Annotated in this window: 55 protein-coding genes and 1 tRNA gene (1 of these 56 cut by a window edge); 25 read left to right on the forward strand and 31 right to left on the reverse strand. The window is 55.0% G+C overall.

The window, feature by feature from the left end:
* Window positions 1-55: 55 nt before the first annotated feature.
* Both VH86_RS03165 and VH86_RS03170 read right to left on the reverse strand, forming a co-directional pair.
* Window positions 56-2,446, reverse strand: a complete 2,391-nt coding sequence (locus VH86_RS03165; RefSeq protein ID WP_038649714.1) for a glucose/quinate/shikimate family membrane-bound PQQ-dependent dehydrogenase — start codon at window positions 2,444-2,446, stop codon at window positions 56-58.
* A 283-nt stretch (window positions 2,447-2,729) separates the two neighbouring features.
* Window positions 2,730-3,329, reverse strand: a complete 600-nt coding sequence (locus tag VH86_RS03170; RefSeq protein ID WP_045831868.1) for a hypothetical protein — start codon at window positions 3,327-3,329, stop codon at window positions 2,730-2,732.
* 417 nt (window positions 3,330-3,746) lie between these two features.
* On the opposite strand from VH86_RS03170, the gene VH86_RS03175 reads away from it, so the two are divergent.
* Window positions 3,747-4,985: an MFS transporter gene (locus VH86_RS03175; protein WP_045831869.1), complete on the forward strand. Its 1,239-nt coding sequence runs from the start codon at window positions 3,747-3,749 to the stop codon at window positions 4,983-4,985.
* A 101-nt stretch (window positions 4,986-5,086) separates the two neighbouring features.
* Here the strand turns inward: VH86_RS03175 and VH86_RS03180 are convergent, their stop codons facing one another.
* Window positions 5,087-6,247 (reverse strand): Gfo/Idh/MocA family protein, encoded by a 1,161-nt coding sequence (locus VH86_RS03180; RefSeq protein WP_045831870.1) that lies wholly within the window; start codon window positions 6,245-6,247, stop codon window positions 5,087-5,089.
* A gap of 267 nt (window positions 6,248-6,514) precedes the next feature.
* On the opposite strand from VH86_RS03180, the gene VH86_RS03185 reads away from it, so the two are divergent.
* Together VH86_RS03185 and VH86_RS03190 are read left to right on the forward strand one after the other, a co-directional pair.
* Window positions 6,515-7,390 carry a BadF/BadG/BcrA/BcrD ATPase family protein gene (locus VH86_RS03185; protein WP_197080188.1) on the forward strand — a complete coding sequence of 292 codons (876 nt, stop codon included), beginning with the start codon at window positions 6,515-6,517 and terminating at the stop codon, window positions 7,388-7,390.
* 26 nt (window positions 7,391-7,416) lie between these two features.
* Window positions 7,417-8,538, forward strand: a complete 1,122-nt coding sequence (locus VH86_RS03190) for an ROK family transcriptional regulator (protein WP_038643563.1) — start codon at window positions 7,417-7,419, stop codon at window positions 8,536-8,538.
* A gap of 98 nt (window positions 8,539-8,636) precedes the next feature.
* On the opposite strand, the gene VH86_RS03195 is transcribed toward VH86_RS03190, so the two are convergent.
* Both VH86_RS03195 and VH86_RS03200 read right to left on the reverse strand, forming a co-directional pair.
* A complete protein-coding gene (locus tag VH86_RS03195; RefSeq protein ID WP_045831872.1) occupies window positions 8,637-9,728 on the reverse strand; it encodes an ABC transporter ATP-binding protein in 1,092 nt (363 codons plus the stop codon).
* 13 nt (window positions 9,729-9,741) lie between these two features.
* Window positions 9,742-10,341: a GNAT family N-acetyltransferase gene (locus VH86_RS03200; RefSeq protein ID WP_045831873.1), complete on the reverse strand. Its 600-nt coding sequence runs from the start codon at window positions 10,339-10,341 to the stop codon at window positions 9,742-9,744.
* 529 nt (window positions 10,342-10,870) lie between these two features.
* Between VH86_RS03200 and VH86_RS03205 the strand changes: the two genes are divergently transcribed.
* From VH86_RS03205 to VH86_RS03220, 5 genes are all read left to right on the forward strand, one after another.
* Window positions 10,871-12,214, forward strand: a complete 1,344-nt coding sequence (locus VH86_RS03205) for an extracellular solute-binding protein (RefSeq protein ID WP_156150551.1) — start codon at window positions 10,871-10,873, stop codon at window positions 12,212-12,214.
* Between the two features lie 58 nt (window positions 12,215-12,272).
* Window positions 12,273-13,145 carry a carbohydrate ABC transporter permease gene (locus VH86_RS03210; RefSeq protein WP_038643559.1) on the forward strand — a complete coding sequence of 291 codons (873 nt, stop codon included), beginning with the start codon at window positions 12,273-12,275 and terminating at the stop codon, window positions 13,143-13,145.
* Window positions 13,145-13,960 carry a carbohydrate ABC transporter permease gene (locus VH86_RS03215; RefSeq protein ID WP_045831874.1) on the forward strand — a complete coding sequence of 272 codons (816 nt, stop codon included), beginning with the start codon at window positions 13,145-13,147 and terminating at the stop codon, window positions 13,958-13,960. Before VH86_RS03210 ends, VH86_RS03215 begins: the two co-directional genes overlap by 1 nt.
* 133 nt (window positions 13,961-14,093) lie before the next feature.
* Window positions 14,094-14,627 (forward strand): DUF2778 domain-containing protein, encoded by a 534-nt coding sequence (locus tag VH86_RS24880; RefSeq protein ID WP_072050565.1) that lies wholly within the window; start codon window positions 14,094-14,096, stop codon window positions 14,625-14,627.
* Complete coding sequence (locus tag VH86_RS03220) at window positions 14,611-14,883, forward strand: hypothetical protein (protein ID WP_156149373.1); 273 nt, start codon at window positions 14,611-14,613, stop codon at window positions 14,881-14,883. The genes VH86_RS24880 and VH86_RS03220 overlap by 17 nt, the downstream gene beginning before the upstream one ends.
* 11 nt (window positions 14,884-14,894) lie before the next feature.
* Here the strand turns inward: VH86_RS03220 and VH86_RS03225 are convergent, their stop codons facing one another.
* Window positions 14,895-15,377: a type VI secretion system tube protein TssD gene (locus VH86_RS03225; protein ID WP_045815992.1), complete on the reverse strand. Its 483-nt coding sequence runs from the start codon at window positions 15,375-15,377 to the stop codon at window positions 14,895-14,897.
* Window positions 15,378-15,479: 102 nt separating this feature from the next.
* Window positions 15,480-16,550: a tartrate dehydrogenase gene (locus VH86_RS03230; protein WP_038643556.1), complete on the reverse strand. Its 1,071-nt coding sequence runs from the start codon at window positions 16,548-16,550 to the stop codon at window positions 15,480-15,482.
* An 84-nt stretch (window positions 16,551-16,634) separates the two neighbouring features.
* On the opposite strand from VH86_RS03230, the gene VH86_RS03235 reads away from it, so the two are divergent.
* From VH86_RS03235 to VH86_RS03250, 4 genes are all read left to right on the forward strand, one after another.
* The gene (locus VH86_RS03235; RefSeq protein ID WP_045815993.1) at window positions 16,635-17,540 is read left to right on the forward strand and encodes a LysR family transcriptional regulator; all 906 of its coding nucleotides are present in this window, start codon (window positions 16,635-16,637) and stop codon (window positions 17,538-17,540) included.
* Window positions 17,541-17,794: 254 nt separating this feature from the next.
* Window positions 17,795-19,216, forward strand: coding sequence for a sodium:solute symporter family protein (locus VH86_RS03240; RefSeq protein ID WP_045831875.1), 1,422 nt, complete (start codon window positions 17,795-17,797; stop codon window positions 19,214-19,216).
* A gap of 1 nt (window position 19,217) precedes the next feature.
* Window positions 19,218-20,405: an exo-alpha-sialidase gene (locus VH86_RS03245; RefSeq protein WP_038643551.1), complete on the forward strand. Its 1,188-nt coding sequence runs from the start codon at window positions 19,218-19,220 to the stop codon at window positions 20,403-20,405.
* Window positions 20,402-21,079: an SDR family NAD(P)-dependent oxidoreductase gene (locus tag VH86_RS03250; protein WP_045831876.1), complete on the forward strand. Its 678-nt coding sequence runs from the start codon at window positions 20,402-20,404 to the stop codon at window positions 21,077-21,079. Before VH86_RS03245 ends, VH86_RS03250 begins: the two co-directional genes overlap by 4 nt.
* A 111-nt stretch (window positions 21,080-21,190) precedes the next feature.
* Here VH86_RS03250 and VH86_RS03255 read toward each other — a convergent pair whose 3' ends face one another.
* A complete protein-coding gene (locus tag VH86_RS03255) occupies window positions 21,191-23,149 on the reverse strand; it encodes a sigma-54-dependent Fis family transcriptional regulator (protein WP_045831877.1) in 1,959 nt (652 codons plus the stop codon).
* Between the two features lie 197 nt (window positions 23,150-23,346).
* Between VH86_RS03255 and VH86_RS03260 the strand changes: the two genes are divergently transcribed.
* From VH86_RS03260 to VH86_RS03275, 4 genes are all read left to right on the forward strand, one after another.
* Window positions 23,347-24,366 carry a Gfo/Idh/MocA family oxidoreductase gene (locus VH86_RS03260; RefSeq protein ID WP_045831878.1) on the forward strand — a complete coding sequence of 340 codons (1,020 nt, stop codon included), beginning with the start codon at window positions 23,347-23,349 and terminating at the stop codon, window positions 24,364-24,366.
* The gene (locus VH86_RS03265; RefSeq protein WP_034826749.1) at window positions 24,366-25,145 is read left to right on the forward strand and encodes a TIM barrel protein; all 780 of its coding nucleotides are present in this window, start codon (window positions 24,366-24,368) and stop codon (window positions 25,143-25,145) included. The genes VH86_RS03260 and VH86_RS03265 overlap by 1 nt, the downstream gene beginning before the upstream one ends.
* 73 nt (window positions 25,146-25,218) lie before the next feature.
* Entirely contained in the window at window positions 25,219-26,133 is a 915-nt protein-coding gene (locus VH86_RS03270) for a substrate-binding domain-containing protein (protein WP_045831879.1), read from the forward strand.
* Between the two features lie 208 nt (window positions 26,134-26,341).
* The gene (locus tag VH86_RS03275) at window positions 26,342-27,793 is read left to right on the forward strand and encodes a methyl-accepting chemotaxis protein (RefSeq protein WP_045831880.1); all 1,452 of its coding nucleotides are present in this window, start codon (window positions 26,342-26,344) and stop codon (window positions 27,791-27,793) included.
* A 77-nt stretch (window positions 27,794-27,870) separates the two neighbouring features.
* On the opposite strand, the gene VH86_RS03280 is transcribed toward VH86_RS03275, so the two are convergent.
* The 3 genes from VH86_RS03280 to VH86_RS03290 all read right to left on the reverse strand — a co-directional run bounded on the left by VH86_RS03280 (window position 27,871) and on the right by VH86_RS03290 (window position 30,164).
* Window positions 27,871-28,161, reverse strand: a complete 291-nt coding sequence (locus tag VH86_RS03280) for a DUF1330 domain-containing protein (protein WP_045831881.1) — start codon at window positions 28,159-28,161, stop codon at window positions 27,871-27,873.
* Window positions 28,161-29,042 carry a glutathione-dependent disulfide-bond oxidoreductase gene (gene yghU / locus VH86_RS03285; protein ID WP_038643540.1) on the reverse strand — a complete coding sequence of 294 codons (882 nt, stop codon included), beginning with the start codon at window positions 29,040-29,042 and terminating at the stop codon, window positions 28,161-28,163. The genes VH86_RS03280 and yghU overlap by 1 nt, the downstream gene beginning before the upstream one ends.
* 102 nt (window positions 29,043-29,144) lie before the next feature.
* Window positions 29,145-30,164 carry a LacI family DNA-binding transcriptional regulator gene (locus VH86_RS03290; protein WP_045816001.1) on the reverse strand — a complete coding sequence of 340 codons (1,020 nt, stop codon included), beginning with the start codon at window positions 30,162-30,164 and terminating at the stop codon, window positions 29,145-29,147.
* Between the two features lie 100 nt (window positions 30,165-30,264).
* Here VH86_RS03290 and VH86_RS03295 point away from each other — a divergent pair, with 100 nt between their 5' ends.
* Window positions 30,265-31,275: a Gfo/Idh/MocA family oxidoreductase gene (locus tag VH86_RS03295; protein WP_045831882.1), complete on the forward strand. Its 1,011-nt coding sequence runs from the start codon at window positions 30,265-30,267 to the stop codon at window positions 31,273-31,275.
* A 139-nt stretch (window positions 31,276-31,414) separates the two neighbouring features.
* Here VH86_RS03295 and VH86_RS03300 read toward each other — a convergent pair whose 3' ends face one another.
* A complete protein-coding gene (locus VH86_RS03300; RefSeq protein ID WP_038643533.1) occupies window positions 31,415-32,296 on the reverse strand; it encodes a sugar phosphate isomerase/epimerase family protein in 882 nt (293 codons plus the stop codon).
* A gap of 16 nt (window positions 32,297-32,312) precedes the next feature.
* Entirely contained in the window at window positions 32,313-33,350 is a 1,038-nt protein-coding gene (locus VH86_RS03305) for a Gfo/Idh/MocA family protein (RefSeq protein ID WP_045831883.1), read from the reverse strand.
* A gap of 333 nt (window positions 33,351-33,683) precedes the next feature.
* Between VH86_RS03305 and VH86_RS03310 the strand changes: the two genes are divergently transcribed.
* The 3 genes from VH86_RS03310 (at window position 33,684) to VH86_RS03320 (ending at window position 37,067) form a co-directional block, all read left to right on the forward strand.
* Window positions 33,684-34,709, forward strand: a complete 1,026-nt coding sequence (locus tag VH86_RS03310; RefSeq protein WP_045831884.1) for a LacI family DNA-binding transcriptional regulator — start codon at window positions 33,684-33,686, stop codon at window positions 34,707-34,709.
* A 254-nt stretch (window positions 34,710-34,963) separates the two neighbouring features.
* Complete coding sequence (locus tag VH86_RS03315) at window positions 34,964-35,887, forward strand: TIM barrel protein (RefSeq protein WP_045831885.1); 924 nt, start codon at window positions 34,964-34,966, stop codon at window positions 35,885-35,887.
* Window positions 35,888-35,897: 10 nt separating this feature from the next.
* On the forward strand, window positions 35,898-37,067 hold the full coding sequence (locus VH86_RS03320; protein WP_045831886.1) for a Gfo/Idh/MocA family protein: 1,170 nt from the start codon (window positions 35,898-35,900) through the stop codon (window positions 37,065-37,067).
* Between the two features lie 69 nt (window positions 37,068-37,136).
* On the opposite strand, the gene VH86_RS03325 is transcribed toward VH86_RS03320, so the two are convergent.
* The 6 genes from VH86_RS03325 to nac form a co-directional block, all read right to left on the reverse strand.
* Complete coding sequence (locus VH86_RS03325) at window positions 37,137-37,874, reverse strand: amino acid ABC transporter ATP-binding protein (protein ID WP_045831887.1); 738 nt, start codon at window positions 37,872-37,874, stop codon at window positions 37,137-37,139.
* A 9-nt stretch (window positions 37,875-37,883) separates the two neighbouring features.
* Complete coding sequence (locus tag VH86_RS03330; RefSeq protein WP_038643525.1) at window positions 37,884-38,639, reverse strand: amino acid ABC transporter permease; 756 nt, start codon at window positions 38,637-38,639, stop codon at window positions 37,884-37,886.
* Between the two features lie 5 nt (window positions 38,640-38,644).
* Complete coding sequence (locus VH86_RS03335) at window positions 38,645-39,340, reverse strand: amino acid ABC transporter permease (protein ID WP_038643523.1); 696 nt, start codon at window positions 39,338-39,340, stop codon at window positions 38,645-38,647.
* Window positions 39,341-39,362: 22 nt separating this feature from the next.
* Window positions 39,363-40,115, reverse strand: coding sequence for an SDR family oxidoreductase (locus VH86_RS03340; protein ID WP_038643522.1), 753 nt, complete (start codon window positions 40,113-40,115; stop codon window positions 39,363-39,365).
* A 131-nt stretch (window positions 40,116-40,246) separates the two neighbouring features.
* On the reverse strand, window positions 40,247-40,663 hold the full coding sequence (locus VH86_RS03345; protein WP_045831888.1) for a biotin/lipoyl-containing protein: 417 nt from the start codon (window positions 40,661-40,663) through the stop codon (window positions 40,247-40,249).
* 114 nt (window positions 40,664-40,777) lie between these two features.
* Window positions 40,778-41,701 carry a nitrogen assimilation transcriptional regulator NAC gene (gene nac / locus VH86_RS03350; protein ID WP_034826712.1) on the reverse strand — a complete coding sequence of 308 codons (924 nt, stop codon included), beginning with the start codon at window positions 41,699-41,701 and terminating at the stop codon, window positions 40,778-40,780.
* A 456-nt stretch (window positions 41,702-42,157) separates the two neighbouring features.
* On the opposite strand from nac, the gene VH86_RS03355 reads away from it, so the two are divergent.
* Window positions 42,158-43,360 carry a pyridoxal phosphate-dependent aminotransferase gene (locus VH86_RS03355; protein ID WP_045831889.1) on the forward strand — a complete coding sequence of 401 codons (1,203 nt, stop codon included), beginning with the start codon at window positions 42,158-42,160 and terminating at the stop codon, window positions 43,358-43,360.
* A gap of 61 nt (window positions 43,361-43,421) precedes the next feature.
* On the opposite strand, the gene VH86_RS03360 is transcribed toward VH86_RS03355, so the two are convergent.
* The 4 genes from VH86_RS03360 to VH86_RS03375 are packed head-to-tail and all read right to left on the reverse strand — an operon-like array spanning window position 43,422 to window position 46,749.
* Window positions 43,422-44,192, reverse strand: coding sequence for a 5-oxoprolinase subunit PxpA (locus VH86_RS03360; protein ID WP_045816631.1), 771 nt, complete (start codon window positions 44,190-44,192; stop codon window positions 43,422-43,424).
* Between the two features lie 21 nt (window positions 44,193-44,213).
* Window positions 44,214-45,200 (reverse strand): biotin-dependent carboxyltransferase family protein, encoded by a 987-nt coding sequence (locus tag VH86_RS03365; protein ID WP_045831890.1) that lies wholly within the window; start codon window positions 45,198-45,200, stop codon window positions 44,214-44,216.
* Complete coding sequence (pxpB, locus tag VH86_RS03370) at window positions 45,197-45,898, reverse strand: 5-oxoprolinase subunit PxpB (RefSeq protein ID WP_369800300.1); 702 nt, start codon at window positions 45,896-45,898, stop codon at window positions 45,197-45,199. Before pxpB ends, VH86_RS03365 begins: the two co-directional genes overlap by 4 nt.
* Window positions 45,899-45,909: 11 nt before the next feature.
* On the reverse strand, window positions 45,910-46,749 hold the full coding sequence (locus VH86_RS03375; protein ID WP_038643515.1) for a transporter substrate-binding domain-containing protein: 840 nt from the start codon (window positions 46,747-46,749) through the stop codon (window positions 45,910-45,912).
* A gap of 259 nt (window positions 46,750-47,008) precedes the next feature.
* Between VH86_RS03375 and VH86_RS03380 the strand changes: the two genes are divergently transcribed.
* A complete protein-coding gene (locus tag VH86_RS03380; protein WP_045831891.1) occupies window positions 47,009-47,929 on the forward strand; it encodes a DMT family transporter in 921 nt (306 codons plus the stop codon).
* Window positions 47,930-48,316: 387 nt separating this feature from the next.
* Complete coding sequence (locus VH86_RS03385; protein WP_045831900.1) at window positions 48,317-49,303, forward strand: IS110 family transposase; 987 nt, start codon at window positions 48,317-48,319, stop codon at window positions 49,301-49,303.
* A gap of 177 nt (window positions 49,304-49,480) precedes the next feature.
* On the opposite strand, the gene VH86_RS03390 is transcribed toward VH86_RS03385, so the two are convergent.
* The 3 genes from VH86_RS03390 to VH86_RS03395 all read right to left on the reverse strand — a co-directional run bounded on the left by VH86_RS03390 (window position 49,481) and on the right by VH86_RS03395 (window position 51,332).
* Window positions 49,481-50,176 (reverse strand): RraA family protein, encoded by a 696-nt coding sequence (locus VH86_RS03390; RefSeq protein WP_038643513.1) that lies wholly within the window; start codon window positions 50,174-50,176, stop codon window positions 49,481-49,483.
* A 329-nt stretch (window positions 50,177-50,505) separates the two neighbouring features.
* Window positions 50,506-50,667 (reverse strand): SDR family oxidoreductase, encoded by a 162-nt coding sequence (locus VH86_RS26315; protein ID WP_369800294.1) that lies wholly within the window; start codon window positions 50,665-50,667, stop codon window positions 50,506-50,508.
* Between the two features lie 29 nt (window positions 50,668-50,696).
* The gene (locus VH86_RS03395) at window positions 50,697-51,332 is read right to left on the reverse strand and encodes an SDR family oxidoreductase (protein ID WP_369800295.1); all 636 of its coding nucleotides are present in this window, start codon (window positions 51,330-51,332) and stop codon (window positions 50,697-50,699) included.
* A gap of 296 nt (window positions 51,333-51,628) precedes the next feature.
* On the opposite strand from VH86_RS03395, the gene VH86_RS03400 reads away from it, so the two are divergent.
* Together VH86_RS03400 and VH86_RS03405 are read left to right on the forward strand one after the other, a co-directional pair.
* Window positions 51,629-51,988 (forward strand): type II toxin-antitoxin system RelE/ParE family toxin, encoded by a 360-nt coding sequence (locus VH86_RS03400; protein ID WP_034826694.1) that lies wholly within the window; start codon window positions 51,629-51,631, stop codon window positions 51,986-51,988.
* A complete protein-coding gene (locus tag VH86_RS03405; protein WP_034826692.1) occupies window positions 51,981-52,280 on the forward strand; it encodes a helix-turn-helix domain-containing protein in 300 nt (99 codons plus the stop codon). Before VH86_RS03400 ends, VH86_RS03405 begins: the two co-directional genes overlap by 8 nt.
* 195 nt (window positions 52,281-52,475) lie before the next feature.
* On the opposite strand, the gene VH86_RS03410 is transcribed toward VH86_RS03405, so the two are convergent.
* The 5 genes from VH86_RS03410 to VH86_RS03430 all read right to left on the reverse strand — a co-directional run.
* Window positions 52,476-52,805 (reverse strand): helix-turn-helix domain-containing protein, encoded by a 330-nt coding sequence (locus tag VH86_RS03410; protein WP_045831892.1) that lies wholly within the window; start codon window positions 52,803-52,805, stop codon window positions 52,476-52,478.
* 254 nt (window positions 52,806-53,059) lie between these two features.
* Window positions 53,060-53,135: transfer RNA gene (locus VH86_RS03415), tRNA-Phe, on the reverse strand.
* Between the two features lie 253 nt (window positions 53,136-53,388).
* Entirely contained in the window at window positions 53,389-53,967 is a 579-nt protein-coding gene (locus VH86_RS03420; RefSeq protein WP_045831893.1) for a transcriptional regulator, read from the reverse strand.
* A gap of 66 nt (window positions 53,968-54,033) precedes the next feature.
* Window positions 54,034-55,734 (reverse strand): protein-disulfide reductase DsbD, encoded by a 1,701-nt coding sequence (locus VH86_RS03425; RefSeq protein WP_045831894.1) that lies wholly within the window; start codon window positions 55,732-55,734, stop codon window positions 54,034-54,036.
* A gap of 83 nt (window positions 55,735-55,817) precedes the next feature.
* Window positions 55,818-56,731: the 3' portion of an anaerobic C4-dicarboxylate transporter gene (locus VH86_RS03430; protein ID WP_038649549.1), read on the reverse strand. 388 nt of this gene lie beyond the right edge of the window; 914 of the gene's 1,302 nt are visible here — the last part of the coding sequence; its start codon lies off the right edge, out of view; the stop codon is at window positions 55,818-55,820.

Raw genomic sequence — 56,731 nt, forward strand, 5'->3', positions numbered from 1 at the left:
TAACTGATCGGCATTAGGGCTTTGCAGCCCGCCTTTATCACATCAAACCAGAAACTTATTTAGCATCTGGCAGTGCGTAGGCAATGACGTAGTCGCCCAGCTTGGTGCCAAACGAACCATGACCACCCGCAGCAATGACAACGTACTGCTTGCCATCCACTTCATAGGTCATCGGTGTTGCCTGGCCACCGGCTGGCAGACGTGCCTGCCACAGCATTTCCCCGGTGTTGGTGTCGAATGCGCGCAGGTAGTTATCCGCCGTCGCACCAATGAAGAACACGTTACCAGCAGTGGTAATTGGGCCGCCCAGCATTGGCATACCCATTTTGAACGGTACCGGAACCGGCGCGCTGTCGCGAACGGTACCGATACGTTTTTTCCACACGGTTTCGTTGGTTTTCAGGTCAACCGCTGAGACATAGCCCCATGCCGGTTGTTTACATGGCAGACCCAACGGAGACAGGAACGGATTCAGTTCCACGCCGTACGGAACACCGTACTGCGGCTGGATACCGGTTTCAGTACCTGAACCGCCTTTGTCATCGGCTGGTGGCTCGATCGGGTTACCCGGACCGCGTGGCACCAGTTTAGAGACAAACGGCAGCGCCATTGGGTTAGCAATCGCGATCTGACGATGTGGATCTACCGCGATACCGCCCCACTCGAACATACCGAGGTTACCAGGGAACACCAGCGTACCTTGCTCAGACGGCGGGGTGAACGGACCTTCGTAGCGCAGACGCTTGAAGATCACGCGGCACACCAGCTGGTCGAACATGGTTGCGCCCCACATGTCCTTGTCCGTCAGGTTGTTCTTCGGACGGAAGGTCAGTTCGGAGTAAGGCTGAGTTGGGGATACGTGATCACCTTTCGCAGCGCCTTGTGGCACAGGGGTTTCCGGTGCGGGGACAACTGGCTTACCAGTACGGCGATCCAGTACAAAGATGTTACCGGTTTTGGCCGGGGCATAAATCACCGGAACGGTGTTGCCATCTTTGTCAGTGATATCGGCCAGCGTCGGTTGTGACGGCAGGTCCATATCCCACAGATCGTGATGCACGGTCTGATACGACCACACCAGCTTACCGGTGGTGGCGTTCAGGGCCAGTACGCTGCTTGCGAAACGTTCCTGGTCAGGCGTGCGGTTACCGCCCCAGATGTCTGGTGTGGTCACGCCCATTGGCAGGAATACGGTATCCAGTTTTGGATCGTAGACCGCCGGTGCCCAGGAGTTCGGCGAGTTCATGGTGAAGGTGTGTTCATCATCTGGAATCGCGTTAGGATCTTTCGCGCCCGGATCGAACACCCACAGCAGTTTACCGGTGTTGACGTCAAAGCCACGAATGGCGCCAGACGGTTCACGGGTTGAGTAGTTATCGGTGACGGCACCCGCGATCACGATAGTGGTATCCGTGATGATCGGTGGTGAAGTCGGCTCATACTGGCCTGGGGTCAGTACGGGCTGTTTGTGCTGCAGATCCAGCTCACCGTTGTTACCAAACGCGGCACAACGTTCACCCGTTTCCGCATCCAGCGCGAACAGGCGACCATCGTTTACCGGCAGGTAAATACGGCGCGAGCACAGCGCAGGTTGGGTATTAGATGCATCGGCAGCAGCAGGCATTTCATGGTACGAAACACCACGGCAGGTCACGTGCTGGAAGGTTGGATTCGGTTTGAGGCCCGGATCAAATTTCCACTTCTGCTTACCGGTTTTCGCATCCAGCGCAAACAGAATCTGGTGCGGCGAGCAGAGATACAAGGTGTCGCGGATTTTAATCGGCGTCACTTCGTCGGTGATTTCACCTGGGTCGTTCGGGGTTTTCAGATCGCCCGTCTGGAACTGCCAGGCAACCTGCAACTCTTTCACATTACCGGTGTTGATTTGCTTCAGTGGAGAGAAGCGCGTTCCTTGCTGATCGCGGGCATAAGCAGGCCAGTCAGCATCCTTGATGTTGCTTAGCGGCTGCGCTTGCGGGGCATTATCTGCCGCAGCAGGAATTTCACCGTTCAGCTCTTGTGGATCGTGGAACACTGCCCACGCCAGCACCAGCACGCTGGCAATCAGCGCAACGGCCATCAAACCCAGCGCGCCCTTACCTGCATGATTCAGACCGCGATATACAAACGGCAGAATCAACCAGATGCCGAAGATCACCAGCACATCGGTACGTGGTGCCAGCGCCCAGAAGTCGAAACCGACTTCCCAAACACCCCACACCAGCGTTGCCAACAGCAACAGTGCATACAGCATGATCGCTGCGCCGCTACGACGCCACAGCAGGATAGCGGTGATCAACATAATCACACCGCCAATAACGTAGTACCAGGAACCACCAATTGCGGCTAGCCATACACCGCCTACCAGCATAAATGCGCCCGTGAGCAGTGCGAACAGCACTGTCAAAAAGCGAATCACGCCAAAAGATGAGGAAGCTTTCCCCATAATATTAACCTCTTTCTTTGCCATAAACTTAAAAGGAAACAACGCATTAGGTTGTTTCCCGACATAGAGTACGAAGTGACTTAACATGTTCGATCGCAGCGCTTCCGTTACGCCAGATGATCCCTTTGCGTTAAATTTTATCTTAAAAACGTTAACGGGTTTGATTTTTTTAGTGCTTTGCGCTTTTGGAATGGTAGTAGTGCGACATTTTATGAGGAGATTCTAACGTTATGCCCGAAGAGATCGGGACATAACGGCAAGAGTCGGAATTTCGTGTAAGCGTTTACACTTCAAACAGGGTGCTGCTGGTGCGTTGTTCCTGCCAACCTGAAAGTTGCAGGTCTTCATAGACAGATAACGGCAGAGCTAATTGCGGAGTACGTAATATCACCTCTGCTTCTCTTTCGCGGCAGGAGCTGAGCAAAAAGGGAAAGCTGAACTTGAGATAATTATCATTGAAGAAATCCTCGTTCAGAACAATTCCTCTAAAGGGAAAAGAGGCAATATTCTTCCAGCACGTTCCTGGCGGAGCCAAATCATAAAGCCAGAATGCGTGATGCTGAGCGGCCTCTCGCAATGCCGCTTCATCCTTAACTAAACTGGCATAATTGATGGCAAGGGACACATTTTCCAATTGCAGGCTGGGATAATTTTCCGGCGCCTGTAAAAAGCGCGCAAGACTATTTCCCACTAAAGGGATAATTATTCGCTCGGGCGTATCGGGCAACTGATTGTGCAGTGAAATTATGTTGCTTCCGTTAAGTAATGCTGTGCTTTCCTGTTCACAATGCATAAAGGGGGCTGAATAACACACGCCCATCAGTGCGCCGTCGAGGCGACGGATACGCTCAGTAACATAAGGATTGTATGAACTGTTTTCCATTTATCTCTATGAATAAATTAATTAACTGGAACGTCTTAATTATTATAAGGACGGCAAGGTTGCTGTGATCTTTACGCTTCCAATATAGATCGAATTGTTTGTTAAGGTCACCTTTTTTAGCTGTCTCTGATAGAGAGATATGGCGGTTATAAGATGTATTTAATATTGAATTATTGGAATTTCTGGAATGATTCGGATATTTTCAGATGAAAACAATCAGCCTGCTAATATTCAGAACTCTATGCTTAGTTGAATTTTAGATAAGCAACTGTTTTTAAAGCGCACGGCTAGCCATTGCTTGCCAGCGTCAGATGTCGCACTCTGTGGCCGCAAAATGATAATGAGAGTCGGTAAACGGCTTTTCACCAGGCTGGTGCAATGATGCTGGCCGGATGATGATTTAGGATGGGATAAAATATGGCTTCACCGTTATCCGCAGCAGAAGACTCTCTGTTGCGGCACAGGTCGTTTGTCGCCTTCTGGTTGGCACGCACCTGTTCATCGTTTGGTTTCCAGATGTTCTCCGTGGCGGTGAGCTGGCAAATCTACGCCCTTACCCACAGCGCGATGGCGTTAGGGATGATTGGCCTGATGCAGTTCCTGCCTTCGGTGTTACTGGCTCTGCCGGCCGGCCATCTCGCCGACCAGTTTGATCGCCGCCGCATTGTGCTGGTCGGGCAATTGATTGAATGGCTAGCCCTGCTTGGCCTGGTGGCACTGACGCTGATGCACTGGGCGGATAAAATTGAAATTTGGGGATTGGTGTTTCTGATCTCGGTTGCTAAAGCGCTGGAGTGGCCGTCGATCACCTCTATGCTCCCTGCGCTGGTTCCTCCACCGATTCTCGCGCGTGCCATGGCGGCGAGTTCGGTGGGCGGTCAGGCTGCGGTGATTGTCGGCCCAACCTTAGGGGGTCTGCTGTATGTGGCTGGCCCCGAGGTGGTTTACGGCGTTTCAGCCCTGTTTTATCTCTTCTCGCTGGTGTTGGTCAGCCGCCTCCGCTATGAGCGTCCACCTCAAACGCGTATGCCGATGAATCTCACGACCATGTTTGCGGGCGTGCGTTTTATTCGTGAGCGCAAAGATGTGCTGGGTGTGATCTCTCTCGATCTGTTCGCCGTGCTACTGGGGGGCGCCACCGCGCTGTTGCCGATCTTCGCGCAGGATATTCTGCATACCGGCCCCTGGGGATTAGGCATGCTGCGTGGAGCGCCTTCTGTGGGGGCGCTCATTGTTGGCGTGTGGCTGAGTCGCCACAAGCTGGAAAAGCACGTCGGCATGATTATGTTTGGTTCTGTCGCGGGCTTTGGTGTGGCTACGCTGGTGTTCGCGCTCTCCACGCAATTATGGCTGTCTCTGCTGGCGCTGGCCGCGCTGGGCGGGTTCGATATGGTGAGCATGGTGATTCGCGGCGCGCTGGTGCAGCTGGATACGCCGGATGACATGCGCGGTCGCGTGAATGCGGTCAACGCCATCTTTATTAATACCTCAAATCAGCTTGGTGAGTTTGAATCAGGCATGCTGGCAGCGTGGATGGGGGCGGTGCCTGCCGCAGCGCTTGGCGGTATCGGCACGCTGGTGGTGGTGGTGGTCTGGATGACGATTTTCCCGCATCTGCGCAAACGGCAGAAGCTGGAGAACGAAAACGCAGGATAAGCGCCAACAAAAACCGGCTCGCGAGCCGGTTAATGATGTCACCACTCTGCACTGCCATGAAAAGCCCCGCGCAAAGGGGGACCTGCGCGGGGAGGTTGACCTTAAACGGTCGCGGTTTTCCCCAGGCTGGCGTCAAATTGTTTCCAGCTGTCTGTCATATCCACCACGGTTTTCGATTTTCGTGCTTCATCGATTTTAATCGCGGTCAGGCCCGCTTCCAGTGCATCCACCACAGAGACTTTCAGTGGCGTTCCCTGTTTAATGTGTTTGACGATCTCTTCAGCCATCAACGCATCGGCACCGTAGTGACCGTCATAGGCATTGCCGCTGTAAGTGGTATCGACTTCGCGCTCGCCGGTGCGGGCGTTGTGCACGCGGAAGTAGTTACGCACAAAGTCACCCTCAGCCATGCCATCGGTGCCCATCACGCAGAAACGCCGAAACTCATCCGGCACGTTAAGGTTGGCGTGGAAGGCGAGCGTTGCGCCATTGGCGTATTCGATCAGCGCTGTCTGGTAGTCGACGATGTCGGCATCGCCATCAAACACCGCATCCGTGCTTGACCAGCCGCTGGGTTTAACGTGATACACCTCAGATTGCGGTGTGACAGCCCCGGAGGGTGCATGTTGCGGCGTGAAGTTTTTACGCCCACCAAAGCTGGCGACGCGCACCGGGCGTTCACCGACTAATCCTTGATAGAGATCGATATCGTGGCAGCATTTTTCCAGAATGTAAGGACCGGCGTATTTTTCCAGACGTCGCCAGTCGCGCTGGAAGAAGGCCCCATGGTAAGGCTTGATGTGTTCCGTGGCTTCGATTGAGGTGATCTCGCCCAGGCGATGTTCGTCACGCGCGTTTAAGAGATCGTGGTACAGCGGTGAGTAGCGTAAAACTAAGCCGACCAGAATTCGTTCATGCCCATATTGCTGCACCAGCTGTGCCATCGCCATGGTCTGTTCTTCATTGATCACCACCGGTTTCTCGGTGAACACGGTGTAACCGGCGGCCAGCCCCTGGCGAATATGCTCAAGGTGCATAAAGTTGGGTGACCCTACCAGCAGCAGATCGAACCCACCGTGCTGGAGTAGCGCATCCACGTTGTCGAACGCCTTCCCGGCATCAATGCCGAAGGTGTGGAGATTCGGCAAGCCAGCGGGAGCCGGATCGACGTAACCCACCACGGAGAACTCTGCGTCAGCTTTGTTGAACTCTTTCACGACATGAGAAAGACGAAAGCCCAGACCAATAATGCCCACTTTCATGTTGTACCCCTGAAGCCCGTTGCTTGTTAGCTGCCCGACCCATCAGGCTGCTGATAATCTGACCGTTAACTTATTACGGCAGAAAAACTAATGTCAATCCGTAACGCCGATCTCAAATTGGTGTTTTTTGTTATCTTTATGTTTTAAATGAATATTAATTAACTATACGGAATGCGTATTTATTTGTGATTGCGATTTAAGTTTTTTTCCCCTATCTTTCGCACATCTATAAGCATCATGCCGTTGGTGGCAGGCAGGAGGAAGCGCGTGCAATCACTTTTGCTGGGTATTGATGGCGGTGGTACGCACTGTCGCGGGCGCCTGACGGACCACGCTGGCCGCGTGCTGGCGGAAGCGACGGGCGGCCCCGCCAATGTCTGGTCGCAGTATGATGCCGCCATCAACGCCATTGAATCGGTCATCGACACGCTATTTCAACAAGCGGGGCTTGCTGCTGATGCGCGTGACCGCACCCTGCTGGTGGCGGGTTTAGCGGGTGCCAATGTGGCATCGGTGCATTCCCGGCTGCAAAGCTGGCAGCCTCGTTGTCAGGCGCGTTATCTGTTTACCGATGTCGAAATCGCCTGTGCGGGTGCGCACGATGGTGCACCCGGCGCGGTGTTGATTGTCGGGACGGGCAGTCAGGGCGCAGCCTGGGACGGCGCGCAGTTTACCCTGCTGGGCGGCTGGGGTTTTGCCCTGTCAGATGCCGGTTCAGGCGCCATCCTTGGGCGCCGGGCACGCCGCTTAGCGCTGCTGGCGCACGAAGCTATCGTGCCTGCTTCGGCGCTGACTGAACGCATCATGGCGCTGCATCAACACAGTCCGGAACAGATGTTACTCTGGTCACAGCAGGCAACACCCGCCGAATGGGGCATTGTGGTGCCTGAGGTCTTTACCGCCGCGCAGCAGGGCGATCCTCATGGTATTGCGCTGGTGCAGCAGGCCGCTGCCGATATCGTGCAGATGGTGCAGCCCTTGCTGGCGCGCAGTCACGGCAAATTGGCCCTGATGGGGGGACTCGCGGTGCCGATTCAGCCCTGGTTACCCGCTGACATTGCCGCGCAGCTTGTCCCGCCGCAGGGGGATGCCTTAAGCGGTGCATTGCGCCTTGCCAGCCAGTTCAGCCAGCAACCGGCTTAGCCTCTTCCAACTTAAAAAAGAGATCCATGAGCGCTCCCAACGTAACTGCACGCATTTTGCGCCTGATTGTCGAAAATGCGCCAATCAGCCAGTCTGATCTTAAAGTTCGTAGCGGCCTGAGTATGTCTACGGTATCGCAGGCCACTAATCGTTTGCTGTCCGGCGGTATTGTGCAGGAGCTGGGGCTGCGTCGTGTCTCAATGGGACGACCGAAAACACTGCTCGGCCTCAATCCGGATCACGCCAGCGTGGTCGGCATTCAACTTAATGCCGAACGCAACCTGATTGTCTTAACCGACCTGAGCGGCAACATCATCGGCGAGCAGCAGATCCCGTCCGGCGCGATGACTCCTAAACAACTGGGTGACGCGCTGGCGAAGTTTTTGCGTGGCGTGGAAGGAAAGAAAGTCGGTGCCATTGGGCTGGCGCTTTCAGGTCTGGTGGATGCCAGCAACGGCGTTTGCGTGTTGTCACGCGCGCTGGGCTGGAACAACGTGCCGATTGCGCGCCTGCTGGAAGAGCGTTTTTCGCTGCCGGTCTTTATCGAAAATGATGCCAATGCGTTAGCCATGGCCGCACTGGTGTTTGGTCAGCTGGGCCATGCACAATCCGCGGTGATTGCCACTTTTGGCAAAGGTATTGGGGCGGGAATTCTGCTGGACCGCCAGCTCTATCGTGGCCGTCATGGTAAAGCCGGAGAGATTGGCGTGTCATTGCTCGGTGATGGTTCTGAGCGATTGCTGGAAGATGTGGCCTCATCACAAGCGATTTTGCAGCGCGTGGCGGTTTCCCTGAAAGAGGCGCTGCCGCAGACATTACGCGATCTGGATAGCCAGCCCACGCCTGAAGTGCTCAGTGCACTGGCGGAAGCCGGACAGCACCTGGGCATGTCGCTGGCGAATCTGTCGGTGGCTTATGATCCTGACGTGGTGTATCTGGCGATGGAGCCGCAGATGGCATCGCGCATATTGCTCGACCACATCACGCAGAGTTTCCAGACCTACCGGCTGAAGATCACGCCGCAGATGACGCCGCTGCAGTTTCTCACCGAGTCGAATCGTATGTGGGCGCAAGGGGCGGCAGGCTTTGCGGTGAATAAGCTGTTGGATTTGCTGGCGGCGCAGGCCGATGAAGAGACGGTGCCTTAAAACGGCAATCTGAGTCGTGGCGCGCACGGAATCGAAGCTAACCATTTGTTCAGAAAGGGCGCCGTAGCAAAACCACGGCGCTTGCTTCGATGAGGCGCTTAACGCAGGCGCAATCCCAGCTCATCAAACAACATCCCGCGTTCAGCATTGATCTGATAACTGACGCGGTCGCCAATCTCATGCTCTGCCGCGTTGCGTTCCTCAATCACCAATAACTTCTCCTCACCGATATCCAGATAAAGATAGTTGGTGTGCCCCAGCATCTCACTGAATGACAAATCGGCGCTGAAGCTCAGCGTATCGGTTTCCTGTTGCGCCGGAGAGAAATGCTCGGGTCGAATCCCCAGCGTGACTTTTTGTCCTTCATGGCAGGCTGCATCTATCTTCATGGTCAGCGTGTGAATGCCCAAGGCAGGCACGCGCAGTTGCACGGCACCTGGCGCGACTGTGGCAATTTCCGCCTGCAGGAAGTTCATCTTCGGTGAACCGATAAACCCAGCGACAAACAGATTGTCGGGATCGTGATACAGCGCCATCGGTGCACCCACCTGCTCAATTTTGCCCTGACGAAGTACCACGATGCGGTCGGCCAGCGTCATCGCTTCCAGCTGGTCGTGCGTGACATAAATCATGGTGTTGCCCAGAGAGGCATGCAGGCGAGCGATCTCAATGCGCATCTGTAACCGCAGCTCAGCATCCAGATTGGAGAGCGGTTCATCAAACAGGAAAATGCGTGGATGGCGGATAATGGCGCGGCCGATGGCCACACGCTGACGCTGGCCGCCGGAGAGCGCACGTGGCAGGCGATCCAGCAGTTCTGTCAGATGCAGGCGCGCGGCCGTCTGGTTAATCGCTTTCTCGATTTCTGCTTTGGATTTCTTCATCACTTCCAGCGGGTAAGCCAGATTGCCGCGCACCGTCATATTCGGATAGAGCGCATAAGACTGGAATACCATGGCAATGCCGCGCTCGGTGGCGGGCTGATGCGTCATGTCTGCGCCCTCAATCAGTAACTTGCCGTCACTGATCTCCTCCAGCCCGGCAATCATGCGCAGCAGCGTCGATTTACCGCAGCCGGAAGGGCCGACAAACACCACAAATTCGCCGCTGTTAATAGTGAGATCGATACCGTGGATCACATTCACATGGTCGTAGGACTTTTTAACGCTTTGCAGGTGCAGGCTGGTCATGGTGAGGCCTCAATCAGAGTAGTTGACCCATGTAGATGGCGTTGCTGCGCATAATCGGCGTGAAACCGAGACGTTGATAAAAGCCGCACACCTTCTCATTTTGCAGACTCACGCCCAGATAAACACCCGGCACGCCAGCGGTGCGCAGATCCTGCAACAGCTGCTCAATCAGTTTTCTTCCCCAGCCGCCCTGTTGCGCTGGCGGCAGCAGATTGATATGCAGATGCGCGGGCCATTGCGCCACCAGTTGCTCTGCAGCGGCGTCCGGCTGAAGGATGGCATCCAGGACTTTACTGTCGAGTGGCGCGCGCGGCGTGTAATCGCGATATTGCTGTTGCAGTTGTGGCCACCACTGCGCATTCAGTTGTGCTTCGAAGGTGCGTGTATCTGCTACCGCCACCGCATAGCCCATCACTTCCCCATTCATTTCAAGTGCATAGGAAAATTCGGGTGCAAAGCGTGCGTAAGGAATGACAAAGCGCAGGCCCGGCAGCGCCGGGTCAGAATAGAGCGCGGTGGCGTCAGTTCCCGCATTGGCCGTTTCTAAGCAGATGCGCGACAGGGCTGGAAAATCGCTCTCGCGGGTTCGGCGAATAACACCTTTAGCCGTCATGGTGGAGCCTCTGTGGTCATGAGATGAACAGATTTTACGGTAAATAAAGCTGACTTAGTTTTCAAGTTGTAATAATTGCGCGACCGCACAACACGGAGGTAAATCACTGGTAGTGAGCTATCGCGCAAATGTCTGCCTATAGCGACGCAGAGCCTATGCCGCCTGCATTCAGCGCTGATTTTACCGTCGCAGCCTGTCGAACATCACATTAACTATAGAATTTTCATATGGTCTGTCAGTAGGTTAATGCTGGTGATTAGCGTGAGTGAATTGTGCTGGCAGCAGCCGTCAGGCATCTTCAGGTGTACGCTTTTGTGTCTGGCAGACAGGATTCTCTGCTGTGTAGTCCGCTTTTCTTCTCACAATTTGCACTGTATCACAGAGCAAAAATTCCGCAGTGAGGGTGTTTGACTTTCTTTTGTGCATAAAGTAAGTATGAATTAACGTCGTTATTGCTGCTGAATCAACCTGCCAGGACCTGCAGGTGTCGCAATGAAGGGATGCCAGTCATCTGTTGGAGAAACCGAGCATGATGTGTGATTCAACCAAACGTCCGTCCCGTATGAAAAGCTCACTGCGCGTGGTATCGCGTCTGGTTTCAGCCGGGATCTTGCTCGGTGCAACCCTGGCGACGGCGCAAGCGGTGACGCTGAACGAATGGGATATTTATAACTATCCACAGCAGACCGAGGCGGTGGATGAAGCGGTGAAAGCGTTCCAGCAAAAGAATCCGGGCATCACCATTCAGCGCTCGGTGCACTCTTTTGAAGATACGCGTATTCCACTGAAGCTGGCGCTGACCGCCGGTGATGGCCCGCAAATCGCTCAGGTCAATCAGGGCGGTGGCGATATGGGTTCGCTGGTGAAAGACAAACTGCTGTGGCCGCTTGACGACTACGCCAAAACCTATGGCTGGACCACGCGCTTCCCGGACTCGATCCTCAAGCGTAACCGCTGGTCAGATAAGCAGGACTTTGGCAGCGGTCAGCTTTACGGTGTCGCCAGCCTCGGTGAAATGGTGGGGCTGTATTACAACAAGGCTTTGCTGGACAAGGCGGGTGTTGCCGTACCGAAAACCCTGCCTGAACTCGAAGCGGCAATGGAGAAGCTGAAAGCGGCGGGTACGCCACCGATGATGCTCGGCCTGCTGGACGGTAATATGGGCCAACAGCTGCTGAGTACCGTATGGGAAGCACAGATTGAGAGCAAAGATCGCAAAGCCCTCGATGATCTGATTTACGACGTGGGTGGCACCTTCAAAGACGACAAGCTGGTGAAAGCGGCGAGCATGATGAAGAGCTGGAAAGACAAGGGCTACTTCTTCCCCGGCTTTGAAGGCATTGGTCATGATGATGCGGCCACCCTGTTCCAGAATGGGCAGGCCGCGTTCCTGGTGAGTGGCACCTGGTATCTCGGCCAGTTCAAAGACAATAAAGATGTGCACTTTGCAGCGATGCCGATGGGTGAGGGCGTGCAGCATGCCTTGATGGTGGGTGGCACCGATCTGGCGTTCTCGATCACCAACACGGCAAAAACCAAAGAGCAGCAGGATGCGGCGGCTAAATTTATCGACTACATCGTTTCCGACGAGATGGCGAACCGCTGGTTGAAAGTCGGCTTCCTGCCGGCGGGCACCAGCAAGAATGCACAAATCCCAGCGGATAACCCGTTGCTGGCGGAGGCGTATCAGGTATGGGTGACCCTCAACGAGCATGATGGCCTCGGCCATTATCTGGATTGGGCCACGCCGACCATGAATGCTGAGCTGAATCAGAACGTGCAGCTGTTACTGGCAGGACGACAGACGCCGGAGCAGATGGTCACTAATTTCGACAACAACTATCAACGCTACCTGAAAACCCTGAAGCACTGATGACGTCCGGCCCGGCGACGATGCCGGGCCGTGAATTAGCCTGCAAGCGAGTAAGGTTATGCTGAACAAATCTGCCTGGCGCAATGCGCTTTATCTTCTGCCCGCCGTACTGGTCTATGCGGTGTTTCTACTCCTGCCGCTGCTGGCCTCGCTCGGCATCAGCTTCACCGAGTGGGATGGTACTTCCCTGCCGATTTTCACCGGTATCAGCAACTACGTGCGTATGTTCCAGGATCCGGTGTTCTGGGTGGCGCTCGGCAACAATGCGCTGCTGATGTTGTTTTATACCTTGCTGCCGATTGGTGTCGGTTTGCTGCTGTGCAGCTTCCTGTATGAAACGCGTAACGGCAAAGAGCGCAGCGTGCTGCGTATTCTGTTTTTCCTGCCGTATATCATGCCGATGGCGGTTTTAGGCGTGGTGTGGCGTTGGTTATATAACCCGGCGTTTGGCCCTATCGATCAGTTCCTGCGCGCCATCGGTTTACCGCAGTTGGCGTTGTCGTGGCTGGGGGATTTCACCTGGGCATTACCGGCTGTGGGTTTTGTTGCCACCTGGTATTTCTTCGGATTCTGTCTGGTGCTGTTTATGGCCGGTCTGCAGCGCATGGATCCTTCACTGCTGGAAGCCGCCGATTTGGATGGTTCTTCGCGTCGCCAGAAGTTTATGCGTATTACGCTGCCTTCGCTGCGTCCGGAATTGCGTATTGCGCTGCTGCTGACGGTGATTGCCAGCCTGAAGGCCTTTGACCTGGTGTATGTAATGACGCAAGGCGGGCCGGGCACTTCGACCATGGTGACCAACATCTTTATGTATAAGCAGGGCTTCGATTTGCACTACTTTGGCTACGCGTCAGCGGTAGCCGTGTTCAGTATGTTGATTGTGCTGATGATCAACGCCTGTATTCATTTTGCTATCCGGGAGCGTCACTGATGCGCGGTACGCCTGTTGTTTCTCGCGCGCTCATCTGGATTGTCGCGTTAATGACTATCCTGCCGTTTTTAATGGCGCTGATGACCTCATTCAAAACCCAGATGGAGCTGTTTCAGGGCGTGTTCACGCTACCTTCATCGCTGAACTTCAAAAACTACGTCACCGCCTGGCAACAGGGACATTTCAACGTCTACTTTATGAACTCGGTGCTGGTGGTGATTCCGGTAGTGCTCAGCAGTATTTTGTTAGGGATTCTGGCAGGATTTGGTTTTGCCTGGCTGAAAATCCCCGGTAAGAAGCTGATAGCAGCGATGCTGGGCTTAGGCATGGTGCTGCCGAGCGAGGCTTTTATTATTCCGCTTTACCACGAACTGCGTTGGATGGGGCTGACGAATACTTATCTGGCGCTGATCCTGCCGCAAATTGCCTTATCGCTGCCGTTTACCACGCTGATGATTGCCACTGCACTGCAACAGGTGCCGCGCGAGCTGGTGGAAGCCTCGGTGATGGATGGTGCTTCAAGGCGCAAGATATTGTGGGGCATTCTGGTGCCTGCCATTTGGCCCACGCTCTCGACGCTGGCACTGCTGCTGTTTATCTGGACGTGGAATGAGTTTCTGATTCCGCTGATTCTGGTCAACAAGGATGAACTGCGTACTTTGCCAATCGGCATGATGTTCTTCCAGAACAAAAACACGATTGATATTCCGGTGCTGATGGCAGGCGCAATGATCGTGATTCTGCCGCTGGTGGCGGTGTTCCTGGTGTTCCAGCGTAAGTTTATCAGTGGTGTGACGGAAGGGGCGGTGAAGTAGGGTGCCCCTTTTGGGGCTCCTGAACTGTAACCTGTGATGGAATGCACAGTGTTGGACTATCCTGGGATATTTAATTAACACCCACAAACTGTTTGTGGTTATTGTGCCATGGTTAATTTCAGGAGGAAATTACATGGCTATTAACGGAAAGTTTATTCTTACGGGTACTCAGTTCTCTCCACTCATATTGCCGGGCATTGGCCATTTCATGGCTTTCTCAGGCAATAATCGTTATCGAAATCGCCCAGCATGTGCATCGGTTCCATTTAATGGACCTTTGCCCTTAGGTCTGTATTACATCGTCAAGAGACCCACGAATGGTGTGAAGAGCATGTTATATAATATGAGTCGAGAGTTTTGGTCATGGCCAGGCAGTTCACCTGTTGTTCATGCCGAATGGTTTGGACTTTTTCGCCACGACACACTCATTGACGATTATACGTTTGTTGAAGGTATTAAACGCGGTAACTTCCGTCTTCATCCAATTGGCCCTGCCGGCATATCACAAGGTTGTATTACCTTACAGTATCGTAGTGATTTTCTAAAAATTCGTCAGGCATTGATGACTTACACTTATGGAAATAAAAACATTCCAGGCACCAGTTTCTATTCGTATGGGACAATTGAGGTCATTGATGGGAGTATTTCAGATGTCTGTAGCGCATAGTTCTGGTGTCAGATTTCCATTAAAAATGGTATTTTTCTTCCTTGCTTTTCTTATCCTCATTCCGATTAATCACACAATAGCTTTCGCTTTTCTTAACGGAAATCAGTCTGCATTTGTCGATTTTACAAATGCATATGGCTTGGGTGATGCTGAGGGATTTTACGGTCAATTGATTATTGCTTTATCTGTGATTGAAAGCGCGAGTCTTTTGGCACTCACGCTTTATCTGATAAAGATATTCAAGAATCGCCATTGACCATGGTGTGGTTAACTTCGTTCATTCCATGCGTCAGTGTGTTGTACATTTCCATCACAATATCGCCAGGTGACTTTTTCATACATCATCGCAACGGATTCGACATGGTTAGTTTGATGGCTGCTCGCTTTTATGTTTGCCATGCCAGGAATTACGGAAACGATTTTAACACCTTCAAAAAGCATATTGAAGTATTCAACCTCTTGTCCCGCATCACTAATACAGTACCATTTGAATTCTGCTGAAGTTAATGTCTGTCCTGATGTGACAGCTTTATAGAGATAGGGGCTCGATGAGTCGAATTCCTTTTCAAAACTTACCGGCATATGTGTACGAGTTCCCGTAATCTTACCCGTAGCACCATCAACCGGTAAAGTGACTCCATGAGAGAACCCTTGCACTTCAATGCTGTGTTCTCTTGCTGTTACATCCACGGAGCCTTTAATAATCGCTCCACCATCATCCTTTAACCACAAATAAGCCGGGATAGGCATATTATTTCCTTATTACCGTTGTCCTGAAAATAAGGTACATCAATAAAATTCATATCCCTTGCTTATTTTATGGTTATTGTGATCTCTATTGACACTTAATTTTTACAGCGCTGCCGCGATTGCCACACCCAACTCTTCTGTTGAAGCGCTGCCGCCGAGGTCGCGCGTCAAGCTATTGCCGGCAGCCAGCGTGCGTTCAATCGCGTCCAGTACGGCGGCGCCCGCTTCAGCGTAACCGAGGTGCTCCAGCATCATCGCACCACACCAGATCTGTCCAATCGGGTTTGCTACGCCTTTGCCCGCAATATCCGGCGCTGAGCCGTGCACCGGTTCAAACAGGCTGGGGAATTTCCCTTCCGGGTTGATGTTGGCCGAAGGCGCAATACCGATGGTGCCGGTACAGGCCGGGCCGAGATCTGACAGGATGTCGCCAAACAGGTTGCTGGCCACCACCACATCAAACCAGTCCGGGTGCAGCACGAAGTTCGCCGTCAAAATATCGATATGATACTTATCGACTTTCACTTCCGGGTAACTCGGCGCCATGGCTTCGACGCGGCTGTCCCAATAGGGCATGGTGATAGCAATGCCGTTGGATTTGGTGGCAGAGGTCAGGTGTTTTTTCGGACGCTTCTGCGCTAACTCATAGGCAAACTTCAGGATGCGATCGACGCCCGTACGCGTCATCACCGTCTCCTGAATCACCACCTCGCGGTCGGTTCCAGGGAACATGGTGCCGCCCACCGACGAGTACTCGCCCTCGGTATTTTCACGCACCACATAGAAATCGATATCGCCGGGCTGACGATTGGCCAGCGGCGCTTTGACGCCCGGCATCAGGCGAACCGGACGCAGGTTGACGTACTGATCAAATTCGCGGCGGAACTGCAGCAGCGATCCCCACAGCGACACGTGATCCGGTACCACATCTGGCCAGCCCACCGCGCCAAAATAGATGGCATCAAACTGGCTCAGAGTGGCGAACCAGTCATCCGGCAACATCTTGCCATGCTGCTGCCAGTACTCGGCGCTGGCAAAGTCAAACCATTGCCATTCCAGAGAAATATTGAATTTCTTTGCCGCTGCATCCATCACGCGGATGCCTTCTGGCATCACTTCTTTGCCAATGCCATCGCCAGGGATGACGGCGATTTTGTAGGTTTTGCCGCTCATAGGGTTCTCGCAGGTTGCTGTTGATGTTCTAAACGCAGTATAACCATGCATCACCGGGAAATAATTAGCCTGAGCGGCAAGCCAATGTTGAATAAAAGTAGAGAATCGCGTACCTCCACCGACGATCTGGCCTTCTTTGTGCGCGTCGCAGCGCTGGAGAGTTTAACCGCTGCGGCGCGTGAACTCGGGCTATCGCTGCCCGCCGTCAGCAAACGTCTCAGCCACCTTGAACAGCGTCTGGGGGTGCAACTGCTGAAACGCACCACGCGGCGACTGGAGCTCACCGCTGAAGGAAAACGCTATCTGGAAGGGGCTCGCCCGTTGCTGGATCAACTGGCAGAGCTGGAGGAGTCGGTGAGCAGCCAGGCGGCGGTGCTGCGTGGTAGCCTGAACATTAACGCTTCGTTTGGATTTGGTCGCCGCCATGTTGCCCCCTGCGTGTCCCGTTTTGCTGCGCTGCATCCTGAAGTCTCGTTATCATTACAACTCAGCAGCCAGCCATTGAATTTCATCGATTCGCACATCGACATTGATATCCGCATTGGCGAACCGCCCGATGCGCGGCTCATCGCGCGTAAGTTACGCACTAATCCGCGCGTGCTATGCTGCGCCCCAATTTATGCGGAGCGTCACGGCCTGCCTGACAGTATTGCGGCGCTGTCGCAGCACAACTGTATTCTGCTACGGCAGTACGAGAGTGATTTCGCACTCTGGCGATTGAGTCATGGCCAGCAGCAGGTGACGCAAAAGGTGCAGGGGAGTTTGATCACCAACGATGGCGAAGTGGCGATGCAGTTAGCGATGGATGGGCACGGCATTTTGCTGCGTTCCTGGTGGGATGCCCAGCACATGATTGAACGCGGCGATCTGCTGCATGTGCTGCCAGCATGGAGCAGCGTGGACGGGGATATTTTTGCCGTGTGGCGGCCGCAGCGTCAGTTACCCGCCCGCATTAGCGCCTTTGTCGATTTTTTGCAGTCCGCCTTGTAACTATTAAGTAATATTTGATTATTTTTAATCATCATTGACTGTTTGTGAGCATGATCAAACAAATCATTTGCTGTTTAGCCTATAAATTGCCCTGCTTGTGCGTGAATTCATTCTAATGTGAGTGAAATAAATCAATGAGCATAAACAGGGTTGCCTTTGTGCATAGACACTAAAATAACAAAACAGGCAACCTCATTAACGGCATGCGTGAAGCCCAGCGCAGGCCACGACCCTACGTTATCAATGAGGCTAAAATGAAACAGTTTTCTGCAGAAGGGATGATGATTATTGTCGGGATCGTCATCGCGTATATTCTGTTTACCACCTGGCTGACGTGGCGTCTGCGCAGCAAAAACAGCGGCGACTTTATGGCGGGATCCAACGTGATGCCGGCTTTTGTCGTGGGTGTGATGTTAATGTCTGAGTACATCGGCGCGAAATCGACCATTGGTACCGCCCAGGCGGCGTTTGAAGGCGGGTTTGCCGCTTCCTGGTCGGTGATTGGTGCCGCGATTGGCTTCCCGCTGTTCGGATTCCTGCTGGTTAAGCGTATCTACAACACCGGAAAAATCACCATTTCGGGTGCGATTGCTGAGCGTTACGGCAACTCAACCAAGAACATCATTTCCCTCATCATGATCTATGCGCTGCTGCTGGTGAATGTGGGGAACTATGTGAGCGGCGCAGCGGCGATCTCGACCGTGTTGAATCTCGATCTCACCACGGCGGCCGTGATCACCGCAATCGTCAGTACCTTCTACTTTATGTTCGGTGGCATGAAGGGCATTGCCTGGGTAACGCTGCTGCACAGCGGACTGAAATATATCGGTATCTTGATCATTCTCGGCGTCGCACTGCATATGACCGGCGGCGTTAGCCCGATGATCAAAGAGATGCCGCATTTCTACTGGACGTGGGACGGTAACATTGGGGCCAGCACCATATTTGCCTGGATGATTGGCACCATCGGTTCGATTTTCTGCACCCAGTTTGTGATTCAGGCCATTGCTTCCACCAAAAGTGCCGCATCCGCCAAGCGTGCTACCTGGGTTGCCTTCTTCTTCTGCATGCCGATTGCGATTGCCATTGCGTTAATTGGCGTGGCGGCGAAGTACCTGCATCCGGATATCAAAAGCCTGTATGCACTGCCGGTGTTCCTGCAGGATATGAGCCCATGGCTGGCCGGGATTGTGACCACCTCGCTGGTGGCCTCCATCTTCGTCAGTGTCAGCACTGTGGCGCTGGCGATTGCCTCGCTGGTGGTCAAAGATTTCTATGTGCCGTATCGCAACTCAACGCCAGAACGTGAATTCCGTATGACGCGTTGGCTGTCGCTGCTGATTGGTTTCCTGCCGTTAATCCTGGTGCTGTTCGTCCCCGAAGTGCTGAAGCTCTCCTTCTTCACCCGCGCGATTCGTCTGTCGATCTCGGTGGTGGCGATTATTGCCTTCTACCTGCCGTTCTATAAAAGTACGCGCGGGGCGAATGCCGGTCTGATTGGGGCCTGCGTGGTCACCACCGTCTGGTATCTGCTCGGCGATCCATTCGGCATCAATAATATGTATGTGGCGTTGATTACGCCAGCAGTGATCATGGTGATTGATCGCCTGATCCCTTCGGCACAAACGCACGACAAAAAAGCACCAAAATCTTCAATGCAAAACAGTGGAGCCTGATATGACCGATTCAACGATTACCGTCGAACGTAACGGTAACCTTCATCCGCACGCGCAGGATGCGCAGCAGCTCACGGCGATGCTGCCTTCGGTCTGTCCGCAGAATCACGCCGCTAATTTGCTGCCGCTGCCCAACGGCGACCTGCTGTGTGTCTGGTTTGGTGGCACGCAGGAAGGAATTGCCGATATCTCTGTGTGGTGCTCACGCCTGGAACAAGGCAGCAGCCAGTGGAGCGAAGCGCAAAAACTCTCGGATGATTCGACGCGCTCTGAGCAGAACCCGGTGCTGTTCCTCGATCCTGACCAGGTATTGTGGCTGTTATGGACAGCGCAGAAGTCCGGTAATCAGGACACGGCCATCGTGCGCTATCGCCAGTCGCGCGATTTCGGGCGCAACTGGAGCGCCATCGACACGCTGCTCGATCAGCCCGGCACCTTTATTCGCCAGCCAATTACCGTGTTACCGAATGGCAACTGGCTGTTGCCGGTGTTCTATTGCCGCACTCAGCCGGGTGTAAAATGGGTCGGTAATGACGACATTAGCGCGGTAAAAATCTCCAGTGATAAAGGCAAAAGCTGGCGCGATGTGGCGGTGCCGGATAGCCTCGGCTGTGTGCACATGAACATTACTTTATTGCAGGATGGCAGCTTACTGGCGCTGTATCGCAGCCGTTGGGCGGACTTTATCTATCAAAGTCGTTCGACGGATGGCGGTGAAAGCTGGAGTGCGCCGGTGGCGACTGAACTGCCAAACAACAATTCCTCCATTCAGGTGACCACACTGAATAACGGTCATCTGGCGCTGGTGTTCAATGCCATGAGCGCCAAAGATGCCAGCGAGCGTCGCCTGTCGCTGTATGACGAAATCGAAGATGAGGATGACGATGTGGCGGTGGCGGCCGAACCGGTGGTGCACACCGGACGCACCGCATTTTGGGGCGCACCGCGTGCACCGATGACGCTGGCCATCTCCCCGGATGGCGGCCAAAGCTGGCCGTGGCAGCGTCATCTCGACGAAGGCGACGGCTACTGCATGACCAACAATTCGCAGCAGAAGCTCAACCGTGAGTTCTCGTATCCCAGCATCAAGCAGAGTGAGGACGGCGCACTGCATATCGCCTACACCTATTTCCGTCAGGCGATTAAGTACGTCCGCGTTAACGAAGCGTGGGCGAGGGGAGAGCAATGAGCCGACACGCGCTGGTGACGGGGGTTAGCTCCGGGATTGGCGCGGCGATTGCCGATCATCTGCTGGCGCAGGGCTGGCAGGTGACGGGATTTAGCCGCACGCTGGTAAAGAAAGATCATCCCGCCTTTACCTTGGTGAGTGTGGATCTGTTTGATGCCCGATTGCTGAAGCAGGCGCTGGCTGTTTTACCCAAGGTGGATGCGCTGGTGCATGCCGCGGGCATGATGGCGGCTGCGCCACTCGGCGATCTTGATGAGGAGCAGAGTGCGCGCCTGTGGTATCTGCATGTGCAGGTGGCGCAGATCATGGCGAACGCGCTGCAGCCGCAGATGACGCAGGGCGACCGCATTTTGCTGATCGGCAGTCGCACTTCACGCGGTGCCGCTCATCGCAGCCAGTATGTCAGCACCAAAGCGGCGATGGTCGGTATGGCGCGAAGCTGGGCGGCTGAATTAGCGCCGCAGGGGATTACTGTGAATGTGATCGCGCCCGGAGCCACCGAGACGCCCATGCTGCTGCAACCCGGGCGTGCCAGTTCTCCCCCGAAGCTGCCCCCTATCGGACGCTACATCAAGCCCGAGGAAGTGGCGGCGCTGGCAGGTTTTGTGCTGTCACCCGCTGCAGATGCAATAACCGGGCAGGAATTGGTGATCTGCGGTGGAGCGTCGTTGTAGATAGCGGGCAATATACTCCCCCTCATCCGTCTTCCCTGAATCCCGCCCAGGATTCAGGGAGTGTTGGTACGAGAGCGGGTGGGTTAAGGGGAGCACATGCACTGTTTTAACCTATTTCCCTCGCAATGCCATGACATCCACCTGCCAGATATTCAGTTTGTTATACAGCGCGGTCCGTGAAATCCCCAGTTGCTGTGCCGACTGACGCAGGTTGCCTTTCTGCTCACTCACTACCTGCAATACATGCTGGCGCTCATTTTCCTGCAGTGATGTTAAAACGCTGGATTGTGGTGGCGGGACGCGCTGCGTCATCTCTTCCGGCAAATCCGGTTTGCCAATCTCCAGCCCTTCACACAAATTCACCATGCGTTCCACCAGGTTCTCCAGTTCACGTACGTTGCCCGGCCAGTGCCATGCCTGTAAGCAGTGCATGGCTTCAGACGACACCTGCGGCGCGATGCGTTTCAATCGGGTACAGAGCGCCTGAATAAACGTATTCACCAGACCTGGAATATCTTCCTGGCGTTCACGTAGCGGCGGAATGGCTAATGAAATCACGTTAAGACGGTAATACAGGTCGCGGCGAAAGGCGCCTTTCTCTACGGCATCCAGCAGATTACAGTGCGTGGCGGCGATGATGCGCACATTGACCTTAAGTGGATGCGCGGCGCCGATACGCACCACTTCACTCTCTTGTAATACGCGCAGCAGGCTGGTTTGCGCCTCCAGCGGCATTTCGCCAATTTCATCCAAAAACAGCGTGCCACCATCCGCCAGCTCGAATTTTCCTGCGGAGCCGCCGCGCCGGGAACCGGTGAATGCGCCATCGACATAGCCAAACAGCTCACTTTGCACCAGGTCACGCGGCAGTGCGCCGCAGTTGAGAGCGATAAAGGGCTCCTGATGCCGTGGGCTGGCGTTATGGATCGCCTGCGCGAACAGCTCCTTGCCGGTGCCGCTTTCACCGCTTAACAGCACGGTGCTATCGGTGCGGCTGCTGGCGCGTGCCTTCTGAATGGCCTGCTGCACGCGCGGCGCGTGGCCGCGAATCATCTCAAAGGTATAACTGGCGCTGACGCCCATTACCTGCCGCGTAATCGCCCGGATGCGCTGGTTCTCGCGCAGTGACAGCACACGTCCACCATCGGGTGCCGGCATCAATGAAATCAGGCAGGAGAGGGGCTGCACGCCATCCGGGATAAACTGCAATTCACGGTCATTACAGAATGGCATGGTCAGCAGCGATCCTCCCTGGGGTTGCAGTAACACATCAATCGGCCCGGCTTGAGGATCGAGACCACTAAAGATCTGCCGCGCATAGCGGTTTAACGTTTTGATCCGTCCGTGGCGATCGCAGACGATCACGCCCTCATTCAGGGTTTCGAGGATCGACTGCTGTTCCGCCAGCAAACTGCGCAACATTAATTGTTGTCCCACCGCTTCCGCAGCGGCCTGCACCGTGCCCAGCGTGTGCGCATTGAAGTTATCCGGTGTGGCGGTGAGTGTGAGCACGCCGAGCAGTTGGCCGCTGGCATCTCGAATCGGCGCGGCGGCGCACTGGTAGTGGCGCTTACGCAGATCGATCTTCCAGTTTTCCCCGCTCAGCACATACACCAGCCGTTGCTCAATCAGGCAACGAGCTGTGCAGTTGGTGCCGAGCACCTCTTCGCTCAGGATGCTACCGATCGGCGTCAAATCAGCGCCGCAAAAATGCAGCGTGACACCTTGCGCGTCGGTGAGGTTGATGTGGCCATCCGGGTTGTAGGCCAGCAGATTTTCCATCACGTTACGCGCCACCACAATCAGCTCAGCATTGTGCGCAAGGATGGCCGCCAGCTCATCCGCCGGTGGCGAAGTGTAGACGAAGGTGTGGGGATCGATGGCACGCTGCTGCGAACGTTGCCATGACTGCAAAATACTGCGGCGCATCCAGCCCGGTTGTTCACCCCTGACAAAGCTGTGCCAGCCCTGCCAGAGCAGGGTATCCCACTCGCCCGCTTCAGACCCTTCCGGCAGGCTGAAGATAGGATCGCTTTCATCTTTAAACGGTAGACGTTCGCTGGTGCGCATCAGCGGCTCCTGACCAATCTGGAATGTCCATTTTATTAACATGTGAAGTTGACATGTAAAGTTTATGTGCAATCTAAGGCGCAAGGCTGTGTAGTGCCTCACACAATTCCCCGTTTTTCAGTTGGCATCTGAATTGCAATGAAATGCCTATCTCCTCTGTCCCGAACGGACATATCCAAAACAGTAAGGAATGATTTATGACATTTCATCTTCAACCGGTTCGTGTGGGTCTGATTGGCGCAGGACGAATGGGCAGCTTCCACGCCGAAAATCTGGCGTATCGCGTACCCGGTGCCACGTTGGCGGCAGTCGCCGATCCGCAGCCCGGTGCTGCAGAAAAACTTGCCAGCAAGCTGGGTGTGGCGAAAGCCTACAGCGATTTGCACGCACTGTTGCGGGATCCGGAGATTGATGCGATTGCGATTGCGGCACCCGCTCGCACCCATGCCGAGTGGGTGATTGCCGCAGCGAATGCCGGTAAGCACGTATTTTGTGAGAAGCCAATGGCGGTCACGCTGGAGGAAGCTGACCGGGCGATTGCGGCCGCTAAAAGCGCGGGAGTGGTATTGCAGGTGGGCTTCAATCGCCGTTTCGATGCGGGTTTTGCCGCGGCGATAGCGGCAGTGAAGGCAGGCGAGAACGGCATTACGCAGTTAAGTCGTTCTGTGACACGCGATCCGGCGCTGCACGATCCGTCACGCATCCCGCAGTGGACCATTTATCTCGAAACGCTGATCCACGATTTCGACACCCTGCTGCATTTCAATCATGGGGCGAAGCCGGTGGAAGTGTATGCCATCGCCGATGCGCTGGTGCGTCCGGACTTCAAAGATAAAGGCTTGCTGGATACCTCGGTGGTGACGATTCGTTTTGACAACGGAGCGATTGCCATCGCAGAGGCCAACTTCCAGGCGGTGTACGGCTACGACGTGCGCGGCGAGGTGTTTGGCAGTAAAGGGATGCTGCAGGCGGGCCACATCACGTCTTCCAACTGCGTGCGCTACAGCGCGAGTGGTATCAGCATGGAGACTTCGCGTATGGATTCCGATCTGCTGCGCGAAGCCTATGTGGCGGAGATGATCGAGTTTGCCCGCTGCATCCGCACCGGCGAAACACCGCGCGCCACCGGTGAAGATGCACGCAATGCGCTGGAAATTGCGCTGGCCTGCATTGAATCGGTCACCCTCAACCTGCCTGTCAAAGTGGGAGCACGCTAATGGCTGCTTATCAACTCTCGGTTTGTGCCGAAATGGTGTTCCTCGATCTGCCTTTCGTTGAGCGTGTGAAACGCATTCACGCGCTGGGGTTTGGGGTCGAAATCTGGGGATGGGCCAATAAAGACATTGATGCGCTGGTCGCGACAGGTGCGCGATTCACCTCCATGACCGGTTATCTCACCGGCAATCTCACCGACGACGATGAGATCCAACAGCTGCTGCAGAGTGCCGAAGCCTCGCTGGCGGTGGCTGAACGGCTTAACTGCCCAGGGCTAAATCTGCACGGTACTGGGCTGGATGACAAAGGCTTGCCGGTCAAGCCCGTGGAAGTGGTCACCGGTGCGATGTGGCTGAAAGCAGTCGATACGCTGCGTAAAGTGGCGCAACTTGGCGAGCGCGCCGGGCGGGTGTTCACCCTCGAAAACCTCAATCTACCGGTCGATCATCCTGGCACCCCGTTCGCGCTGGCCGCCGATACCCTGGCGCTGGTGGAAGCGGTCAACAGCCCGGCGCTGAAGATGAATCTCGACCTTTACCATGCGCAAATTGGCGAGGGCAATTTGATTGAGCTGATTCGTCGTAGCGGTTCTGCCATTGGCGAAGTTCAGGTGGCAGATGTACCGGGTCGCCAGCAGCCGGGAACGGGTGAAATCAACTATCGCGCGATCGCGCGTGCGCTGCAGGAAGTGGGTTACAGCGGCACGGTGGCGATGGAGGGCTGGGCCAGTGGTGACAGTACGGCCGCGCTTGAGCAGTTCCGCGATCACTTCACGATCTAAGCGTTTTACCGCCGGGTATTTGCCTGTTGCCCGGCGTCATAACAATAAAACCTCAACCTACAGGAATCACCTCATGAACATCCGAAACATCGTGCTTTGTCTGTGCTCGCTGCTGCTGAGTTTAAGCGTCAGTGCGAAAACCTTCACCGTCGGCGTTGCGCTGGCTAACTTTGACCTTAACTTTGTCTCGATTCTGCGTACGCAGATGCAGGCAGAGTTAAAAGCCAATCAGCTTGACGGCCAGTTCGTGGATGCCAAAGGGGATGTGGCACTGCAAGTGCAGCAGGTGGATGATTTCATCAACCAGGGCGTGGATGCCATCATTCTTAATCCGGTGGATACGCAGGGTGTGTTGCCGATGATCACCGCTGCGAAGAACGCCAATATCCCGCTGATTTTCGTCAACCGTAAGCCAGAAGTGAAACTGCCGGGTGACATGGCCTATGTCGGTTCTGACTCCGCATTAGGCGGTGAGATGCAGATGGAAGCGTTAGCGAAGAAAATGAATTACAAAGGGAATGTGGCGATTCTGATGGGCGCCCTGTCCAATGAAGAGGCGCGCGAGCGCACCCGTGCGGTCGAAGCGGTGATCGCCAAATACAAAGACATGAAGGTGATTGAGAAGCAGACTGCCAAGTGGCAGCGCAACGAGGCGGTGGATGTGGTATCGAGTTGGCTGCTGAATCAGCGCCCGATCGATGCAATTGCCGCTAATAATGACGAAATGGCGATTGGTGCCATCATGGCGCTCAGCCAGGCGAAAAATGAAAAGATTCTGGTGGCGGGAATTGATGGCACGCCTGATGGTCAGCAGTTTGTTAAAAACGGCAAGATGGCGCTGACCATTTTCCAGGACGCCAAAGGTCAGGCAACCGGCGCGGTGCAGGTGACGAAGGCACTGCTGGATAAACAGAAAGTGAAGGAATACAACTGGATACCGTATCAGACCATTACTCCGGAGAACTACGCGCAGTTTGCTGCGAAGTGAGTTGAGCGATACGGCACAGGCGCACGACGTTGCGCCTGTGCTTCCCGAGGAATCATCGCATTCAAGTGAACCTGCTCACATCCTTTCCTTTCAATTATTAACGGTTCTAAACTTTCCCATTAACGCGCCGATAATTTCACCACTCAGTCTGATCGTTTGGCCCTTCATTGTTGGGCATCTTAATCAACCTCTGGTGTGGAAAATTGTCATGATCGCAACGCCCTTGTCAGGCCCGGACGCCGCGCCGGTGGAGATGGTTTCGCTGCGACGTATTGCACAGCGCGCAGACAGCCTTGCGGTGATCCTCAACTGGGGATTGTGGCCGATTGCGCTCAGCGTAGGATGGATGAATGACGGCTTAACCGTGGCGTTGATGGCCGGTCTGGCGTTAGCACTACTGTCGACTTTCTTCGGCACGATTCTGCGCGGCACGCTGCTCTCAAGGCTTATGCTCTCAGCATTGTTGATTGGCTGGGCGGGTTTACTGATTCAACTCGGCGACGGTGAAACCGAATATCACTTCTCGGTATTTGTATTGATGTCGGTGATACTGGCGTGGCGCGATATCCGCCCACTGATCATGGGGGCAGTAGCAGCGGCCACGCATCACATCCTGTTTAATTATCTGCAGGAAAACGACCTGTTCGGCGTGGTGGTGTTCCATCATCCGGGCTGGGACATGGTGGTGTTTCATGCACTGTTTGTTGTGGCGCAGACCGCCATCTTACTGGTGATTGCGCGTCAGATGGCCGCCGATGCACGTTCCGCGAGTGAAGTCGCGGAGCTGGCCTCACGGATCAACCAGCAGGCCGGGTATCTGACGCTGAATGCGGATAGCCAGCAGAGTGAAAGCCCGTTCGCCCGCACTTTCAGTACCACGTTGGGCACCATGCATGGCACGCTTCATCAGGTGAGCCTCGGCGTGAGCGCCTTGTTGACGGAATCTGAGAGTATTTTGCAACGCAACGCTGAACTGTCGACCCGCACCGATGAACAGGCGCAGGCACTGGAAGTGGCGGCCAGTGCGATGACAGAAATCAGCATTGCTGCCAGCTTAACGCGTGACAAAGCACAGAGTGCAAGCGAGTTAGCGCGGGATGCACGGGCGGTGGCCACGCACGGAGAGGAAAACATCCAGTCGGCGATGGGCTCAATGGCGAAAATCAGTGCAGAGTCACAGCGGGTGAAAGTGATTTTGGAATTGATCGACGGTATCGCTTTCCAGACCAATATTCTGTCACTGAACGCCTCAGTCGAAGCGGCGCGCGCTGGCAGTCAGGGGCGTGGTTTTGCCGTGGTGGCAAGTGAAGTGCGCAACCTGGCGATGCGCAGCGAGAATGCTGCCCGCGAAATTCGCCAACTGATGGATGCCAGCACGTTGAGCACCGAGCATGGCACGGTGCAGATTGAGCACGCGGCACAAACCATGCGCGAGATTCACAGCAGCATCAGCGGATTGGCACAGCTGGTGACCGAGTTATCAGAGATGAGCGAACAGCAGAATTTGAGCATCGAGCAGATTCAGCAAAGCATTAATAGCATCGATCACAGCGTGCATCACAACGTTCAGCACGTGGCGGAAACCTTGCAGGTGGCGCATCAGCAACAGCAACAGGCCAACCGATTACAGCAGGCAATTGCGTTATTCAAATTGGATTGAAAATCGGCGAGAGGCAACGTGCAGATCACGACCACTCTGGCTGATAGGGCGCACCGAGGTGCGTCCCTTTTAGCCGATCAGGCAACACCCTTAACCAGCAACACGCGATAGTTCGCGCCTTTAACCCGGTGGGCTTTTGCTTCCTGATACGCCGGGCTGTGATACCAGGCTTTTGCTGCATCAATATCCGCAAATTCCAGCACCACTACGCCTTCCGCATCACGGCCTTCCAGCACTTCAAGATCGCCATAGAACGCCAGCGGCGTAATCTGATGATCGCCGCGTGCTTCACCGGCTTTCTGCGCGTAGGTTGCCAGCTCATCTTTATCCAGCGTTTCGTCTTTAATCATCACCACATAAGCGGCCATTACTGCTCTCCTCGCGCCTGACGCTTGTCTTCGGTGTTGGTATCGAAATCTGAAGCATCGTGGCGCTCCAGCAGTTGATCCTGCGGTTCAGCACCAAAGGCTTTATTTACTTTGCGGCCACGGATCACCGCTGGACGCTCAGCGATCTCTTTAGCCCAGCGCACCACGTTTTTGTACGACTGCACATCAAGGAACTCGCCGCCGCCATAGATGTTGTTCAGCACCAGGTTGCCGTACCACGGCCAGGTCGCGATATCGGCGATGGTGTACTCCTCACCGGCGAGGAAGCGGTTGTTGGCGAGCTGGCGATCCAGCACATCCAGCTGACGCTTGGCTTCTAGCGTGAAGCGGTTGACGGCGTACTCGATTTTTTCTGGCGCGTAGAAGTAGAAATGACCGTAGCCGCCGCCAAGATAAGGCGCAGAACCCTGCAGCCAGAACAGCCAGTTCAGGGTCTCGGTACGGCCTGCGATATCCGCCGGGATGAAGTGACCAAATTTCTCGGCCAGATACAGCAGGATGTTGCCTGACTCGAACACGCGCAGCGGTGGCGTCACTGAGTGGTCACTCAGTGCCGGAATTTTGGAGTTCGGGTTAACGTCAACGAAACCGCTGGAGAACTGATCGCCATCACCGATGCGAATCAGCCAGGCATCGTATTCGGCTTCTTTAGCCCCGACGGCCAGCAACTCTTCCAGCAGGATGGTGACTTTCTGGCCGTTTGGTGTACCGAGGGAATAGAGCTGCAGCGGATGTTTGCCCACCGGCAGGGTCTTCTCATGCGTCGGCCCGGCGAACGGACGGTTAGTTTTCGCGCCGTTACCTTTGGCTTCCGGGTCCCAAGTCCAGACTTTCGCGGGCTGATACTGATTTTCCGACATAGTGATTTCGCCTTGTTGTGATTGCGTTTTTTGCTGCTACTGAGTGTAGCAGCGACAGATGAAGGCGATTTAACCGCGCTGGCGGTGAGATGCAAAGTGTGATTATGAGAAGTTCTCTTGCGTAAACAGCATAAAGTCCACTTTGCCGGACTGGTAGGTGTCAGGCTGTTCACCCTCTTCGAGATGTTTTAGCAACAAGGTCAACGCCAGCTGAGCATGGCGCAGGGTGTTTTGATCGAGTGTCAGCGTCAGCACGCGCTTCTCGAAAAGCTGGCGCGTGGTGGCATACAGCTCGTGAGTGACGTACATCACTTTGCCGCCGAGCCGATGGCGCGCCAGCGCTTCGTGGATCTGCGTGTTGCCGAGGCCGGTGTTGTAGAGTCCGACGATATTTTGCGATCCGGCCAGGGTTTTCTCCAGCAGACGGCTGATGCGATCGCGTTCATCCTGCCCGGCAAGAATTTCCCGCAGACGCAGCTGCGGGAAACGCTCCGCCAGCACGGCTTGAAAACCTTCAATGCGCTGACGATGCGCTGAGTAATCGGCGCGGCCACTCACCAGCACCACATCGCCCGGTGCATTGATCATGCTGCCGAGCATCAATCCAGCGGTGCGTCCGGCTTTATATTGATCGATACCGACATGACACAGGCGTGCCGCATTGGGCAGGTCCGTCACCATAGTGATCACCGGTACGCCGCGCGCCTGACACGCCGCTAAGGCATCATAAATCAGCGGATTTTCGTGGGCGAAAACAATGAGTGCATCCATCTTTTTACTGCTGGCAGCAATGTGCGCGGCCAGCTTCTCTGGGGCGTTTTCCGGGATCAGCGTGCGATGCAGGCGCAGGCGGCGATAGCCCAGCTCATCAGCCAGTCGGGCGAAGTCCTGTGCCAGTTGCTGAAAGAAGAACGAACCGTTGCCGCTAAGCAGGACTTCAATCTGCCAGCTATGGCGATGCTCCTCTGGCAAAATACGCTTCAAACCCGCATCCCGCGCCGCCTGCAGGATTTTTTTAGTCATCGCCGGGGACACACCACCGCGATCGTTTAATACCCGATCAACCGTGGCCACGCCCACGCCTACTTGCTTCGCCAACTCCGCCAGCGTCAGTGCTTTCATCTGAGGTAATTCCATCAAAAACCGCGTTCAGCTAGCCTGCCAGAAAGCGCTATTTTGACAACATCGGCAATTCCGAAGTGTGAACAAAAGGAGCGTTAAAATGCGGACCCCGCAACGTTTTGCCTTGATTGGCAGTGGATTTATCGGCCAGGTGCACGCCGCAAACCTGGCGGCGCATCCTGGCGTGGAGTTGGCGCTGGTGTGTGACATTGATGCGGCACGTGCCGAAGCGGTGGCACAGCGCTATGGTGCAAAAGCGGCCAGCGTGCAGCAAGCGTTAAACAGTGATGCCATCGACGCGGTGCTGATCGCCAGCGCCACACCAACCCATGCTGAACTGCTGGAGCAGGCGGTGCTGGCGGGCAAAGCGGTGTATTGCGAGAAACCGATTGATTTGTCGTTGCAGCGTGCGCGTGAGGTGGTGGAGAAGATCTCTCCGGTGCAGGTTCCTGTTACCGTTGGCTTTAACCGCCGTTTTGATCTGAGCCATCAGCAACTTAAATCACAGCTCAAACAGGGGCTGATTGGCCGCACTGAACTGATTCAGATGGTCTGCCGCGCGTCAGAATTGCCACCGATCAGTTATCTGCAAGCTTCCGGCGGTCAGATGCGCGATCAGGCGATCCACTTTTTCGACCTGTTGCGCTGGCTGACAGAAGATGAAGTCAGCACCGTTGGCGCACTCGGTGCCGCGCTGGCGATGCCGGAGATCCGTGATTTTGATGTCGATACTTCAGTGCTGATCATGCGCATGCAGCAGGGCGCGCTGGCGCAATTGGATAACACGCGCCGCACGGCTTACGGCTACGACGAACGCATCAGCGTGATGGGCAGTGAAGGGATGCTGGCTTCAGAGAGCCAGTCAGCGCGCGGCGCCACGCTGTATCAGGGGAAAGGGATCACTCAGCCCGGCTTGTATCCCGACTGGTTTAGCCGGGTCAAAGAGACCTACTACACCCATCTGGATGCATTTGTGCGCCATATCGGCGGAGAAAAGGTCGAAGGGCTGCCGGGATTGATCGACGGTCTGCGCGCGCAGGCGATTGCCGAGGCGGCACAGTTATCACTGACGCGGGGTGAATTTACAGAAGTGGAGAGAGTGGAAATCTAATGCCGTTATCCCAACGCACTCCCGCAGGCGGGAGTGCTTGTCGGTGGAGAGAGTCTTCCTTTCAGCTCATGTGTTGAGCGCTGGCTCGATTTATTCCCCCTCTCGCGATGAGAGAGGGGGAAGGAGCCGTGGGCCGGGTCTATTTCAGCAGTTCACGCTCAATCAATTCACGCGTTTCCACTGCCTGATACTTCATCTTCTCTGGATAACCAAACAGCGCCGCCGAGATAATTGACTCACCGCCGACTTTGTAGGTGCGGTTGGCGAAATCCATCTCACGCAGCGCTTCAAACAGCGCATCGAAGTTCACTTCACCTTCACCCACGGCAACGTGCTGATGAATGGTCGCATCGACACCCGGTGGGTTAACGATATAGCGGCAGTGCTTGGTGTGGTTCATGGTATCGGCAATCAACATATGCGACAGATCGTCGCCCGCGTAATGCAGCATGTTTTTCACATCGCCCACGCCTTTGTCGTAGTAGAAGGTGTGAGGCGCGCTATAGATGTATTTGACGTTATCGCTGCGGAACGATTTCACGATATCCGCCGTTTCGTTGCTTTGTTCGCAGAAATCCCAGGGATGTGCCTGAATTTCGACGCGGATGCCTTCACGTTCGATAATCGGCAATAGCTCATCCATTGAGCGATAGAACATCTCTTCACAGATTTCCGGCTCGTTAGGATTGCCTGAGAGTTCGGTATTGATCACCTGCACCCCCATCTCAACAGCGATTTCAATCATGCGTTTCCAGTTCTTTACCGCCGCCTGGCGACGCAACTCGTCCGGGCCAGACCAGCGATAAACCGTGATAAACGAAGAGATTTCTACGCCGGTCGCATTCAGCGCATTTTTGTACTCACGCATGATTTCCCGGCTGGCCTTCGGGTGTTTATAGAACGGATTGATCTGTGGATGGGGCGATTGTTCGATGTACTTGTAGCCCCATTCCGCCACCTGATGCACCATCCGCGTGATGCCCATATCTCTGATGACATCCACATCAAAAGCGATTTTCATATTGTTCTCCTGATCGTTAAGCGGTGCGCTCTTCATTAAACACCACACCGATCTGCTTTCTGACTTCATCCATGGCTTGCAGCGTGGCTAGTGAGGTGGTCAGCGGACGGACAGGCGAGTCAGACAGCCCCTGATGAATACACCAGGCGGTATGTTCGATTTCATGACAGAGCTGAATATAGCGGTTGTTCGGTTCTTCCCAGCGCAGCGTATGGCGGCCATCGCTGGAGGTAAGACGGAAATTGCCCGGCGCGTAGAACTGGCCGTCGAGATAGAGCGTGGCATCACGGCCGGCGATCACGGCGGTGCCCGGTGTGTTGCTGAACAGCGTGGTGTTGAGCACCGAGTGCATGCCGTTGCCGTGAGTGAGTAGCATCGACGTTTGCCCATTCACGCCGCCCGGTGCCGGCTGGCCTTTCGCCACAATGCTGCCTGGCGCACCGCCGACCAACACGCTGAAGCCGATCAAATAGCTGCCAAGATCCAGCATCGGACCACCCGCCAGATCCAGATTGAAAATGCGGTGATCCTGCGTGAAGTATTCGCCATGATCGGCGATGAGAGTATGAACCTCACCTAATGCGCCATCGGCCAGCAATTGACGGATCACATCGTACTTCGGCGCAAAATCGCACCACATCGCCTCTACGCACAAACGTTGTTGTTTGTGCGCTTCCTGCTGTAGCTGCAACGCCTGCTGTGCATTGAGCGCTAACGGTTTTTCAATCAACACATGCTTGCCCGCTTGCAGCGTGCGCAGCCCGTCGGGGAAGTGATGATTGTGCGGTGTGGCGATATACACCACATCAATGTCCTGGCGGCTGATCAGTGCGTCGAGGCCTTCAACGGCGTGCGGGATATCCCATTTGCTGGCAAAGGCTTGCGCTTTCTCCAGGCTGCGTGACGACACGGCGACCAACTGCTGCTGAGTGTGATGACGCAGCGCGTTGGCAAAGTGGTCGGCGATCCAGCCGGGTCCAACAATGCCCCAGCGCAGCGCGGGAATCTGGTTTTCAGGGTGACGGCGAGGTGCAGGTAGGGTCTGAGGGAACATATCATCTCCGTTATTATTGAGTCGTTCATGTGCCGGGAGCCGATAAGGCAGATCGCTTTCACTATAGAAAGGCGCGACCGCCGCCTCTATTTATTTACTGATGCAAATCCATCACTCCTCACCTCAGTCATCGAACAGAAAAATATCAAACATTTATTCCGCCAGGTAATTTAATGAAATGGATCATTTCATTTTTGCGAGGGCGATCAAATTACTGAGAGATTCTCTATCAGGCCTTGCGATTTGATGACGATTTCTTCCGCAATGGTTTCGCATTTTCATTCTGATTCGGGCATTATTTTTGATAACTAACTATCAAACTGGAATGTGTTGATGAGCAAAATCACCATGAATGCTATCGCGGGTGCGGCTGGCGTCGGTGTCGCCACGGTGGATCGGGTATTGAATCGCCGGGCACCGGTGCGTGCGGCCACCGAGCAGAAAGTATTGGAAGCCGCCAACCGACTGGGTTATCGCATGGCGCCGGTTGCCCCGTTCAGTGCTGAGGCGCACTCCGCGCGCGTGGCGCTTCGCATGGGGTTTGTGCTGCTATCAAAATCTTATTCGTTCTATCACTCGCTGACGGATGCCCTGCGGCAACAGACACAGCCGTTGCATCCCGCAGGCAGTGAACCTCGGTTTTACTGGCATGATATTGATGACGTTGCAGCAGTGGTGGCCTCGCTGCATAAGCTGGCGCAAGAGGTGGACGTGATTGGCTTAGTCGCGCTGGATCACCCACTGATCCGCCACGCCATCGAACAGATCTCACGCCAGGGCGTGCGGGTTTATGCACTGTTCTCCAACTTCTCGCCCTGTGGACATGCGGGCTATTTCGGGCTGGATAATCAGAAGGCCGGGCGCACTGCTGGCTGGGTGGCCTCGCATCTGCTGCATCAGCCGGGATCGGTGGGCGTGCTGGTGGGCGACCATCGTTTTACCTGTCAGGAGAGTTGCGAAATCAGCTTCCGCTCCTATCTGCGCGAGCAGGACAGCACCCGACGCGTATTAGAGCCGCTGAAAACCCATGAGTCGATTGATGGCGGCTATCACGCGACACGTCAGTTGCTGGAAGAGCATGCCGATCTCGCCTTAATCTACGCGCCCTGCGGCGGTATTGAAGGCGTGATTCATGCCTTACGTCAGCAGCCGCAGCGCAAGGTGGCGTTAATTTGCCACGGTCCGGTGAAAGAGGGCGAGCTGGCACTGATTGACGGCACGATCACCGTGATGATTCGCCATGAAATTGAGGACATGGTGCGGCAATTTGTCCGCACGACTCAACAAACTGTCGAATCAGGTGAGCATTTCTCTCAGGTCACGCTGCCGTTTGAGATCATCACGCGTGAGAATCTTTAGCCTCAAAGTACCGAAATCTGGCGACGCGATGAGAAGCGGCAGACTGATTCGCTCTCAGGCTGGCTGACCGGCAATGTGTCGGCAACACTTAAGTGGTTGGCCTGAAAGTGGCGCCAACTATGGTTTTGATAGATTATCTATCATTTTAATGATGAAAAATAACATGATCGCTATCAAAAAATGAATGTTTCATGATTGCTGTGGGTGAAATGTTTATTTGATACTTGCGCTATCCAACACCGCAAGGAACGATCATGACGATTCACATTGCTAATGCGCCCTGCAGCTGGGGTGTCGACGATCCTAAAAACCCTTTCCTGCCACCCTGGCAGAAAGTCCTGTCGGAAGCGGCTCAGGCGGGCTACAAAAGTATTGAGCTGGGTCCATGGACTTATCTGCCTACCGATGCCGCTGAACTGCGCCACCAGCTGGAAGCACATCAGCTTTCGCTAGTGGCGGGCACGATCTTTGACGATCTGGTCAGTGAGGCAAACTTCCCGGCGATGGTAGAACTGACACACAACATCTGTCGCAACCTGTCGCAGGTCCCTACCGCAGAGAAAACCCACGCGGACAATTTTCCCGCGCCTTACCTGGTGATCATTGATTTCGGTAATCCTGAGCGTGCCAGATTTGCCGGGCAGTCTGACAAAGCGCCGCGACTCTCTGGCGAAGAGTGGCAGCGCATGATGCAGCACATCACCACGCTGAGCCAGATTGCTCGCGATGAATATGGCGTGCGTGCGGTGATTCATCCGCATGCAGGCGGCTGCATTGAGTTTGCCGACGAACTGGCGCAGTTAGTGCAGGACATTCCGCACGAGGTGGCCGGTTTGTGCCTCGACACCGGGCATCTCTACTACTCCGGTATGGATCCGATCCCCTATCTGAGCCGTTACTGGGATCGCATCGATTACCTGCACTTCAAAGATGTGAATGACGCGGTCTGGCGCGATGTGATTGCGCGTAGCGTGGACTTCTTTGCTGCTTGTGCCGAAGGGGTAATGTGCCCGATTGGCCAAGGCGCGATTGATTATCCGGCGGTGCGGGCGTTCCTCGCTGAGCGCAATTATCAGGGCTGGATCACCATCGAGCAGGAGCGCGATCCGCGCAACGCCGACACCAGCCTGCGCGACGTTACCGCCAGCCTTCACTACCTGCAATCGGTCGGATTTTGAGGAGAACATCATGATTAACGGCATTAAAGCTCTGGATCGTTCACTGCGCTGGGGCATGGTGGGCGGCGGCGGTACCAGCCAGATTGGCTATATCCATCGTTCTGCGGCACTGCGTGATGGCAATTTCGTGTTGCAGGCGGGCGCATTTGATCTTAACGCTGAACGAGGCCGTACGTTTGGCGTATCGCTGGGCGTCGATGCGGATCGCTGCTATCCGGATTACGAAACGATGTTTGCGGCGGAAGCGGCGCGTGCAGACGGCATCGAAGCCGTTTCCATCGCCACACCGAACAATACCCACTTCACCATCTGTCGTGCGGCGCTGAATGCCGGCTTGCATGTGGTGTGTGAGAAGCCACTGTGCTTCACCACCGAAGAAGCGGACGAGCTGGAAAAACTCTGTGTCGAGAAGAAGAAGATCATTGGCGTGACTTACGGTTATGCCGGCCATCAGCTGATCCATCAGGCGCGCGAGATGATCGCGGAGGGGTTGCTTGGCGAGATTCGCATTATCAATATGCAGTTCGCGCACGGCTTCCATAACGAAGCGGTGGAGCTGCAGAATGAAAGCACCAAGTGGCGCGTCGATCCACGCTTTGTCGGTCCCAGCTATGTACTGGGCGATCTGGCGACCCATCCATTGTTTATCGCGGAAACCATGGTGCCGAAACTGCAGGTGAAACGTCTGCTGTGCAGCCGCCAGAGTTTCGTGAAAACCCGTGCGCCGCTGGAAGATAATGCTTTTGTGATGATGGAGTACGACAACGGCGCCGTCGGCACCATGTGGGCCTCGGCGGTAAACTGCGGCTCGATGCACGGTCAAAAAGTACGGGTGATTGGTGAAAAAGCCAGTCTGGAGTGGTGGGACGAGCAGCCGAACCAGTTACGTTATGAAGTGCAGGGCGAGCCGGTGCAGATTCTGGAACGCGGTATGGGCTATCTGCATAAAAGTGCGCTGGCCGATGACCGTATTGGCGGTGGTCACCCGGAAGGGCTGTTTGAAGCCTGGTCAAATCTCTATCGTCGTTTTGCGCTGGCGATGGATGCCACCGATCGCGGTGATGAGGCATTTCTCGCCGACTTCTGGTATCCCGATGTGCATGCCGGATTGATGGGCGTGCGTTGGGTAGAGCAGTGCGTGAAGTCAGCGGATGCCGGTGCGGTGTGGGTGGATTGCTAACCTGAAACGACCTCGATGCTGACGGCGGCGCATGACTTTGCGCCGCCTCGGGTATCCTGCCCTTTGATATCAATGTGAGCGTAAATCGCTCAGGAAGCGCTGGGCGCGCGGGTGCTGTGGTTGGGTGAAGAACTTCTCTGGCGTCGATTTCTCCAGAATTTGCCCCTGATCCATAAACCAGATGGTGTCCGCCACTTCACGTGCGAAATTCATCTCGTGCGTCACGCACATCATTGTCATCCCTTCCTGCGCCAGGCTGCGCATCACCGATAATACTTCACCGACCATTTCAGGATCGAGTGCCGAGGTCGGTTCATCAAACAGCATCACCGGCGGCTTCATTGCCAGCGCACGGGCAATCGCCACGCGCTGCTGCTGACCGCCAGACAACTGCGCCGGATAGGCATCCGCTTTGTGTGATAAGCCAACGCGATCCAGCAACTCACCCGCTTGTTTACGCGCTTCGGCACGCTTCACGCCCAAGACTTTCATCGGTGACATCATGATGTTCTCTGCCACCGAGACGTGGGGGAACAGGTTGAAGCTCTGAAACACGAACCCAATGCGAGTGCGTAGATGGTTGAGGCGTGTACTGCTGCCATGAATGTCGGTGCCATCAAATACGATCTGGCCATTATCAATGGGTTCCAGACGATTAACGGTGCGGATCAAAGTGGATTTTCCCGATCCAGACGGACCGCACACCACCACCACTTCGCCGGTATTGATTTCGGCACTCAGGTCGGTCAGTGCCTGATACGCGCCGTACCATTTGTTGACCTGGTTAAACATGATCATCGGGGTCATTGTGGTTCCTTATTGCGAAGAGGTTTTAGTCAGCATCACCGCGGGTGCAACGCTGGGATTAGCCTGCGGCGGTTGGCGACGTTTCTGCGCAATATGCGCTTCAAGTTTGTTAGCGAGCCAGGTGAGGCTGAAGCAGATGATGTAGTAACTCAGCGCCACAATAGCGAACACCTGGAACGGTTTGGTCAGCAGTTGATTACTGACCTGATTAGCGGCAAAGGTCAGCTCCGGCACGTTAATCACGTAGCCCAGCGTGGAGTCTTTGATGATGGAAACCAACTGGCTCACCAGGCTCGGCAAGGTGTTGAACAGCGCCTGCGGCAGAATCACTAAACGCAGGGTTTTCAGGTGGCTCATCCCCAGCGCACGTGACGCTTCATACTGGCCGTGCGGCAGCGCCTGAATGCCGCCACGCACGATCTCAGCGATGTAGGCGCTCTCATAAATCACCAGCGTACACAGCATGGTGGCGAAGCCGCTGATGTTGTGGCCAATCAGCAACGGGACGCAGAAGTAGGTCCAGAACACCACCATCATCAGCGGAATGCCGCGCAGCAGATACACCCAACAGGTGGCGGGCCAGCTCAGCCAGCGCCACGGCGACAAACGTGCCAGGCCAAGCAACACGCCGATGGGGAAAGCCAGCAACACGGCCAGCACGGAGATCAAAAGCGTACAGAGTACGCCGCCCAGCGGACCGTTAGGGTACTGGCCCATTAACAGCAGCATGCCGTTGTCATGCAAAATGGTGAAGATCTCTAACATCGCCATTACCTCGCGTAAACGCGCTGGAAGCGGCGGGCCAGCAGCGCGCCCAAGCCCATCAGCAGCAGGGAGAAGAACAGGTAACCCACGGTTGCCACTAAGTAGGATTCGAAGGTACGGAAGGTTTGGTTCTCGATATCACGCGTCACATAGGTGAGGTCTGCCACGCCAATCACCATCGCCAGACTGGTGTTTTTGAACAGCAGCACGGTGTGATTGACCACAGATGGCAGCGCATTGCGCACACCCTGCGGCAATATCACCGAGCGCATGGCGCGGACATAGCTCATGCCAAGCGCGCGGGCGGCCTCATTTTGTCCGTCCGGAATGGCACGCAGGCCGCTGCGGATATCTTCAGAGAAGTAGGCGGCCTGACACAGCCCGAGCGCGATCAGAGAAAATAAAAACTCGGCATTGTAGTCAACGATCATCATCTGCAGCGATTCCGGCAGCAGTGTGGGGATCGCGAAGTACCACATCATCAACTGAATCAGCGTTGGCACATTGCGGTGATAGGAGACGTACGCCTTGACCAGCCCAACGGCAAGTCGATTCTCCGTCAGGCGGACCACCACCAATAGCAGGGCGAGAACCATCGCCAGCAGCCAGGCACCCAACGCCAGTTCAAGGGTGACCACCGTTCCGTCAACGATCATCTGGCCGTAATGGCCGGTTATCACACTGCTGAAATCAAGTGCCATACAGTTACCTCATCGTACGGTTTTACGCGGTGCGGTCGCCCGGTCGCATAGTGGAAAGACCGCCCGGCACCTGCAGCGTCGGGGTTATTTCGATGTTGCCGATGTTGACGGCGACCGGCGCAGACAGCGCAAAGGCCACGCAGTCGGCAATATCTTTGGCCTGCGGCAGTTCAAAGCCATCGATAAAGCGGCGGCGTGCGTCCTCGTGATCGCCTGAAACGTTGCCAAAGATGTCGGTGGCCACACGACCTGGGCAGATTTCGGTGATGCGCACACGTTTGCCATAGCAGTCCACGCGCAGCTGGCGCGACAGGGCATGTACCCCGGCTTTGGTGGCGTGATACACCGAGTTGCCGTTGAAGTTGTAGATGGCGGCAATCGAGGTGATGTTGAATACGTGGCCACGGTCACGCGCCATCATACCCGGTACCAGCAAGCGGCACAGATGCAGCACAGCACGCAGGTTGACATCCACTTGTGTCTCCACCACGTTTTCGTCTGCCTCAAGAATCGAACCAGGATGAGAGAGACCTGCATTGTTGACCAGGATATCGATCTCCAGATCTTTGCACAGCGCAGTCAGCGCATTAACGTCGCTGACATCCACGGCATGCGGGATGCAGCCGGTGCGATCGGCCAGCGCGGCCAGCTGTTCCTTGCGACGCGCCACCGCGTGCACGGTGATCCCTTCTTTGCACAGGCGCTCAACAATCGCTTCGCCCATGCCAGCTGATGCGCCGGTCACCAGCGCGGTTTTGTAATCTGAAAATGGCATTTGTGTTTCCTCGTTTCGCCAGGGGTGTCTCCGGCGTAATGGGTCTTTTTTGACTTTATGCAGTTATGCCGCAAGGGCATAAGACATAAAAACTGTGAGGCGATAAGAGCCCCTTATAATCGGATCGATAATTAATTATCCGATTGAAGAATAAGGATTTCTTCGTCGTATTCAACCACAGAGCGTGTTTCAGGAGATAATGGCTGCACCCGCCCTTTGCAGGGGCTGAGCACCGGCACGTACAGTGGGCCAACCTGCACCATCGCCAGCAGATCCTGAGCTTCAACTTGCTGCCCCGGCTGGACAAAATCTTGCTGGCTGTGGGGATGGCGACGCAGCAACGTGCCGGGTAGCGGCGCGCCAATGAGATGCGTCACGGGCGGACACGCCTCCGTAGGGATCATCGTGGGGGATGTGAAAGAGGGCGGGGCAAACGTCAGACGCACCGACCACTGTTTGCCCTCTAACACCAGACTATTGAGGCCGGATCGTTGCATCTTGCGCGCCAACGCACGCAGCGTCGGCAGCGGTATCGCAGTTTTTTCCATGGGGTTCCCGTCAAAGCGAAACACGCCCGCCGCAGCGGGCAACAGACCGAATCAATCTAGCGCGTTCGTCAGACGGGCAGTAAGAGGGTTTCGCTTTGCGGTGATAAGCGGGTCTTATCCCACGAGGGTCAGTGGATGGTTCTCCACGTTGCGGCGCGACATCAGCGACAGCAGAATCGATTTCACTGCTTCAGCAGGCTGGGACAGCGGCAGATGATCTGACATGCAGAACGACAGTGAGGCCTGCACATCCGGCTCGATGATCTTCGCCATCCAGGTATCGCCATTTTTCAGCATCGCGCGTGCGGCGGATTCCGGCATGATGGTGGTGCCCAGGCCGGCACTCAGTGCCGCATTCAGGGTGGTTTGCGACTCAATTTCGCACTTCACACGGTACTGCAGATTGTTCTGTACGAAGGCGTCATCCAGCACTTTGCGCATGATGTTATAGATACGTGGCAGGAAAAGATCATATTGCGCGACCTGCGACAGTGGGATCTCTTTCACTGGTTTCGCCAGGCTGAACGGACAAACGAAGCACAAATCCTCTTTCATCAGCGGCATGAAGCGCAGGCCATGGATGGTGCGATGATCGTATATCACAGCCATATCCATGCGGCCGTTCATGATCAGCTCGCTCAGGGTGGTGCCGAAGTTTTCGTTAAAATAGAGCACGATGCCAGGATGTTGTTGCTGCACTTCCATCATCAGCGGCAGCGCCAGGTTTTGCGCCGCTGTGCCCGGTGCCAGCCCGACCGAGACGCTGCCGCTTAGCGCTGCACCAACCAGATCAATCGCACTTTGCGCCTGTTCGCACTGGCGCAAAATGGACTGGGCATGGGAATAGAGTGTTTTCCCGGCTTCGGTGGGCGTGACGCCGCGTTTGGTGCGAATCAACAGTTGTTGATTCACTTCACCTTCCAGCGTGGCCAGCTGTTGGCTCAACGCGGGTTGGGCAATATGCAGGATATCGGCAGCTTGCGTCAGGCTTCCAACGTCAACAATTTTAACAAAGTACTTCAGGCGACGAAGATTCATGGACACTTCCCTCAAACAGAACGCATATCCTCATCAAGCAAAGTTGATGCCAGAATAAGCTTTCGTTATTGAACTCAGACAGGAGGGTATGGCTACCGGGCCTCCTGAGGCTGGTGCTGAGCTAGTGAGCCGCCGGCATGGCGGGTGTTGAAAAATGCAGCACTGCACCGAATGAGTGCAGTTGACCCATCAGCATTGCCAATGACGGGCAAGGAAAATCGTGGGTTCGAGATGTGACTCGGGAAAGAAAGTAACACTTTATTAACATCCCGTCAGGCGTGCGGGCGTGACCTGTCGCGCAATTCTGAGTCAATCTGCTGCCTTTATGGCAGAAGTGTGCAGTCGGTCCAGTCATCGCTTTGTGTTATATCACCACAACAAAGCACTATTATCCGTGGCTTCGGCCCTAATCCTATGCTCAGGGAAAACTGACACTCCCCGAACCCAGGATTGACCATGCCCGAGATAGCCGATCGATTAAAAAATGTGACCGTTTCCGCCTCCGTTGCCATGACCCAAAAAGCGCGCGATCTCGCGGCGCAGGGCGTTGATGTGGTAGCACTTTCTACCGGCGAACCGGATTTCCCCACGCCGGAACATGCGATTGAAGCCGCCTACGCTGCTGCACGCGCGGGCGATACGCGCTATCCGCCGACCGACGGTACGCCTGCGCTGCGTAAAGCCATCCAGCTGAAATTCAAGCGGGACAACCAGCTGGAGTATGACGTGAGCCAGATTCTCACGGCGGGTGGCGCGAAGCAGATCATCTTTAACGCCATCATGGCGACCATCAATCCGGGCGACGAAGTGGTGATCCCCACGCCGTCATGGATCAGCTATGCCGATATCGTGAAATTTGCTGGTGGCGTTCCAGTACCGCTGCCGTGTGCGCAGGAGAACGGCTTTAAACCGCTGCCGGCGGATCTGGATGCGGCGATCACGGACAAAACTAAATGGCTGCTGCTGAACTATCCGAGCAACCCAACCGGTTCAGTGGCCAGCAAAGCCGAGCTACTGGCGCTGGGCGATGTGCTGTTGCGTCATCCGCAGGTGTGGATTATGACGGATGATATCTATGAGCATCTGATCTACGACGATGTGCGTTTTTATACCCTTGCGCAGGTTGAGCCACGCTTGTATGACCGCGTGCTGACGGTGAACGGTGTGTCGAAAGCTTATTCGATGACCGGCTGGCGTCTGGGCTTCTGCGGCGGTCCTGCACCGCTGATTAAAGCCATGAGCAACGTGAACACCCAGAACAGCGGCGGCGTCTGTACCCTGACGCAGGCGGCGGCGGTAGCGGTGCTGGAAGGCCCACAGGATCTGTTGCAGGAGCGTGCACGCATTTACCGTCAACGCCGTGATTACGTGCTGGAGCGTCTGACCTCGATTGATGGCCTGCGCTGTCATAAGCCAGAAGGCGCGTTTTATCTGTTTGTGAATATTGAAGGATTGATCGGCAAGACCAGTGCGGGGGGCCGCTTCATCAGCAACGATGCCGATTTTGTGCTGGCGCTGATTGAAGAGCAGCACGTCGTCACCGTACAGGGTGCGGCTTATGGTATGAGCCCGTACTTCCGTTTGTCCTACGCCACCAGCATGGAACGCTTAGAGACCGGCTGCGATCGCATCGCGGCGTTCTGCGCAGGCTGCCGTTAAGCGGAAAACGAGAAAATGGCTGCCGAAGGGCAGCCTTTTTTATTTGGGCGATGAAAAAACGTTACTGAGCAAGCACTTCTGCCGCCGGTGCCACCTGATGGCCGCTGGCTTCAATTTCACTGCGCACGATACTGGCGAGGGCCAGGGAGCCTGGCGTATCGCTGTGCACCAGGATCGAACGCGCGCGGACAGCTATCACTTCCCCTTCGAAGGTGGTGACAGTGCCATGCTGCAGGAACTGCCGCACGCGGGCACGCAGCGCCGTTTCCTCTTTGATCACCGAGCCAGCAATGCCGCGCGGCACTAAGCGCCCTTGAGCATCGTAGGCGCGGTCGGCGAGAAACAGCGTCAGGGTTTTCAAGCCCGCTGCCTGTGCCGCTCGCTCAATGATGGTGTCGGGTTGTGCGAACACAATCAGATCCGCATTGATACGTGCTATCAGCGTCATCACCTGCTGCGCTAATGCCTCGTCGCGATTGACGATATTGCCCATCGCAGCGTGGAAGCTAAAGTGCGACACCTTCGTGCCTTCTGCCTGAGCAATCGCTGTCAGCGCGCCGAGTTGATAAGCCACCTGCTGGCAGATCTCTTCGGCACTGAACGGCAGTTCGCGACGACCAAAACCCTGACGATCGGGCAAGCCAGGATGCGCACCAATGCCGACACCGTTCTCTTTCGCCAGTCGCACCATTCGGGTCATGATCGCCGGATCGCCGGCGTGGAATCCACAGGCGATATTGGCTGAGGAGACCACTTTCATCAGCGCGGCGTCATCGCACAGTTGATAAACGCCGAAGCCTTCGCCCATATCGGAGTTCACATCAATCTTCATGGTTTGGGTTCCTTCGGAAAATTATGCGGTTAACGCTTTACGCAGCGGTGGGCAGCTCACACGTAAGCGGCTCAGCCAGCCTGCGACCTGTTGCTCGATGGCGATGGCCTCACGCGTATCGCTCTGGATCAGCTGGATCGATTGGCCGGGTAATACCTGTCCTAAACGCCACAAATCCTGCTCGATCACCCCGGCGATCTTGGGATAACCGCCCGCAGTGTTGGCATCGCTGAGCTGAATGATCGGCTCGCCGCCGGGCGGCACCTGCACAATGCCAGGTATGAGCCCGTAAGAACGCATCTCAATGGTTTGTGAAGGGAAAATCGGATCGCCCGCCAATCGATATCCGGTGCGATTGCTTTGATTGGAGACCTGCCATGATTGCTGCCAGAAGCGACCGGCATCGGCAGCAAACAAGGGATATTCGCCGGATGGAATGGCGCGCAACTGAATCTCACCTGCGCTGTTACGCGGGAAATGTGCACGCAGGGCGCTGTCGGGCGGCTCAATGCCAATACCGCTGCTGGGCAACGGGGAAGCCTGTGTTTCACCCAGCGCCAAACGATCGCCACGCTGCAGCGGGCGGCCTTCCAGGCCACCAAAGCCACCGCGCAGTGCCGTGCTGCGTGAACCCAGCACCATTGGCACATCAATGCCGCCCGCTATACAGAGATAACCGCGTGCGCCACTGCGCGGGTAACGCATTTCCAGCACCTGTCCGGCACGCACGCCGCAGCCCCACCAGGGCAGCAACGGCACACCGTCTAAAGTGGCGCGACAATCCGCACCTGTTACCGCAATGCTGCTGTCCTGCAAAAAACGCACACGGAATGGGAACAGCTGAACTTCAATAGCGGCGGCATTTTCTTCATTGCCGAGCAGCAGATTTCCGGCGCGCAGTGCCAGCGGGTCCATTACGCCGCTGACCGAGACGCCCATATGGCGGAAGTTGAAACGGCCCAGATCCTGAACCGTGTTCAGTGCGCCGCTCTGTTCAATTTCGATCACAGTTCAATCCTCTGCGGCAGAAAACGGATACGATCGCCCGGTGCCATCAGCGCGGGGGACTCAGCCAGAGGATCAAACACTTCCAGCTCGGCAAAACCGATGGCGTTCCAGCCGTTGGGGCCAGTCAGTGCAGAGACACCCGCCTGGGCGCCGCCAATGGTAACGGTACCTTTCAACATGCTGAGCGATGGGACTTTCTTGCGTGGCGTGGCTAATTGCGGATCGAGCCCATGCAAATAACCAAAGCCCGGCGCGCTGCCGAGAGCAAACACGGTGTATTCGCTCTGATGGTGACGGCGCACCACTTCGCGTGCGCTGAATCCGGTGTGACGACAAACCGCATCCAAATCGGTGGCGTGCTCGCCGCCGTAATAGACCGGAATTTCAATCAATTTGCCCTGCGGACTGATCGCCTGCGCTTGATCCCAGGCGGCATGCAGCGAGGCACGTATGGCCGCTTCGTCCTGGGGGATGTGTCGGAACAGCACCAGCAGATTGGTGACGCCGGGGATCAAGGCTTCAACCGCCTCATCCGCCTGCAGCAAACGTGCCAGTGACCAGATGCGGCGTTGAGCGGAGAGATCGAATCCGCCCGGTGCTTCCACCAGCCACGCGCGGGCACCGATGGTGGAGAGCGTAATCGAAGAGGAACAAGCCAGCGCAGAGGCGCTGGCGGGCTGGATATCCGGTTGCGACATCACGGGCATGATTATTCCAGTGGTTCAAATTTCAGGCTGGAGAGCGGCTGTACGCGCTCTTCGCGCACCATTTTGTATTCGGTATTTGGCCCGATCCAGGTGTTCCAGATTTTGTCGATGGTGCCATCGTCGTCCATCGCTTTCAGGCTGCTGTTAACGCTGGCCAGCAGGGCAGGTTCATCCTTTTTCATGCCGACACCAATCGGTTCCAGCGCCATCGGCTCTTTCACCATCGCCAGATTGATGCCGTCTTTTTTCGCCTGGGCGATGGTTTTCATCCCGGTCATGGTGTTAGTGACAAAGCCCACGGATTTGTTCTGCTCCAGCGCCAGGAAGGCGGAGGCAGAATCCTGGAAGGTGACGGCTTTACCGCCTTTGATGTGGATCGATTGCTCGGACGTGGTGCCCTTGGTGGCGCTGATGCGTTTGCCTTTGAAATAGTCCAGTGGTTTATCTGCCAGCGGCGCTTTCACCAGCAGCATCTCTTTCGCCACGTAGTAAGGATCGCTGAACTGGATCTGATTGCCACGCGTTTTGGTGTAGGCCAGGTTAGCAATCAATACATCGGCACGGCCGGTGGCGATCACCGCGATACGCGCTTCCACAGAGGTTGGCACCAGAGTCAGTTTGACGTTCATCTGCCTGGCCAGAGCGTTGCACAGGTCGATATCCATGCCTGCCAGCTGACGCGTTTGTGGATCTGGCGAAGAGAAGGGCGGTACGTCGGAGTAAACGGCGCATTTCAGTTCACCGCTCGATTTAATGTTCGCCATCATATCTGCCTGCGCCGCCGAAACAGCCAGCAACGGCAGCATTGCCAGGCCAAGGGTGGTCAGTTTTTTCATGGTCATGTGCATTCCCTCAAGGGTGGATACTGCTTAGGAGCGCAAAATCTCGCTTTTCTGGACTATATCGGCTTTGTTTTGCGGCGAAAAAGAGGGAAAGCGTGTTATGCAATAGGGAAATGATATGACCGATGGCGATAAGTTATTTCTATTCAGGCAGAGCGAAAAAGTGTTATCCAGCGCACATTTTTCTCCCTAGTGTTAGCCGCGTTGTCCTCTCGGCAACCCCGCCGATTGCACGTGGTAGAGAGAGAAGAGTGAGAGCATGAATCCCCGATTAGGCGTGTTATTAAAGATATTCGCCGCACTCAGCGCCACGCTGATGCTGGCCTGTGTTAAAGGTCTGAACGGTGCTATCCCCACCGGCGAAGTGATTTTTTTCCGCAGCTTTATCGCGCTATTTCCACTGTTAATCTGGCTGAAAATGCAGGGTAACGTGTTGGAGAATCTCAAAACGCGTAACCTGTTTGGCCATTTCATTCGCGGTTTCTCTGGCACCGGCGGCATGTATTTTAACTATCTGGCGCTGGTGTATATCTCGCTGGCTGATGCCACCGCACTGAGTTACGCCGCACCGCTTTTCACGGTGATCATGGCGGCGATGCTGTTGAAGGAGCGGGTGCGCGTGTCGCGCTGGGTGGCCGTGGTGGTAGGATTGTCGGGCATTCTGATTATGCTCTCCTCCAGTCTTGCGGCTAGCGGCGGCGTGCTGGCAGGCGGTGCCAGCAGCGCCACGGCCAGCCTTGGTGTTGCTTTTGCATTGATTGCCGCACTCTGTACGGCCACCTCGAATGTGCAGATCCGTTTTTTGAATGGCATCGAAAAACCGGGCGCGATCGTGTTCTATTTTTCGCTGATGACGACGTTGATTGGCCTGGCAACGGCATTTTTCGGCTGGGTAAAGCCCACCGGCTTGCAGTGGCTGCTGTTGGTGGGCTGTGGTTTATTTGGCGGTCTGGCACAGATTCTGGTGACGCTCAGCCTGCGCTATGCTGATGCCTCGCTGCTGGCACCGTTTGATTACACTACGCTGGTGTGGTCGATGCTGATTGGCTATCTGTTCCTCAATAGCCTGCCAGGCACGACAACCCTCTTTGGCGCATCGATTGTGGCACTGGCAGGAATCTTTGCGGTATGGCGGGAAAACCGTCAGCGCAAGTTGGCGATGGTGAGCAGTACGCCGTGATGCGGTGCAATTGCGCAATGCTTGTCAGTCAAGCCACAGCGGGTAACGCAGTCTGATGCCGTTCAGAGGCTGGCGGTCCTCGCGCCGCTGCGCGGTACCTTCACTTCATTCGTCTGCCTGACGGAACGGCGGGGATGGCACATCGTGTGCCGCCCCGCCTTTCGCCCGCGTCCTTGTATCTTGAATCTTGCAGTAGGTGATGGTTAGCTACCTTCACCTGAAACAGGGTGAATCTGACGCGTCCATTAAGGTAAGACCTTGTCCCGCAGCTTAGCTCCCCTGTTTCACCTTTCACGCCAGCATTAACTTTGAACGGTTGCCAGGAGCTCAGACTCCGTATGCACAAGGAAAACGGGCGTGATGGTTTCTATGTTAAAGGGGAACACTATGATCCAGTTAGGAATTGACGTCGGTAAGAGCAAATTAGATTTATGCCTTAAACCTGATGGTCCGGACGGTCGAAAGAAGACCAAAGTTCTACTCAACGGGCCGGATGTTGCCGTCACTGTACTGGAGTGGCTGACCAGACAGAAGGTCAGCCACTCAGAGGTGCAGGTCGTCATGGAACCCACCGGCACGTATCACGAGCATCTGGCTTATGGCCTTCATGACCGGGCAGTGCGCGTTGTGATAGCCAACCCTGCGCGTGTCCGGTCTTTTGCTCAGGGCATGGGCATTCTGACCAAAAATGATACTGTCGATGCGGATGTACTGGCCCGTTATGGTGCCATGCGCCAGCCGGATGTGTGGCAGCCACCGTCTCTGGCCATCCGTGAACTGAAAGCGCTACTCAGCAGGCGTGATGCGCTGGTGCAGGATGTAAACCGCGAGAATAACCGGCTTGAGAAGCTGCTTTCAACCTGCGGCTCAGCACGGGTCGAGTTATCAGTCAGGAAGATACTGCAGGCGCTGAATGGCGAGCTGGAAGCCGTTCAGGCACTGATAGATGACCATATCGACAACCATCCCGACCTGAAGCGGGATATGGAGTATCTGACGTCGATAAAAGGGGTCGGTACAGCGGTTGGCAGCACTATGCTGGCGGTTCTGCGGGGAAATCACTTCAGGAGTGCGGAGCAGGCCGCGGCCTGGCTGGGGGTAGTTCCGAAGGAAAAGCGCTCGGGAAGCTCAGTACGGGGAAGGACAAGACTGTCAAAATGTGGCCCCCCGTCGGTGAGGGCCAAACTCTATATGGCTGCCATGGTAGCAGCGAAGCATAATCCTCATCTTAAAACGTTTTATGAACGCCTTGTTTCGGCTGGCAAGGCGAAGAGATCTGCGCTGGGTGGTGTGATGAGAAAGCTGGTACATATCTGCTTCGGTGTGCTGATGAAACAACAGAAATATGACGAGAATTACGCAGTAGCGGCTTGACGTGCAAGACGGTAGCTGCGTGCTCTCCTGGCATACTCATTCTGTTCAGCGCTGTGGATTGCCAGCCCCTGAACGGCACCAGCCTGCTCTGAAGCTTCAGTGCCTGTTGTTAAAAAAAGCGCAACAGTGGAGGCAATAACCCTTGATGGCGAGCTGGATAACACAGCGCTCGTGCGCTTACCGATAAACATCATCGATAATTTCCACCTGCTTGTTTTGCAGTGCTTCCGCCAGCCAACCGCGTTCCAGAGAACCGGTTTTCGCCAGCTCAAAGTTATGTTCATCGACGATCAAGTAAGCTTGTGCCGCTTCGAGAATGCGCGCGGCATCCTGGCGTGGAATGACGATCACCCCATCGGCATCGCCCAAAACGATATCACCCGGTGAAACGTGAATTTTACCGCAGGCAATCGGCACGTTGATTTCGCCTGGACCATCTTTGAAAGGGCCACCAGGCGTGTGTCCGGCGGCATAAATCGGAAAATCCATGCGTGATAAACCCTCAATATCGCGTACCGGACCATCCAGAACGATGCCTGCCATACCGCGCTGTCTGGCGTAAGTAGCCATCACTTCACCCATCAATGATTGGCTGCGGTCACCCTCATTCGACAGGATAATCACATCGTTCGGCCCGGCCATATCCAGCGCTTTATGCAACATCAGGTTATCGCCAGAGCGTGCCTTCACGGTAACTGCCAGGCCGCACATGATGGGGGCTTTAGGCGCAGTTTTCAGGCTGATCTCTGCGGATAGTGCAGGCAAGCGACTCATGCAGTCGGCGACTACCGCAGCGGGTAAACGGCGGAACGCTTCCAGTAAGGGTTCGGCATCGGAAGGGCGGCGTAAATAAATACGATTTCCTGCGGTCATTTTATTTCTCCTGTCAGGGTTATTAACTTGTAATCGATAAATGATGACCAGCGAATCTTGCCGGTTAATAAACTGATTTTTATTTTCAGATGATCAGGGAATGGATAATTCACTGAATTCAGGAGAGTGTAAGGGATTAGCGGTGTGTTACGAATAAGGTGTTACAGCGAATAAAATCAGGATCACGAAATAATATTCTCACCCTATTTAAATCGCTGATTAATAATTTTATTGGATATTGTTATGGCTAAATACTTTTAAAGTATGGCTGAGCGTATTGCATATTATTTATTTAGCCCGCCGAAGAAGATATTCGGCGGGGAAGTTAATCAGGGTTTCAAATCACCGTACCAATAAGATGCCGTCACGCCACCATCCATCAGAAAATCACTGCCGCTGATATAGCCGCCTTCAGGCCCCATGATGAGGGCGGCCAGCGCGGCAACTTCGTCGGCGGTTCCGCCTCGGCCGACCGGTGATTTTGCCAGCATATTGCGATAGCCCGTACCGCGTGGGCCATTCAGTTCTCATCATTCGCCAGGGGCGTAAAGATGATGCCGGGGCTGATGCTGTTGACGCGCGCGCCACGCTGGCCCCATTTCGCCGCTTCGGCCATCACACGCAGAGCGTTGCCGCGTTTGGCATATTGATAGGCCAGCAAAGGATCGCTGAATGCGGTGTTCTGCAAAAATGGCAGGCTGAGCAAATCCTCAGTTGGCGTGATGGCTAACGCTTCGTTTTGTTCTACCGTGAGCGCAGGCAGTCGATGCCCGGATTGCGAAGCAATCACGATTCCGCAACCGCCTGACGCGATGTGCGGACCGAACTCTTCCAGCACCACGGCCGTACCGTAGAGATCGACCTGCAAAATGGTGGCGGGACTAGCCTGAGAAGGCGAGACACCCGCCGAATGAATCACACCTTTGATGGCGCCCAGTGCAGTGGCCTGCTGCACCAGATGTTGAATCGATTGACGCGAACTGACATCGACCTGGCTGGTTTCTACTGTAAAGCCGGCATCACGTAAGCTTTGTGCAGCGGCTGCGCAGTTGTCCGTGTTGAGGTCTGCCAGCAGCACGGTTTTACCCTGGCTCACGCGACGTGCGATAGCTTGTCCAATCGCACCTGCCCCGATAACCACCATAATCTCTTTCATTGTGACTCCCGCCTTGAGTAATGAGTGATGCGGCAAGCATAGCGGGGAAGGTCTCTGATGACTGTAGGGGCAATTGGCATGAGCTTATGAATGATGCTCATGGGTTCTGAGCTTTAGGGGCGGTACCTATGACTAACTGCACTTTGCAGGCCGTTTGCAGTTTTATTCGCGATGTATCTCAGTTCAACATTATTTGAAACTCAATTAAGCGTTCAGGTATTGAAAAAGAGTAAGCTTCAAATATAACTTCTAGTTTATATCCAAGGCGTATAAACTACAGTTCAGGTGAGGGACTTTTGAACAACTGGAGCGTTGATACAACGGAGCATTTTGCAGCGTGGCTAAAAGCGCAGGATGATGAAATGATTGAAGATGTACTCGCAAGCCTGGAAGTGTTGAAAATCTTCGGCCCTCATTTAGGGCGGCCTGATGTAGACACCATCATCGGTTCTCAATATGCAAACATGAAAGAATTGCGCGTGCAAAGTAATGGTAGACCTGTTCGGGCGTTCTTCGCATTCGATCCCAGAAGGAAGGGGATCGTCTTGTGTGCAGGGGACAAAACGGGGATCAATCAGAAGCGGTTTTACCGATCAATGATCAAATTAGCAGATCAAGAATACAGCAAGCATTTGAGAGGAATAATACATGCCTAAACTGGAAGAACTCATTGCACAACGATCTCCAGAATCACAGAAGAGAATTAAGGCTAAAGTCGCGGATAAAATTATTGAGGTTCAATTACGACACTTACGCGAAGAGCTTGAGCTCTCACAAGTACAGTTAGCCGAGAAAATGGGCGTTTCACAGCCAGCCATAGCAGCTATTGAAGCCCGAGGCGATGATATAAAACTCTCAAGCCTAAAAAAGTATGTTGAGGCATTAGGCGGAAAGCTGAGCTTGAACGTTGAACTACCTACGGGCGATGGGCGAACTTTTCTGCTTTAACATTAATAAGTTTCTCTATTTCATTTGGATGAATGGTGAAGATTTTCGGTTGCAGGTCGTTTGAGGATGCCTTGAGGCATCCTGCAGCTTATCTTGATGCGATTCTGTTCATTGATGCTGTTTAAATATCTAAGACAGCGGCTTTGCAGAACGCACCCACTTCTTGTTGTGCATAGGTAACATTGATAACTTCCATTACCATTCTGATTTCTCCTCCCTGAGCGGTTTATCTTTTCGTTGCCCTGAAGCTCTCCGCCTTTGTTTACCCTGCAGCTTTGCAAGTTGAATCGGGGATATCTCCTGACGCGGCAGAAACAGCTCCAGCTTTTCGGTGAGATCCAACGCTACCATGATGGCGATAAAGACATCGAACGGCACTTTTCCTTTTTCAGCATTGAGCACAGACTTACGTGCAACACCTGCGCGCTCAGCAACCTCCGTTTGCGTTAAGTCACGATTAAGACGGGCTTGCTTGAGTCGCTGGCCAATTTCTTCAGCCAGTGCGGATGCAGAAGGAGTAGTCATGCCTTTAAAGTCCCAATATAGACACTTTATCGTCGGTTAAGCGTTTAATGTCCAAATTATAGGACTCTATCGGATAATTGTCATGATAAATGGATGTTTTATAGAGTCCCTTATATTGCACTTTATGAGGTTTTAAGGTGAGTTAAGTCCTTAAAGTGGGACATAATCAAGTTGAGGGTGCTAAGGGATTAAGTTTAGAAAACGACAAACGCAGAAAAGCAAAAACCCAGCCATAAGCTGGGTTTTCAGAATGTTGGTGCCCGGACGCGGAATCGAACCACGGACACGGGGATTTTCAATCCCCTGCTCTACCGACTGAGCTATCCGGGCAACGGGGCGCATTAAACCCTAATGGCTTTCAGCCGTCAACGGCTTTCGTCAAAAAAGCGTAGCAATCGTGACTGATTGCTTGCTTTTCAGGCAGGGTGTGCAAAATCTCAACGTGCCCGCTGGTGGTAAAGCGGTATTCAGGATTGCGTGACCTGCGTGACCTGCGTGACCTGCGTGACCTGCGTGACCTGCGTGACCTGCATGACCTGCATGACCTGCATGATGCACGGGCTTAAGGGCCCCCTGCGAAAGTTTAGGCCAGTGCCCCGTTCTGCCGGCACAGCGCGATACTCAGCACATCCTCTGCCAGACGACGCGCGGTGGCCACATCCTGCACGTTGCGTTTCACTAGCAGCTTGCTCAGGCAACCCTCGAGAATCAGCTCCATTTGATCGGCCACCATGGTCGGGTTATCCAGTGCCAAATCCACCAGAATCTCATGAGTGAACTGCCATGAGCTGCGTTTCTGCTGCTCGGCAAGCTGATGCACGGGTTGGTCAGGCTGCGGATAGAAGCTGCAGGCGGCGATAAACAGGCAGCCAGGAAAACGTCCTTTGCTCACGTGTTCGGATAACACGTCATAGCGCGCCAGCAGTTTTTGTTGGGCCGTGAGATGTTCATTAAGCTGTATCTGGCGGCGCCAGCTGTCAATCTGCTGACCGTGATAGCGCAGCGCGTCATACAGCAGGGCATCGCGATCGGGCCAATATCGTTCAAGATGTTCGGGTGCTAATCCGGTTTCCCCCGCCAGTTGCTGCAGGGAAGTGGTGGCGGCAAGGCCGCTTTGCTCAAGCACATTCAGCGCATGCTCAAGAATCTGTTCACGTTGCAAGTGACTCTCCTCTGGAGTGCGGGCCCGCTCGCGCACGAACGGGCAGTGTCCTGCAACCAGTGTCGTTTAACGCGACAAATTGTGCAAATGCGTGCGGAAGTCGGCAGCGTTAAGGAAACCGGTGACGCGTGAGTCAGGGATCTCTTTGCCTTGCGCATCAAAGAACAGAATGGTGGGCAAGCCTAATACCTGTAAATGCTGCAACAGGGCGTTATCCTGTGCATTATTTGCGGTGACATTGGCTTGCAGTAACTGTACCTGACTTAAATCGGCACGCACGGCTTCATCGCTAAAGGTGTACTTCTCAAACTCTTTGCACGCCACACACCAGTCAGCGTAGAGATCGACCATGGTGATGCGGCCTTGTGCCTGCTGCAATGCGTTATCAAGCTGCTCGCTGCTGGCCACCGTTTTGAACGGCAGATGTGCGACAGATTGCGCAGTGGCGCTGCTGCCAAAAGCCCAATCCTGCAACGGACGTGCGGCCACCAGTGCTGCCGCCAGCATCACAATTTGCAGAATGCGCCATTTGCCATTAGCACGCAGGCTGAGGCTGAACGCCCAGGCAAAGAAGGCCACGCCGAGCAGGCTCCACAGACGCAGGCCCCAGATATCGCCGATGACCCGCTCCAGTAGGAATACCGGCAGCGCCAGAATCACAAAGCCAAAACCTTCTTTGACGCTTTGCATCCACGGCCCGCTTTTTGGCAGCAGTTTATTACCAAACATCGTGACTGCGATCAGCGGCAGGCCCATGCCGAAGGCATACAACCACAGCGTGCCCGCACCGGCCCACAGGTTACCGCTTTGCGCGATATACAGCAGAATGGCACTCAGCGGCGCGGTGGTGCAGGGCGAGCAGATCAATCCCGCCAGCGCGCCCATCATAAATACGCCCGGCAATGAACCGCCTTGCTGACGGTTGCTCCACAGCGTCAGGCGTGTTTGCAGACGGGAAGGCAGTTGCAGTGAGAACAGGCCAAACATTGACAACGCCAGCACCATGAACAGCACTGACAGGCCAATTAATACGTATGGATGCTGCAGTGCAGCCTGGAAACGCAACCCTGCAGCGGCCACCACCATGCCGAGCACGGTATAGGTCAACGCCATCCCTTGCACATAGACCATCGCCAGCGCAAACAGGCGTCCAGCAGAGTAGCGACGCTGGCCACCGAGAATGATGCTGGAGATCAGCGGATACATCGGCAATACGCACGGCGTGAAGGCGACGCCGATGCCAATCAGCAGCGCCCACAGCGGTGAAAACGGCAGTGGCGTACGCTGTTGCGCAGGCTGCGCGTTCACGGCGGGTGCATCGTGATTGGCGGCAACCGGAGTGAGCGGCACTGAGCGGGTTTCGGGCGGGTAGCAGAAACCGGCGGCCGCACAGCCCTGATAGGTCACCGTGAGCGTGGCACCGGACTCAGCCTGATGCAGAGTGATCGGCACCTGTAAATCCTGCAGATAGATTTCGCTCTTGCCGAAGAACTCATCCTCATGCGGCTGTCCTGGCGGCAGAGCCAGCGGTGCCATCTGTGCTTTCTGCGGCGTCACATGAATCTGCTGACGATAAAGGTAATAGCCGTCCTTCACTTTCCAGCTCAGTGTGAGTTGGTTGCCCTGCTGGCTGAAATCGAAGCCAAAGGCCTGATCCACCGGCACAAAGCGGCTGTTATTATTAGGTGAGAAGATATTGGCCTGTGCTGAAAAGCAAAACAGCACTGCGAGGCAAAGGCCCATCAGGCGAGAAAGTCGTGCAGCCATGAGGATGTAATCAGCTCCGGTGGCGAATGAGCCGCGATGATAGCACGGCCGCCTCGCCACGAGGTTTTCAGGATGTAACGGCGCTACAGAATCAGGCTCCCAAACAGGAAGCCAAACGCCACGGAGAAGGCAATCGCCAACACGCCGGGAATGATAAAGGAGTGATTAAACACAAACTTGCCGATTCGGGTCGAACCGGTGTCATCCATTTCTACTGCGGCCAATAAGGTGGGATAGGTCGGCAACACGAACAGTGCCGAAACCGCGGCAAAGGAGGCGACGGCGGCCAGCGGGGAAACGCCGAGCATCAGTGCCGCAGGCATCAACGCCTTGGTGGTCGCTGCCTGTGAATAGAGCAGGGTAGCAGCGAAGAACAATATCAACGCCAGCATCCACGGGTAGCTCTGCAACATATCGCCTGCTGCAGTCTGGATGTCCGCCAGGTGGGCTTTGACAAAGGTATCGCCCAGCCATGCCACGCCCATCACGCAGATACAGGCACTCATGCCGGATTTGAAAGTACTGGCGCTGAGGATTTCGCCAGTATCGACTTTGCAGGTTAGGCAAATCAGTGTGGCAACGGTGAGCATAAACACCACAATCGCTTCGTTACGAGGCAGCACTGGGTTGCTGATTAGCCCAACGCTGTCGCTGATGGCCGTGGCGTAGAGCACCACCGCTGCGATGCCGATCAGGAACAGCAGCACGGCACGCTTGGCTCCGGGTTTAATCTCATAAACGCGCTCGCCTCGCAGGGTGACTTCGCCTTTGGCGAGCCGCGCCTGGTAAACCTCATCATCCTTTAACTCTTTACCGAGAAAGCTGGTGATCACGGCGGCACAGAATATCGCGGCCATCGTGGCTGGGATCGATACGCCCAGCAGCGCCAGATAGCTGACGCCGCGCGGTTCAAGAATTGAGGCGAAGAACACCACCGCCGCAGAAAGCGGTGAAGCGGTAATGGCGATTTGTGAGGCGACCACCGCAATCGACAGTG

The sequence above is a fragment of the Pantoea sp. BL1 genome, assembly GCF_000963985.1.
GTDB classification, from domain to species: Bacteria; Pseudomonadota; Gammaproteobacteria; order Enterobacterales; family Enterobacteriaceae; genus Pantoea; species Pantoea rwandensis_B.

Bases quoted from the DNA above. Each gene is read 5' to 3' on its own strand.
- VH86_RS03165 (WP_038649714.1), bottom strand. From the start codon at position 2,446: ATGGGGAAAGCTTCCTCATCTTTTGGCGTGATTCGCTTTTTGACAGTG.
- VH86_RS03170 (WP_045831868.1), bottom strand. From the start codon at position 3,329: ATGGAAAACAGTTCATACAATCCTTATGTTACTGAGCGTATCCGTCGC.
- VH86_RS03175 (WP_045831869.1), top strand. From the start codon at position 3,747: ATGGCTTCACCGTTATCCGCAGCAGAAGACTCTCTGTTGCGGCACAGG.
- VH86_RS03180 (WP_045831870.1), bottom strand. From the start codon at position 6,247: ATGAAAGTGGGCATTATTGGTCTGGGCTTTCGTCTTTCTCATGTCGTG.
- VH86_RS03190 (WP_038643563.1), top strand. From the start codon at position 7,417: ATGAGCGCTCCCAACGTAACTGCACGCATTTTGCGCCTGATTGTCGAA.
- VH86_RS03195 (WP_045831872.1), bottom strand. From the start codon at position 9,728: ATGACCAGCCTGCACCTGCAAAGCGTTAAAAAGTCCTACGACCATGTG.
- VH86_RS03200 (WP_045831873.1), bottom strand. From the start codon at position 10,341: ATGACGGCTAAAGGTGTTATTCGCCGAACCCGCGAGAGCGATTTTCCA.
- VH86_RS03205 (WP_156150551.1), top strand. From the start codon at position 10,871: ATGATGTGTGATTCAACCAAACGTCCGTCCCGTATGAAAAGCTCACTG.
- VH86_RS03210 (WP_038643559.1), top strand. From the start codon at position 12,273: ATGCTGAACAAATCTGCCTGGCGCAATGCGCTTTATCTTCTGCCCGCC.
- VH86_RS03215 (WP_045831874.1), top strand. From the start codon at position 13,145: ATGCGCGGTACGCCTGTTGTTTCTCGCGCGCTCATCTGGATTGTCGCG.
- VH86_RS24880 (WP_072050565.1), top strand. From the start codon at position 14,094: ATGGCTATTAACGGAAAGTTTATTCTTACGGGTACTCAGTTCTCTCCA.
- VH86_RS03220 (WP_156149373.1), top strand. From the start codon at position 14,611: ATGTCTGTAGCGCATAGTTCTGGTGTCAGATTTCCATTAAAAATGGTA.
- VH86_RS03225 (WP_045815992.1), bottom strand. From the start codon at position 15,377: ATGCCTATCCCGGCTTATTTGTGGTTAAAGGATGATGGTGGAGCGATT.
- VH86_RS03230 (WP_038643556.1), bottom strand. From the start codon at position 16,550: ATGAGCGGCAAAACCTACAAAATCGCCGTCATCCCTGGCGATGGCATT.
- VH86_RS03235 (WP_045815993.1), top strand. From the start codon at position 16,635: ATGTTGAATAAAAGTAGAGAATCGCGTACCTCCACCGACGATCTGGCC.
- VH86_RS03240 (WP_045831875.1), top strand. From the start codon at position 17,795: ATGAAACAGTTTTCTGCAGAAGGGATGATGATTATTGTCGGGATCGTC.
- VH86_RS03245 (WP_038643551.1), top strand. From the start codon at position 19,218: ATGACCGATTCAACGATTACCGTCGAACGTAACGGTAACCTTCATCCG.
- VH86_RS03250 (WP_045831876.1), top strand. From the start codon at position 20,402: ATGAGCCGACACGCGCTGGTGACGGGGGTTAGCTCCGGGATTGGCGCG.
- VH86_RS03255 (WP_045831877.1), bottom strand. From the start codon at position 23,149: ATGCGCACCAGCGAACGTCTACCGTTTAAAGATGAAAGCGATCCTATC.
- VH86_RS03260 (WP_045831878.1), top strand. From the start codon at position 23,347: ATGACATTTCATCTTCAACCGGTTCGTGTGGGTCTGATTGGCGCAGGA.
- VH86_RS03265 (WP_034826749.1), top strand. From the start codon at position 24,366: ATGGCTGCTTATCAACTCTCGGTTTGTGCCGAAATGGTGTTCCTCGAT.
- VH86_RS03270 (WP_045831879.1), top strand. From the start codon at position 25,219: ATGAACATCCGAAACATCGTGCTTTGTCTGTGCTCGCTGCTGCTGAGT.
- VH86_RS03275 (WP_045831880.1), top strand. From the start codon at position 26,342: ATGATCGCAACGCCCTTGTCAGGCCCGGACGCCGCGCCGGTGGAGATG.
- VH86_RS03280 (WP_045831881.1), bottom strand. From the start codon at position 28,161: ATGGCCGCTTATGTGGTGATGATTAAAGACGAAACGCTGGATAAAGAT.
- yghU (WP_038643540.1), bottom strand. From the start codon at position 29,042: ATGTCGGAAAATCAGTATCAGCCCGCGAAAGTCTGGACTTGGGACCCG.
- VH86_RS03290 (WP_045816001.1), bottom strand. From the start codon at position 30,164: ATGAAAGCACTGACGCTGGCGGAGTTGGCGAAGCAAGTAGGCGTGGGC.
- VH86_RS03295 (WP_045831882.1), top strand. From the start codon at position 30,265: ATGCGGACCCCGCAACGTTTTGCCTTGATTGGCAGTGGATTTATCGGC.
- VH86_RS03300 (WP_038643533.1), bottom strand. From the start codon at position 32,296: ATGAAAATCGCTTTTGATGTGGATGTCATCAGAGATATGGGCATCACG.
- VH86_RS03305 (WP_045831883.1), bottom strand. From the start codon at position 33,350: ATGTTCCCTCAGACCCTACCTGCACCTCGCCGTCACCCTGAAAACCAG.
- VH86_RS03310 (WP_045831884.1), top strand. From the start codon at position 33,684: ATGAGCAAAATCACCATGAATGCTATCGCGGGTGCGGCTGGCGTCGGT.
- VH86_RS03315 (WP_045831885.1), top strand. From the start codon at position 34,964: ATGACGATTCACATTGCTAATGCGCCCTGCAGCTGGGGTGTCGACGAT.
- VH86_RS03320 (WP_045831886.1), top strand. From the start codon at position 35,898: ATGATTAACGGCATTAAAGCTCTGGATCGTTCACTGCGCTGGGGCATG.
- VH86_RS03325 (WP_045831887.1), bottom strand. From the start codon at position 37,874: ATGACCCCGATGATCATGTTTAACCAGGTCAACAAATGGTACGGCGCG.
- VH86_RS03330 (WP_038643525.1), bottom strand. From the start codon at position 38,639: ATGTTAGAGATCTTCACCATTTTGCATGACAACGGCATGCTGCTGTTA.
- VH86_RS03335 (WP_038643523.1), bottom strand. From the start codon at position 39,340: ATGGCACTTGATTTCAGCAGTGTGATAACCGGCCATTACGGCCAGATG.
- VH86_RS03340 (WP_038643522.1), bottom strand. From the start codon at position 40,115: ATGCCATTTTCAGATTACAAAACCGCGCTGGTGACCGGCGCATCAGCT.
- VH86_RS03345 (WP_045831888.1), bottom strand. From the start codon at position 40,663: ATGGAAAAAACTGCGATACCGCTGCCGACGCTGCGTGCGTTGGCGCGC.
- nac (WP_034826712.1), bottom strand. From the start codon at position 41,701: ATGAATCTTCGTCGCCTGAAGTACTTTGTTAAAATTGTTGACGTTGGA.
- VH86_RS03355 (WP_045831889.1), top strand. From the start codon at position 42,158: ATGCCCGAGATAGCCGATCGATTAAAAAATGTGACCGTTTCCGCCTCC.
- VH86_RS03360 (WP_045816631.1), bottom strand. From the start codon at position 44,192: ATGAAGATTGATGTGAACTCCGATATGGGCGAAGGCTTCGGCGTTTAT.
- pxpB (WP_369800300.1), bottom strand. From the start codon at position 45,898: ATGTCGCAACCGGATATCCAGCCCGCCAGCGCCTCTGCGCTGGCTTGT.
- VH86_RS03375 (WP_038643515.1), bottom strand. From the start codon at position 46,749: ATGACCATGAAAAAACTGACCACCCTTGGCCTGGCAATGCTGCCGTTG.
- VH86_RS03380 (WP_045831891.1), top strand. From the start codon at position 47,009: ATGAATCCCCGATTAGGCGTGTTATTAAAGATATTCGCCGCACTCAGC.
- VH86_RS03385 (WP_045831900.1), top strand. From the start codon at position 48,317: ATGATCCAGTTAGGAATTGACGTCGGTAAGAGCAAATTAGATTTATGC.
- VH86_RS03390 (WP_038643513.1), bottom strand. From the start codon at position 50,176: ATGACCGCAGGAAATCGTATTTATTTACGCCGCCCTTCCGATGCCGAA.
- VH86_RS26315 (WP_369800294.1), bottom strand. From the start codon at position 50,667: ATGCTGGCAAAATCACCGGTCGGCCGAGGCGGAACCGCCGACGAAGTT.
- VH86_RS03395 (WP_369800295.1), bottom strand. From the start codon at position 51,332: ATGAAAGAGATTATGGTGGTTATCGGGGCAGGTGCGATTGGACAAGCT.
- VH86_RS03405 (WP_034826692.1), top strand. From the start codon at position 51,981: ATGCCTAAACTGGAAGAACTCATTGCACAACGATCTCCAGAATCACAG.
- VH86_RS03410 (WP_045831892.1), bottom strand. From the start codon at position 52,805: ATGACTACTCCTTCTGCATCCGCACTGGCTGAAGAAATTGGCCAGCGA.
- VH86_RS03425 (WP_045831894.1), bottom strand. From the start codon at position 55,734: ATGGCTGCACGACTTTCTCGCCTGATGGGCCTTTGCCTCGCAGTGCTG.